The sequence below is a fragment of the Wolbachia endosymbiont (group A) of Limnophora tigrina genome (assembly GCF_964263225.1).
Taxonomy (GTDB): Bacteria; Pseudomonadota; Alphaproteobacteria; order Rickettsiales; family Anaplasmataceae; genus Wolbachia.
The window spans coordinates 1,614,800-1,660,458 of record NZ_OZ181654.1; the positions used below are offsets into that span (position 1 = coordinate 1,614,800).

Below are 45,659 nucleotides of genomic sequence, written 5' to 3' on the forward strand. Positions count from 1 at the left end.
AACTATGAAATAACAAGTGGTTGGCGAGAGCGACAAGGACAAAAAGTATATGTATGGAACCCAGCGCAGCCAGATGGGGTAAGCCATTGTTATAATCCACTGGAATGGATTAGTGAAAAACCTGGACAGATGGTTGACGATGTGCAAAAAATAGCTAACCTAATCATGCCTGAACAAGATTTTTGGCAAAACGAAGCAAGAAGCTTATTTGTTGGGGTGGTACTATATTTACTTGCTGCACCAGAGAAAGTTAAATCTTTTGGTGAGGTTGTGCGTACGATGCGTAGCGATGACGTAGTTTACAATCTTGCTGTAGTTTTGGACACAATGGGTAAAATAATACATCCGGTAGCGTATATGAACATTGCAGCTTTTTTGCAAAAGGCTGACAAAGAAAGATCAGGTGTTGTGTCAACTATGAACTCGTCGCTTGAATTGTGGGCAAACCCATTGATCGATACTGCAACTGCATCAAGTGATTTTAATATTTTGGATTTTAAAAAGAAGAAAACTACAGTTTATGTTGGTTTAACTCCTGATAACTTAACTAGGCTCAGGCCTTTAATGCAGGTTTTTTACCAACAGGCAACTGAGTTTTTATGTAGAAAATTGCCATCGGATGACGAGCCTTACGGCGTATTATTTTTAATGGATGAGTTTCCAACACTTGGAAAAATGGAGCAATTTCAAACGGGCATCGCATACTTTCGTGGCTATCGAGTAAGGTTATTTTTAATTGTTCAAGATACTGAACAGCTTAAAGGAATATATGAAGAAGCAGGAATGAACTCCTTTTTATCAAACTCAACCTATAGAATAACTTTTGCAGCCAATAATATTGAAACGGCTAATTTGATATCTCAGCTTATAGGAAACAAAACTGTACAACAAGAATCATTAAACAAACCTAAATTTTTAGACTTGAATCCTGCATCAAGATCATTGCATATCTCTGAAACACAGAGAGCATTGCTCTTACCTCAAGAAATTATTATGCTGCCACGTGATGATCAGATAATTTTGATAGAATCGACTTATCCAATTAAGTCAAAGAAAATTTTGTACTATAGTGATAGCACATTCACAAGAAGGCTGATTAAACCAACACGTGTGCCTACACAAGAGCCATATGATCCAAACAAGGTCTTTTCTGCTGCTAACAAAGATAAGATTAGTAATGAAGAAGAGAGTAATGCTATTGAAGCTGCTGATTATCCTGTTGAAGCTAAAACTGAAGATGCAATATACGATGAGCCAGAGATTGAAGATGGATTTGAAGACGAGGATATTGATGATAAGTTTGAAGGTGGTGATGGGTTTGATGATGAGGAAGACGATGATGAGTTTGATGATGAAGACAGTAAGGATGAATTTGACGATGATGATGAATTTGAAGATGAGGACAAACTAGACGGCAATAAAATCGAGGATAGAGGTTAATTTTACCTATTTTTTAGCTTAGAAAATAATTAGTTTTTTCATATTAAATCATTTTTAATTAATTAGTACTAGATTAGCATCGGACAGATATAAAACCTGTCAAACCAGAAAGAAACTCCTATTTTCTACTTTTTTGAATATAATTTTACGGAGAAGCGCTTCTGCAGTTATAGCCGAATAGGCAATGGTGCCTTAGTGCCCGTAGGTTAGCATGGTTTTGGAAGGAACGATCAAACCACTGATGGAGTCTTTGAGACTACCTCGATTAGAAGAGCGTATAATTCAACCGTTCCAAGCTGAAGTGCTTTTCAACTATTATATGATGGAGGTTAGAAATGGCAAAAACAAAAAGTAAATTAGAGGTAATGAACCCTGATGCGGCAGGAATAGATATTGGTTCATCTGTGCATTATGTATGTGTACCAGAAGGAAGAGATAAACAGAATATACAAAAATTCTGCTGCTTCACAGAAGATCTTTATAACTTAGCAAAGTGGTTAAAGAGGTGCAAAGTTACTACAATAGCCATGGAATCAACAGGAGTGTATTGGATCCCTTTGTTTCAAGTACTTGAATCATATGGATTTGAAGTAAAATTAGTAAACGCAAAATATGTTAAGAATGTGCCTGGAAGAAAATCTGATGTTCAGGATTGCCAGTGGTTACAACAACTGCATAGCTATGGACTGCTTCAAGGGTCATTTAGACCAGATAATCAAATTTGTGTATTACGCAGCTACGCTAGACAACGAGATAACCTAATAAAAAGTGCAGCAGCACACATTCAACGTATGCAAAAAGCGTTAATTCAAATGAACATTCAATTGCATAAGGTGATAAGCGATATAACAGGAGTTACTGGCATACAAATTATTAAAGCAATACTTGAAGGTGAAAGAAATCCAGAAAAATTAGCTGAATTAAGAGATGGACGAATAAAAAATGATAAATCTACCATTGCAAAAGCATTAGCAGGAGACTATAGAGAGGAACACCTGTTTACACTAAAACAAGAGTTTGAGCTATACAATATTTATCAGGAAAAAATAGCAGAATGTGATAGAAGTATTGAAGGATATTATAAAACATTTGAGACAAAGTCAGGTGGGAACAAGCTATGTAATAAAATAAAGCGTAAGTCTACAAAACATAGGCCAAACTTTGCTATACACGAAGAACTGCATAGAATTACAGGTAGGGATTTCACAAAAGTTCCAGGACTTGATGTAGTAACCATACAAACAATAATTTCAGAAACTGGCATAAACCCTAATAGATGGCGGACAGAAAAACACTTTTCATCGTGGTTAGGGCTCAGCCCTGCCAATAAAATTACAGGAGAAAAAGTGTTTAGCACAAGAACGCGTAAAGTCATTAATCGTGCTGCAAATGCATTTCGAATAGCTGCTCACTGTGTATCAAGAAGCAACAGCGGAATAGGTGCGTACTGTAGAAGAATAAAGAGACGACTAGGTGCACCAAAAGCAATCACGGCTACCGCAAGAAAACTAGCATGCATTTTTTATAGTATGCTAAAGTATGGGCAAGAGTATGTTGAAAAAGGAATGAACTATTATGAAACACGTTACAAAGAGAGAGTTAAAAAAAACTTGATCAAAAAAGCACAGGAATTTGGCTACATCTTAGTTCAAAAAGATGAACTGGTTGAGGGAGTTTCTTAGAAGAGCCATATGATCCAAACAAGGTCTTTTCTGCTGCTAACAAAGATAAGATTAGTAATGAAGAAGAGAGTAATGCTATTGAAGCTGCTGATTATCCTGTTGAAGCTAAAACTGAAGATGCAATATACGATGAGCCAGAGATTGAAGATGGATTTGAAGACGAGGATATTGATGATAAGTTTGAAGGTGGTGATGGGTTTGATGATGAGGAAGACGATGATGAGTTTGATGATGAAGACAGTAAGGATGAATTTGACGATGATGATGAATTTGAAGATGAGGACAAACTAGACGGCAATAAAATCGAGGATAGAGGTTAATTTTACCTATTTTTTAGCTTAGAAAATAATTAGTTTTTTCATATTAAATCATTTTTAATTAATTAGTACTAGATTAGCATCGGACAGATATAAAACCTGTCAAACCAGAAAGAAACTCCTATTTTCTACTTTTTTGAATATAATTTTACGGAGAAGCGCTTCTGCAGTTATAGCCGAATAGGCAATGGTGCCTTAGTGCCCGTAGGTTAGCATGGTTTTGGAAGGAACGATCAAACCACTGATGGAGTCTTTGAGACTACCTCGATTAGAAGAGCGTATAATTCAACCGTTCCAAGCTGAAGTGCTTTTCAACTATTATATGATGGAGGTTAGAAATGGCAAAAACAAAAAGTAAATTAGAGGTAATGAACCCTGATGCGGCAGGAATAGATATTGGTTCATCTGTGCATTATGTATGTGTACCAGAAGGAAGAGATAAACAGAATATACAAAAATTCTGCTGCTTCACAGAAGATCTTTATAACTTAGCAAAGTGGTTAAAGAGGTGCAAAGTTACTACAATAGCCATGGAATCAACAGGAGTGTATTGGATCCCTTTGTTTCAAGTACTTGAATCATATGGATTTGAAGTAAAATTAGTAAACGCAAAATATGTTAAGAATGTGCCTGGAAGAAAATCTGATGTTCAGGATTGCCAGTGGTTACAACAACTGCATAGCTATGGACTGCTTCAAGGGTCATTTAGACCAGATAATCAAATTTGTGTATTACGCAGCTACGCTAGACAACGAGATAACCTAATAAAAAGTGCAGCAGCACACATTCAACGTATGCAAAAAGCGTTAATTCAAATGAACATTCAATTGCATAAGGTGATAAGCGATATAACAGGAGTTACTGGCATACAAATTATTAAAGCAATACTTGAAGGTGAAAGAAATCCAGAAAAATTAGCTGAATTAAGAGATGGACGAATAAAAAATGATAAATCTACCATTGCAAAAGCATTAGCAGGAGACTATAGAGAGGAACACCTGTTTACACTAAAACAAGAGTTTGAGCTATACAATATTTATCAGGAAAAAATAGCAGAATGTGATAGAAGTATTGAAGGATATTATAAAACATTTGAGACAAAGTCAGGTGGGAACAAGCTATGTAATAAAATAAAGCGTAAGTCTACAAAACATAGGCCAAACTTTGCTATACACGAAGAACTGCATAGAATTACAGGTAGGGATTTCACAAAAGTTCCAGGACTTGATGTAGTAACCATACAAACAATAATTTCAGAAACTGGCATAAACCCTAATAGATGGCGGACAGAAAAACACTTTTCATCGTGGTTAGGGCTCAGCCCTGCCAATAAAATTACAGGAGAAAAAGTGTTTAGCACAAGAACGCGTAAAGTCATTAATCGTGCTGCAAATGCATTTCGAATAGCTGCTCACTGTGTATCAAGAAGCAACAGCGGAATAGGTGCGTACTGTAGAAGAATAAAGAGACGACTAGGTGCACCAAAAGCAATCACGGCTACCGCAAGAAAACTAGCATGCATTTTTTATAGTATGCTAAAGTATGGGCAAGAGTATGTTGAAAAAGGAATGAACTATTATGAAACACGTTACAAAGAGAGAGTTAAAAAAAACTTGATCAAAAAAGCACAGGAATTTGGCTACATCTTAGTTCAAAAAGATGAACTGGTTGAGGGAGTTTCTTAGAAGCTATTTTAACTAGAGGAATAGTCATGATGAGTAAAAAAACATTAGCAGTTACAGCACTTGCTTTATTGTTGTCACAACAATCTTTTGCAAGTGAAACGGAAGGATTTTACTTTGGTGGTGGATATTACGGTCAATATTTGAACTTGGGTAAGTTGAAAGCAAAAATTGGAGGCAAAGATGCTACAGATGATAACCGTGTATCTATAAATGACATAGACGCTCAGAGAACAGAAGGTCAGTTAATAAGTAAGTATAAAGGAGATTATAACCCACCTTTTGCTGCAAATGTAACGTTTGGTTACACAGGAGAACTAGGCAATAATAGCTATAGAGCTGAATTGGAAGGGATGTACTCTTCTGTAAAAGTAGATAATATTGGTTTATCAAGTAATCAAGTAACTGTTTCGTATCTAAAAGACGTTGGTGAGGGTACTAATAAAAAAAAATATATGTATAAAACTGTAATTAATCATGACCAAGTAGAAAACGCATCTGTAATGGCAAATGTTTATCATTATTGGAAAAGTGATAGTTTTTCTTTTTCTCCTTACGTTGGTATTGGAGTTGGTGGAACAAGAATGACGATGCTTGAAAAATCGTCAATAAGACCTGCAGGTCAATTGAAAGCTGGCTTTGATTATCGTATAAACGAAGATGTAAATATGCACATCGGATATAGAGGTTTTGGTGTTCTTGGTAGTAATGTTGATTTTGAAGCAGAGGTGTTAGGAGAAATGAAAGAAAAGCAACAGGCAAACTCAGATGGAAAAAAGATATTAGAATTGAATAAAAATCAAAAACCATCGGACCAGAAGTTACACAAAGAAAGTATCAGTATAGGCAATCAAGTGTTTCACACACACGGTATAGAAGCTGGTCTTACTTTTCATTTTGCCAGCAAAGCTTAACTCTGATAGAGACTATTTTCCTGTTAGCACGTCTGCGGCACACTACTGCAATTGCTGACTTAGTAACAGAGCAGCTTCTTGTTATTTGAGTGCTTCTTTCATGTCTATTCGAGTTCTTTTATTCTCAGCTCCAGAGCTACACGCTGGAACTGAGAATAAAAAGCATATTATTGTGCAAGAAGTCTACTTTTTATTCTTAATTAACTCTAAGGCTTTCTTCAAATCTATACTTTCAATATCTATGTCTTTGCCTAAAGCAACGTTTGTCTTATCGCATTTTATATAGAATCCGTACCTACCATTGCAAATGAAAACTTCTTTTCCCTTTTCATTAAGCCCAAGAGATTTTATCTCTTTGCGTGGGCTGCTCGCAATAATTTGTACAGCTTCGTTTAATTGTGTATCTAATACCTCTTTGGAGCTTTTTTTAAGAGAAAAGTATCGACCATCATAGAGAATATAGTACCCAAATCGTCCAAGACCTATTTTTACTTCCTTTCCAGTTTCTGGGTGTTCTCCGATTATTTTCGGCAGGGAAAGTAATCGAGTGGCGGTATTTAGATCAATATCATTAACATTTATATCTTTTGGTACAGAAATCTTTTTTTTCTTTTCTGACTCACTATTAAACTCCAGATAAAGTCCAAAAGGACCTTTTTTGATCATTACCTCTTGGCCTGTCACATCATCTATACCCAAACTTTTTGGATATTCTGAATTGTCATTACTGCCCGTAATTTCTTTTGTATGATTGCATGCAGGATAGTTAGAACATCCAAGAAACACACCGGCTTTTCCAAAATTTAATTTCAATATACCACCAGAGCAATTAGGACATTTTTTACCTATTTCTTCCTTTCCTTCCTCTGAGCAAAACCAATTGACTACCAAATCATGAATACCACTAAAAATCTCATCATGTGTCATTTGCTTAACAGAATTTACATGATTAAAAAATGGCACCCAAAAATAGCCTAGTTCTTTTTTCCAATCTGCATGTCCATTTGAGATTGAATCAAGCCTTTCTTCCATTTGTGCTGTAAAGTCATACTCTACACAACGCTGAAAAAAAGTTTCCAAAAATATAGTCACGATCTTACCGCGGCTGCTTGGAATAAATCTTTTGTTATCCAATGAAACATATTCACGATCTTGTAATACCGAAATAATTGTTGCATAAGTTGATGGGCGACCTATACCGACTTCTTCCATTTTTTTTACTATACTCGCTTCACTATAACGAGGTGGCGGTTGAGTAAAGTGCTGTTTCGGATCAACAGAAATCAACTTGCACGCTTCCTCTTCTTTCATGGCAGGGAGCAGGCCTTCATTTTCGGCTTCTATGTTATCTTGATAGACTTTATAAAAACCATCAAAGAATATACTTGATCCACTTGCTCGCAGAATCACTTTCTGGTCAATAGAACTAATTTCAACTACCACTTGATCAAGAATCGCCGATTCCATTTGACTTGCAATGGTTCTTTTCCAGATTAAATCATACAATTTAAATTGCTCTGGCGTTAAGTAATCCTTAATACTACCCGGCGTTCTATTAATATCAGTTGGCCGGATTGCTTCATGTGCTTCTTGAGCATTTTTGACCTTTTTTACATATTTACGAGGAGACTGCGGTAAATATTTATCACCATATAACGACTTAATTGATCCCCTGATTGAGTTTATAGCCTCATCTGCAATATGAAACCCATCTGTACGCATGTAAGTTATCAACCCTACGGTTTCACCACCAATATTGATACCTTCATATAAATTTTGCGCTACTCGCATAACATTTTTCACATTAAAATACAGTTTATTCACTGCATCTTGCTGAAGACTTGAGGTGATAAATGGAGGAAGCGGGTTTCTCTTAACTTGCTTGCGTTCTACTGTGCTTACAGCATACTGCCTTGACTCGATCTCCCTGACTAAGTTCTTTGCCTCTTCTTCATTCTTAATATCAAATTTTTCTAGCTTTTTATTGTCATAGTGGCTTAGCATAGCAAAAAAAGCCTCATCTTTGCTATTTTGCATTTCTGCCTTTATGCTCCAATACTCCTGTGTTATAAACTTACTGATTTCATCCTCTCGTTCGCATATAAGCTTTAATGCAACAGACTGCACTCGCCCTGCAGATTTGCTTCCCGACAATTTTGTCCACAGCAGCGGTGACAAGCTAAATCCAACTAGATAATCCAAAGCTCTGCGTGCTTGCTGTGCACGCACTAAGTCCATATTAATTTCACGTGGATTTTTTATAGCTTCTTGCACTGCACTTTTTGTTATTTCGTTAAAGACTACTCTATGAATGTTGCTTTCATCATTGATTGCTTTTCTTTCCTTTAGTGCCTCTATCACATTCCAAGCTATTGCTTCTCCTTCTCTGTCTGGATCTGTTGCAAGGTATATATCTGATGTTTTACTAGCTTCCTTGACTAACTCTTTTACATACTTTTCTGCTTTTTCAATAATCTCATACTTCATGGCAAAGTCATTATCAGGATCAACAGAACCATTCTTCGCTGGCAGATCTCTGACGTGGCCAAAGGATGCAGCCACTTTGAATTCTTTACTCAAATATTTACCTATCGTCTTTGCCTTTGCCGGCGACTCAACTATCAATAATGCCATAATTATTAGTACTTAAAGGTAATATGTTGAAATATATAGAATAAAAAGTAAAAAAATATTTTAATGGTCTTCTCAGTTTTTTAAGTGAATTGTTTTAATGTTAGCAAAAAACCTAATGAAAGAGCCTACTTTACAAATTTTCCCAACTCCCTTACCATAAGGATAACGCTATACTATTTATCTTCGTCTGTGGAGATTAAACGACAAAAGCATAACGCAGTTGTCGTCTTATTTTTAATTTTTTGCACTATGTGCATCTTATTTCTTTACAAAACTTCCAGTTTTTTAACCATATAAGCTGAAACGGGCTGTTTAAGACAGGCCAATTTTCAGGATTAGAGCTAGCTAATAGGGGGTTTCTTTTGTCTTTTTTCTACTTGGTAAATTTCTTGATATTTGTAGCTAAAGTAATTTAAGAGAGGTGTCATCCCAGTGCTCCGACACTGGGATCCAGTTAAATTTACGAGTATAAAAGTAATCAACGTTTCTGATGATGGAAAAATGGATCCCAGTGTCGGAGCACTGGGATGACAAGAAAAGGAGTACTGGAATGACAAGAAGGACATTCCACCATGTCATTCCAGCGGATGACCAGATTTTTTTATTTGATCCCAGACTGGCTGGTTATGCAAGTTCCAATTTTAATAATATTTACATATAAGCCATACGCTTGAGTTGCAAAGTTCTAAAAAGCAGCCAAAATAAAAATAAGTAGACATTTACAAATTAAACTAAGTGTACAATCAACAAACAAGAGTATTGATTGCAACAATACTCTGTAGAATCGCAATATGGTATGACCATATGCTCTTTATTGATCTGGTTAATATAATTAGTAGAGAATTTTGTTATGCAAAAGATATCTACTACAGCATATTGCAATTGTTTGGAATTGCAGGACTGGGTGCAATGGTAAGACCACTTGGTGCATCTGTATTTGGTCACATTGGTGATAGGTATGGAAGGAGAATGGCGTTAACGATTGCTATCTTGCTAATATCGATTCCTTCTAGTCTCGTTGCGTTTATTCCAAGTTATAGTAAAATAGGAATAACCTCTACTATGTTGCTTCTTACAATCCATCTGATACAAGGGGTTGCACTTGGCGCTGAGCAAGGAGGTAGCTCTGTTTATCTCATAGAGCATTTACCTAATAAGAAAAAACTAGGAATGTTTTTTGGAATAATAAGTTTTGGTCGCTCCATTGGCATATTGCTCTCTGTCGTTGCAGTGATCATTTGTAAAAAAACCACTGATTTTAACGCTTGGGGTTGGAGGCTGCCGTTTATTTTTTCAGCCATTTTAGGATTAATAAGCGCATATAGTATATATACACTAGGAGAAACTCCAGCGTATGAAAAAAATCGAGAACAAAGAAATTTACCTAATGTACCAATAATAGAGCTTACAAAACGCTATAAAAGAGCCCTGATACTTGCCATTTTAATATCTGTACCTGTTAATGTTGCTGTTGGATTTACCATATTTCTTAGAACAATTGCAAAAGAAATAGTGTCTGTTGAAACTTATGTAACAACGTATGTCAACGAAGTTGTACTCATTATAACCAGTATATTAATGCCGATATCTTCAATAGTGCTTGGAATTTTAGCTGATAAAACAGGAAGAGAACGCACTGCAATCTTATTTATAGTGATAACAATGGTAATATGTTGTCCTATGTTATCTATTGCATATTACTATAAAAGCTACCTAATAATTATGTTGAGTGTGATGGCTCTTTCTATAATCGAGAGGGGTATTAATCCTATAGGGATAGTTACTGCTGAGCTTTTTCCTACTAATGTTAGATTTAGTGGTGTGAGTTTATCACGTAACATTTCTTATGCCCTGCATGGTGGATTTACTCCTATGATATGCACTTGGTTTACTATAATGTTTCCTAAAATAGACTTTGCTGCTGGGCTTTATGTAATTTTTTGCTTATTAGTCAGCTTAGTAGCAATATTGCAAATAAAACCACAAGATAAAAAGTGTGATTGGTAATTTTCTCTATTTAAATTTATTTCACTTATTTAGCTAATTTTTATTACAATTATAATTTTGGCTTTTATGAAAACTGCATACGTATGTCAATTCTGCGGTCATAGCACTGGAAGGTGGGTAGGAAGGTGTATTGCATGTGACAGTTGGGATACGGTTGTCGAAGAAATAGTACTAAAAACAGAAACGAGAAGTACATCTGCACCAATTTCAATAAAAGCGTTATCAGATAGTGAAATTATTACCCCCGATCGTTTTTTAACAGGAATAGAAGAGTTAGATAGAGTTTTTGGTGGAGGTATCGTTCAAGGTGCTAGCATTTTAATTGGTGGTGAACCTGGAATTGGAAAATCTACTCTTTTGCTTAGGATTGCAGCTAATGTTGTACAACTTTCCTCTTTTGAATGTCTTTATGTATCTGGCGAGGAATCTTTAGAGCAAGTGAGCCTCAGAGCAAAGCGTCTTAAGATAAATGAACCTAAAATTAAGCTTTTATCTACAGTATCTTTAACTGATGTAGTAGCAACAATAAGGAAAAATAAAAGTATTAAGTTCTTGATAATTGATTCTATACAAACTATGTATGATAGCAAAGTCACATCAGCACCAGGAACTGTAACTCAAGTCCGTACCTGCGCTCATGAATTGACTGTTCTTGCAAAGCAATATGGTGTTTCTCTCTTAATAGTTGGCCATATAACGAAAGATGGACAAATAGCGGGACCTAAAACCCTGGAGCATATGGTAGATACAGTACTATATTTTGAGGGTGAAAATAGTAATCAATATCGCATTTTACGTACTATTAAAAATAGATTTGGCCCTGCAAATGAAATTGGTGTTTTTGAGATGTCTAAAGCAGGACTCATGCCTGTTGATAATCCATCATCATTATTCTTGACCGTACATGATAGAGAAGTAGTTGGCAGCGCCGTATTTGCAGGAGTTGAAGGCTCAAGACCAATCTTAATGGAAGTGCAAGCATTAATAGCAAGGACTAATATGGCAACTCCAAGAAGAGCAGTAGTTGGTTGGGATATTAATAGATTAGCTATGATAATCGCGGTTCTAAGTGCTCGTTGTAAAATGTTTTTGCATGATAAAGAAGTATACCTAAACATTGCAGGAGGACTCAAAATACAGGAACCATCAGCTGATCTTGCTGTTGCTGCTTCCCTTATTTCAAGTTTAGTAAATTTACCGCTACCAACTTCTTCAATAATCTGCGGTGAAGTTGCACTTTCAGGAGAAATTAGGAATGTTTCGCATGCTGATCTCAGGCTAAGGGAAGCACAAAAATTAGGATTTAAAAAAGCGATTATGCCTAAAAATGGCAATTATTCTTCTCATGATATTGAGATAATTAAGCTTGGTCATATAAAAGAGTTAAAAGAGATCTTCAATCACAGTTAAATATTATCTGCATGAACATTTTGCTTGTGGGAAGGATGTTATCCCAGCTTCCATAATGTCATCTGAGTAGGTGACACTGGCTTCTTTTTTTACTGTTTTTACTGTAATTAAAAATTCATTGGATCTTGATTATATATTTCCTCTGCTATAAGCAATAATTTTTCGCTCTCATCATAGAGACTTTTTGCGCTAGCTGCTAATTTCTCACTAATTTGTGGTAGACATTGTCATAATATACTCCTTAAATTTTTAAAATATATTTATGTTGGTATACAAGTATCAATATTACATTAATATAATAACTTTTTAGGCATGAGTGACAAGCTGAAGTGGTTTTTAATTACTCAAAAAACAGAAACGTTTCTATTTCCTACACTTTCTAAAACCATAGGTACCAGTTGGTTTTTAGCTAAAGTAAAGGTCAAGTATCTGGAATTCTGGACATAAAATCCTCCTGTGTAAAAAAGAGTTAGAAAAAAATGCAGTGCACATACGACAGATATGCACTGAAGAATACATTTTTTAATAAGTTTGATTAAAAAGTCTGCAGACTAAAGATAGATTTTGAGCTCTTAAAATATCTCTATTTGTAATTATAATGAGATTGAAAATATGCGGAAGTAATTTTTATACGTTAACGGCTCACCCAACCCACTTGCAATCTGGATCCCAGACTGGGATGACAAGAAAAGGCTACTCAAATAGGAAGTACTGGAATGATACCATCTAAAAACGGCTTCTCATGATAATTAAGCTTGGTCATATTAGAAAATTAAAGAGATCTTCAATCACATTTAAACAGCGCTTCAGCAAACTCTTTGCCAGTAAATTCCCTCAGGTCTTCTATACTTTCACCAATTCCTATAGCGTGTAATTTCACCTTATAAGCTTCTGCAAGCCCAATCACTACTCCACCTTTGGCAGTACCATCTAGCTTTGTTACAATTAACCCGGTAACACCAACCATTTTACTAAACGCCTCTAATTGGCTATAAGCATTTTGGCCAGTAGTTGCATCAAGAACTAAAATAACATCATGAGGAGCAATATCATCCAATTTCTTTATCGTTCTATGTATTTTTGACAGCTCTTGCATGAGATTTACATTGTTTTGTAGCCTTCCTGCTGTATCAATCAAAACAACATCAACGCTATCTTTTATCGCTTGATTTACAGCTCTATATGCCACACTTGCAGAATCGCTACCGTGCTCTCCAGTAACAATAGAGCAATCAGAACGTTCTGCCCAAATATTTAATTGCTCACTCGCAGCAGCTCTGAATGTGTCGCACGCAACAAGCATAACGGATTTTCCTTTTTCCTTATATTTATGGGCAAGTTTACCTATAGTTGTAGTTTTTCCATTACCATTCACTCCGCATACCATTATTATGTGTGGTTTTTTATTCAAAATGAGCGGCTGCACAACAGGGTTTAATATTGTTTCTATTTCGCTCATTAACTGCTGTGTGATAATGTTATGTTCAACTTCTGATTCAAATTTGATACTTGCGAGCTTATCAATAAGCAATCTAGAAGTTTTATGACCTATATCCATGCTAATCAGCAGCTCTTCCAGATCATCTAAAAGCGACTGATCTAATTTTTTTTTGCCAGAAAAAATATTTTTTACTCCATCACTAAAACGGGAGGAGGTTTTTAATAGTCCTTGATAAAGATTACTGAATAAACTCAAGAAATACTCCTTCTAAAATTACCATATAAAGAATGACATGCACTATATGTATTTGTAAAGTAAATACACTCGTAACCTATATATTTTGTGAGTAAAATGTACCGCTTGCTAGTGTATTTTACTTTAGTTTTTAACCTAAATATGTTATAATGTAAGTAATGGTTTACGGGTAATCTATGAGTTATAATGAGAAAATTTTAGATCATTACGAAAATCCAAGGAATGTTGGTTCTCTGGATAAAAATGATCCAAATGTTGGTACTGGTCTAGTTGGTGCACCATCATGCGGAGATGTAATGAAACTGCAAATAAAGGTCAACGATAAAGGTGTTATTGAAGACGCAAAATTTAAAACTTTTGGTTGTGGTTCTGCTATAGCTTCAAGTTCTTTGCTTACAGAAATGATCAAAGGAAAAACTATTGAGAATGTAACAAAGATAAAGAATACTCAAATAGTGGAAGAATTGTCTTTGCCGCCAGTAAAGATACACTGTTCAGTACTTGCTGAGGATGCTATAAAAGCTGCTATTCATGATTATCAAAATAAACAAAAACATTGAGGAATATGAGTGAATTTCAAGGAGTAAATTCTGTTAAAAAACCTATCACTCTAACTGCAAATGCAGTAGAGAGGGTAAGGTTTTTATTGGACAAAAAGAAGCATGCTAACCTTGAAGAAGCAATAGGAATAAGAGTTCTAATTAAGCAAAAAGGATGCTCTGGTTTAAAATATGATATTGAATATGCATATGATGTTCGTCCTTTGGAGTCGGTAATTGAAGAAAGCTGCAGTGATGATCAAAAAGTCAAGGTGCTGATCGATCCAAAATCTATCATGTTTATCCTTGGTTCTGAAATGGATTATGTAGAGGAAAAATTCTCATCAGGTTTTATTTTCAAAAATCCTAATGAGAAAGGAAAATGTGGTTGTGGAGAGAGTTTTCATGTCTAGCAACCATTTCACATTATTTGGAATTGAACCGGCTTTTAACATCAGCTTTGATGAGCTGGAGAAAAAATATATTGAGCTAAGCAAAACTGATATAAATGAAAGAGAGTCCAAAAATATGGAAAATATCAACAAAGCTTATCAGGTACTGAAGTCACCGCTAAAGCGTGCCGAACATTTGTTGGATCTTTTTGACGTACAAAGCAAAAAAGAGCATCTTGATCCTGAAATATTAAATGAATCAATGGAAATAAGAGAATACTTTCTAGACTGCGATGATTTACAATTTGCAAGTAGGATGATTGATGAAAAGGTAAAAGATTGTACTAAAAACCTAATTAATGCTTTTGCTACAAAAAATTTTGATGAAGCTGCTACGCAAGTTTTTAGATTGAGATATTTATATAAGTCATTTGAGGAGATAAAGGAAAATGCGGCCAGTTCAAATTTCTGAACCAAGTTCAAATGAGGTAGTTTTTGGTATAGATCTTGGAACTACTAACTCTTTAATTGCCATGGTAAATAAAGCTGGCAATGTAGAAATATTTAAAGATGAGCAAGGTCGTGAACTATTACCTTCTGTCATTTCATATGAAAAGGATGTACTAAAAGTAGGCTACGATGTTGGCGAAAACGCTATCTGCTCTATAAAACGCTTAATGGGTAAAAGTGTTAAAGACTTGCATAAAGAAGGTATCAATTGTGAAATAGATAACGAAAGTGAAAAAGTTATTAGGGTAAAATGCTCAGAAGAAAAGTATCTCACTCCTATTGAGATCTCTGCTGAGATACTAAAAACTCTATGCAAGAGGGTAAAAAAATTCACAGGGATGAAAGTTAACAAAGCAGTGATTACTGTACCAGCTTATTTTGATGATTCAGCACGTAACGCAACCAAATATGCAGCAAAATTAGCTGGCATAGATGTTCTTCGCCTCATTAATGAACCAACCGCTGCAGCACTTTCTTACTCCATTGGAAAGAACAATAACAGTGGCATATATGCAGTTTATGACCTCGGTGGTGGAACATTTGACATTTCAATATTAAAATTACATCAAGGAGTGTTTCAAGTTCTTGCAGTTGGTGGTGATACTAAACTTGGTGGTGATGATTTTGATCATCTGCTTAGTTTAATCGTGCTTAAAAAGTATAGAGAACAGGTAGGTTTAAATAAAAAATGCTCTAGTGTCATCCCAGTGCTCCGACACTGGGATCCAGAAAGTTTGATTGCAAGTGAACACACCAGAAAGTTATATAATAAGAACTGGATTCCAGTGTCAAGCACTGGAATGACACCATCTGATACAACTACCTACAAATTACAACATTCATACACTAAAACTGGTATCTGCAATATACGTGCTATAAAAGAGTACCTAAGTGAAGATACCTCTGGCACTTTTGAATTCAGCATCAATGGTGAATTATTTAAGTGCAAAATTACCAAAGAAGAATTCGAGCAAGCAATCAGTCCTTTGGTTAATAAGACTATAAATATAGTTACTCGTACTATAAGCAACATAGATCTTAAAATCGATGATATAAAAGGGGTAATTTTAGTTGGTGGCGCAACTAGAGTGCCATTAGTGCAAAATTCACTAATCAAACTCTTTGGCAATAAAGTGCTGAATGATGTGGATCCGGACAAAGCAGTTGCCAATGGGGCAGCTTTGCAGGCTCATTATTTAACTTCAAACTCAAAAGATAGGAATATTCTCCTTGATGTGCTGCCTTTATCACTTGGCATAGAAACTATGGGGGGAATAGTTGAAAAAATTATACCAAGAAATACACCACTACCAGTTTCAGAAATAAAAGAGTTTACAACTTACGCTAACGGGCAAACAGCAATGAAAATTCACGTTTGTCAAGGAGAACGTGAAATGATAAAAGATAATAAATCTCTAGCACGATTTGAACTCAAAGGTATACCACAATTGCCTGCAGGTTCTGCAAAAGTTGAAATAGGATTTACAGTTAGCATTGATGGAATATTGACTGTCACTGCAAGAGAAAAAACTACTGGAGTCGAACAGACAGTTGAAATAAATTCAAGCTCTGGCTTAAGTGAAGAAGATATTCAAGATATGGTCAATCAGTCAGTAAGTAACTTTGATGAAGACATGAAGGCTCGTTCCCTTGCAGAGGCTAAAATTAACGGTAACAAGCTCATACATCTAGTTGAAAATGTTTCCACTGAGCAAAAGTTAAAAATTTTACTACAGAACGCAAAAGACGCTTTACAGGAAAATGACTTAGACAACATTAATAATGCTATCTCTGAGTTAGAAAACTCTGCTTTAGAATTATGCGAATCAGCAGACAGATAGAGTTCATAAAACTTTGTGAAGTACCCTGTCAAATCTCAGAGCAATAGGTAACCTAAAATCAAACGGCAACCAATCAACTTTGCCTAATTTAAACGATAAACCAACCATGCTTACGCGCCCAACTATATTTTCAGTTGGTATTAACCCAATTTCAGAAAACCTGCTATCAAAAGAATTATTTCTATTGTCTCCCATAACAAAAAATTGATCATCAGGCACATAATAAACTGGAGTATTGTATGATAACTCATTAGAAAGATTACCTATTAGAATTTCATGCTCCTTGCCGCTCGGGAGTGTTTCGATGTATCTTGCTATATTACGCTTTGACTCATAATCAAAAAAATTTTCAATTTGTCTTCGCTTTACTTTCTGATCATTTAAATATAACTCCCCCTCTATCATTTGCACTTTATCGCCCGGTATTCCTATTACCCGCTTAACAAATCTAATGCTGTCATTTCTTGTAGGCTTGAAAACTATTATATCACCACGCTCCGGAGGGGTATAAAAGATTCTACCGCTAAAGATGTTTGGAGAAAATGGAAAAGAGTGTTTACTATAACCATATGAATATTTACTAGTAAAAATATAATCTCCCTCAAGTAGAGTGCTTTTCATTGAACCAGAAGGAATATGAAATGGCTCAAATAAAAAACTACGTATTGATAGCGCAATTAGTAGCAAAAAAAACAGTGAAGATAAAAACTTTCTCGTTCTTGCTATCCGGTTCTCTCTCAATTCTTTCAATTTTATTTTCTTTGTAAATTTAAGCTTATCATAACACATAAAAGTGGTAATGTGAAATTTTACTCATGGGTGTTATTGCTCTTTTTTGAAAGTCGAAATAAGCTCTCAAGTAATTGACAGTGATTGATAACCAATAGACATCATTTGCTATGCAATATTGTATAAATCACAATGCTAGTTTTACTGAAAATTATACTATTTTAGATATAATTATAATATTTAAACTTAAGGTATAGGGATGAACCCTACAATTAGAAAGGTTTTTTGTATTCTACTTATAGTATTATTTATTTCTTTTTCTCATGTTGGAAGTGCTGCTAACTCTAATGACGATACAACTGCTCAAGTAATATGTAATATTATTGGCTACGTTTGGGGAATAGGTGGACCGCTTATGACCGTAGTGATAATAGGAGCAGCTTTACTTGCAATATTTGGTAGAATGCCGTGGCCTGCTCTTTTCGCCCTCGGTGTATTTTGCGCTGTGTTTTTTGGCGCTAAAACTATTGTCATAAAAGTAATGGGTGGTATAAACTCTACAAATGCCTCTTTTATGGAAGAATGTGGAACGGGAGATAAAAAAAAGAGTCAATAGGACTATTTCTTTCTAAAGCAGACTTGGTGCACAGCTTCAACTATATCTTCCACTTGTGGTAATGCTTTCTTTTCTAGGTTTGCAGCATAAGGTAAGGGGACATCCTTGCCGGTTACCCGTACAACCGGAGCGTCAAGGTAGTCAAATCCTTGTTCCATAACCATGGCTGAGAGTTCTGCTCCTATTCCTGCAAATGGCCAACCCTCTTCTATGCTTACTAATCTATTGGTCTTCTTAATAGAGTTAATAACTGTTTCAGTGTCAAGTGGTCTTAAGGTTCTGAGGTCGATAACTTCAGCTTCTATTCCTTCACTAGAGAGTAAATCTGCTGCATTTAACGCATCCATTAGTTTCAATGAAAAAGCAGTGATAGTTACATCCTTTCCTTCCCGTATAACAGCAGCTTTGCCTATCTCAAGTAGATAATCTTTGTTTGATAGCTCAGAGTCAGGAACTTCATGCTCATGTCCATAAGCGATCTCGTTTTCTAGAAATATTACCGGATTAGGGTCACGAATTGCAGCTTTAAGCAGACCTCTGCAATCGGAGGCAAAGTAAGGTGCTATTACTTTCAACCCTGGAACATGCGAATACCAAGATGCAAAGCACTGAGAATGTTGTGCTGCAACTCTTGCTGCAGCACCATTTGGTCCACGAAATACTATAGGGCATCCAAGTTGTCCACCCGACATATAATTTGTTTTTGCTGCGGAATTCACAATTTGGTCGATAGCCTGCATAGAAAAATTAAAAGTCATAAACTCGACTATTGGCCTCAGTCCAGCAAATGCTGCTCCAACAGCAAGACCAGCAAATCCATGTTCAGTAATGGGTGTATCAACTACCCTATTTTCTCCAAACTCTTTCAGTAATCCTTTCGTTACTTTATAAGCACCATCATACTCTGCAACTTCTTCACCCATGATAAATATATCAGGGTCATTTTGCATTTCTTCTCTGATCGCTGTGCATAAAGCTTCTCTTACACTTAAGATTGCCATTTGTAAACCTGTAGATTTCAACTGAAATAACTATATCAAAATTACCAGGAAGCGCACAAGTTAAGTTTTACAAGCATCATGTTGCATTGAGCATTGAATACTTACTTCTTTTAATTCAGTAGGTTGCGGTGATAGTGCGTATGTAACTCCACCGACTATCAATGAAGACATCACAGAAGTTGCAATCATCAATAGAATTGGTAATTGGAAGGCTATACTAAAGGCAACACCTACTGTCAACATGATTGCAAAGTTTACAGAAGCAATTTTTAAGAAAGACAGTTGTCTTTTTTCTGTTTTTTCTAGTAATACTTTATTTGCTTTGGTTTTGCTTAATTCACTATTAAGTGTTGTATTCTCGTTTTCCAGATCTTTTATTTTTTGCTTTAGTGATTGATTCTCTTTACTGAGCTTATCAACTATTTCTAACCGAGTCTCATGTCCAGCTACGTCACTCTTTGATTTTTCTAGTTCTTTCTCAACATGTTTTAATTCTTTACCTGGCTTTTCTAACTTCCGAATTTGGCTATCTTTCAACTGAACTTGAGTTTGCAGGCTTTCTAAAGTTTGGTTATCAACTTCATTAGCTGCCCCGTCGTAATTTATTTCGGAGTAGGAAGAAGTATCAAACGTAGTTTCAAGTGCTAAACCGTTGTCGTCACTACTAACGCTTTCACCAATAGGAGTCTGTTTACCACTATATGTAACACTTCCTCTTTGCGGTGACTCAAATTTTTCTACCATATTCTTAACACCAGCATGTAAGTATTGCTCACTTACTATACTGTCACTACTTTCGCACGTAACAGGAGCCTGTGCACCACTACGTATGGTATTGTATTGTTTCACAGAATTTATAACATCTGCTGATACATCAGTTTTTTTCTCATGCTTTGTATAAAAATTTTGTTCTGCTTTCTTTAACATTTCCTCTATAGCTTCTTTATTCTCTGTATTACCAACTATCTCTCTTGGAGTCTTATTTTTGCTTTTTAATGAAGGATTGACTCGATTGTCATTTAGTAACCGTTTTACCATGTCTTTATGTCCACAAGAAGCAGCAATATGCAAAGCAGTTAGCCCATCATTTTTAGAACCATCTTTTACTCGAGCGCTAACACTTGCTTTCTTTTTCATTAGAAATTCCGCTATCAAAAGATTGTTGCATGCTGCATCAAGATGTAACAACGTCCAATCTTCTGCAGCTTCTTCTGAAAATTTTATACTAAATTGATGTTCTTTACTAAAATTTTTACTAAACTTGTTGTACTCTCCTGCATCTTTTCCTTTTAACTCATTCTTTATTTTTTCAAGTAAATTATCTTCATCCAAATCGCTACTTTCACTTACCTCATTTATTATTTCAAAAAACTTCTCCTTCTCTATTGCCATAACCTTTCCCTCTCAATTTATTTTTATCACTGCATAATCTCACAAAAAAGTTAAATTTATCAAAATTCTATATTTTATATAAAATAAGATTTCCTGTTTCCAAAAATTGGTAAGCATGTTTTTGATGAGATTGTAGAAAACATACTTTTATGACACCATTTGTTGTACGAACTAACTTGGCGAAAACAGATGTTCATATAGTTGTGTGGCAAAATGTTTTGCACTAGTTATGCTACTTCGTTTTCCATAACAGTTGAAAAAATTAGTAGCAAGTTGTTGTGAGTTTATGTATTTTGAGGCTGTAATGGTCAAAGGTACATGAAGTATGATCAGAGTTAAAGGTGCAAGAGAGCATAATTTGCAGGGTATTGATGTCAATATACCAAAAAATAAGTTAGTTGTTATAACTGGACTAAGTGGTTCTGGTAAGTCTAGCCTTGCATTCGATACGATTTATGCAGAAGGCCAACGCCGATACGTCGAAAGTCTATCGGCTTATGCACGTCAATTTCTTAATATTCAAGATAAACCAGATGTTGAGTCAATCACAGGCCTCTCTCCTGCAATATCAATTAATCAAAAGTCGATCTCAAAAAATCCAAGATCAACTGTTGGAACCGTTACTGAAATTTACGATTATGTACGTTTGATATATGCACGAGTGGGAATACCTTATTCGCCTGTAACTGGGTTGCCAATAACGAAACAGGCTGTATCTCAAATTGTAGATACTATTATAGCATTACCTTTAGAAACTAAAATATATATACTTGCTCCTATTGTGCGTGGCAGAAAAGGAGAGCACTTCAAAGAGATATTGGAAATTAAAAAGCAGGGTTACGTGAGACTAAAAATAGATGGTGAAACATACAATATAGATGACTTGCCTAAACTCGACAAAAACAAGAAACATGATATTTTTGTTATTGCAGATAGAATCTCCATGTCAGATGATATAGGAAATCGACTACCAGGCAGTATAGAATCAGCATTGAGGCTGGGCCATGGCTTAATGTATGCAGAAATAGTGAACTTACCTGATAACCACAATTCCGAGTATAAAAATGGTCAAACTTTAACTTTCTCAGAGAATTTTGCATGTCCTGAGTCTGGCTTTACTCTTGAAGAAATAGAGCCAAGATTGTTTTCTTTTAACAGCCCCTACGGTGCATGCAGTTCATGCAGTGGGCTCGGTAAAAAACTAAGTGTTGATGCAAAGCTAATAGTGCCAGACGAAACGCTCTCGATATCTGAAGGTGCTTTAAAGCCAATTGGATCAATGTTCCGTCAAGTGCATACAAACTATGGATTGCTAAAAAATGCAATTCTATCACTGGCTGAAAATTGCAAATTTAGCCTTGATGTTCCGTGGAAGAATATAGACCAAAAAGTGAAGGATTTAATACTTTTTGGCTCTAGAGAAATGAAATTTCAAGGTTTGGTCAGTATCCTAGAACGCCAGATGGATTACGATGCATCACTTATTGATAGGTATTGTTCTGTTACTGACTGCAAAGAATGTGCTGGCTATAGATTGAGAAAAGAAGCACTTACAGTGAAAATTGACGAAAAACATATAGGTGAAATATCAAGGCTCAGCATCGATGAATCCCTTAAGTGGTTTGGAAATTTATCAGACAAACTTACAGAACAACAAAGGCAAATTTCAAATAAAATATTAAACGAAATAATCAAAAGGCTGACATTTTTAAAGAATGTAGGGCTAAATTACCTTACACTTGACCGTGAATCTAGCACTCTCTCTGGTGGTGAAAGCCAGAGGATCAGGCTTGCTTCGCAAATTGGCTCTGGTTTAACAGGAGTGCTATACGTGCTTGATGAGCCCTCAATTGGCCTTCATCAATGTGATAATGATCGATTAATTACCACACTTAAAAATCTGAGAGACATGGGTAATACTGTGATTGTTGTTGAACATGATGAAGACACAATAATGGCTGCTGATTATGTGATTGATATTGGTCCTGGAGCTGGCGTGAATGGAGGAAAAATCGTTGCAGAAGGAACACCAGATCAGGTACAAAAAAATTCAGAAAGCATAACAGGACAGTATTTAAGTGGAAAGAAGGAAATTTCAATTTCAAAAAGAAGAAAGCAAACAACTCAGTTCATAAAGGTAATTAATGCTTGTGAGAACAACTTAAAAAATATAAATGTTGAATTTCCTATAGGGAATTTTATTTGTGTTACTGGAATATCAGGAGGAGGGAAATCAAGTTTAGTGATAGAAACATTATATAAATACTCAGCACACAAGATAAATCATTCATCTGCAAGGCATGGTCAATGCGACAAAATAGAAGGCCTTGAGTATATAGATAAAATTATAGAAGTTGATCAATCGCCAATTGGTAGGACCCCAGCATCAAATCCAGCAACATATGTTGGTATGTTTACTCACATCAGAAATTGGTTTGCAGGTCTCCCAGAGTCGAAGGCACGAGGTTACAATATAGGCCGATTTTCATTTAATACCAAGGGAGGAAGATGTGAAGCTTGTAAAGGTGATGGGCATTTAAAGATCGAGATGCATTTCCTACCGGACGTTTATGTGAAATGTGAGCAATGTAGAGGACAGAGGTATAACCGAGAAACATTGGAAGTTACTTACAAGGGAAAATCAATTTCTGATGTGCTTGATATGACAATAGATCAAGCATGTGACTTTTTTGAAAATCTTCCAATGATAAAGGAAAAGTTGATTTCTTTACAGGAAGTAGGGCTTGGCTATATAACGCTTGGACAGTCGTCAACAACGTTGTCCGGGGGTGAAGCACAACGAATAAAGCTGTCTAAGGAACTATCAAAGCGATTTACCGGGAAAACATTGTATATTCTCGATGAGCCAACAACTGGGTTACATTTTGAAGATGTAAATAATTTACTGAAAATACTCCATAGGCTAGTTGATTTAGGAAATACTGTTATAGTTATTGAGCACAATTTACATGTTATAAAAACTGCTGATTACATAATAGATATTGGTCCAGAGGGTGGAGTAAAAGGTGGCGAAGTGGTTGCTGTAGGAACTCCAGAAAAAGTTGCACAGACTCCAAAAAGCGTTACAGGCAAGTATCTTAAAACATATTTATTGGATCAAGTATCGACTATTTCTTAATAATTAGGTTATGAGGAGCATTTTAAAAGGTATACCTAACATATTTAATTCATGAATCTTCTCTTATTAAAAAAAGCTACAGATCTCATATTTCCAAACGTATGCGTAAGTTGTGAACGTATAATTGATAAAAGTTATGATTTATGTAGTGAATGCAATAAAAAAATCAATTTTTTAACTAAGCATTACTGTAATGTTTGTGGTGTAGTAATTCCAGATAACATTGATACATGTGGTAAATGCATCAGTAACCCTTCACCATTTAAAGTATTAAGATCAGTTTTTGCTTATGATGAACATAGCAAAAATATGATTATAAATTTTAAATTTTTTGATAATTTAAATTATGTGAAAGTCTATGCAAAGTGGATGTACAAAGCTAACAAAGACATGTTTCAAAATGCAGAGGTCATAGTTCCCATACCGCTACATAAAATACGCTTATTTAAACGTAAATATAATCAAGCAGCATTGCTCGCGAAGGAATTAAGTAAGTTATCTAATTTATCTTATACACCATTTGCAATAAAACGTATTCGTCACACCAAACCTCAAGCTGGTCTTTCACTTAAACAGCGTGAAAAAAATTTGAAAAATACTTTTAAAGTAAGTAACAGCGAAATTATCAAAAACAAAATCGTGATATTGGTTGATGATGTAGTAACAACTGGCGCAACCGCAAGGTCTTGCTCTCAGGAAATTTTAAACTCTGGTGCAAGAGAAGTGAGAGTGCTATCGCTTGCAAGAACTGTATGAAAATCAGCTTTAAGGTATAATTTTCATTTTTGAAAACTGTTTAGTGTCTTAGTACTAACTTCTGTATCATTCCTCTTAAAAAAAAGTCTAGTTATAGTGTATACGGAGTCTATAATTATAGCTCTTTTTCTAATAGTTCGAATAGCTGAATATTCTTTCTGGCTAAATTTTTTATAACAAACCAATGGTTTGATTAAAATCAGGAGAATATGGAGGCAGATATATAACTTCAGCACCGACACTTTTAACAAAGTCACTTATTTTCTATGAAAAGTTGCATTATCCAAAATCACCCAGCAAAAAGCTTGAACTAGCTATTAAAAACGTCTGTATCGCAATAGCCTTCAAAAATCATAGGCGCCATAATTTTTCCCTTATTCAAAGCTGCAATCATATTTTTGAATACTCACTGCATTCAGAAAAAAATAGGTACATGCTAGTGTAATAGCACTGGATGTAATAATTGGAACAAGTAAAAAAGCCTCTATTAGTTTTCTTATAGAGCTGGCTGGTTTAATGCTGTTATTATTCAATGATGCAAAATAATTTTCACTAAGGTTGGCCATCCATTTTGCGCCAGATAAGACCCTCTCACTATTTTTTTTAGATAAGTTGACTTGTATTTGCTTTCCCATGTTTATAATTATGCTAATAATAAATATGATAAGATCAATATAAATTTTTTACTTCCGTGTTTTTTCTATTGTTGTTTATAATGACTATAGTTACATCACATATTTCTTTCAATTAAATGGATCAGTTATTTATTGCAAATCACTGACTTTTTCAATGGTTTCTTTTTTTAAATAATTCCTAAAAATGTGTTTACTTTTGTTTGTAATTGTGTAGTAACTGCAACGTAAAGTTATAGGAGGTAAAGATGGATTTTGAAAATCTGAAAAAGATATTAAGTGCAATTGATAAAGATGCAAGTGTAAATAAAGATAACGTAATTAATAAAATAAAAGAGGTATTGCGAAGGGAAGATACAATAGCGTATCAAGAGTGGGAAAATAAAAATTTTAGTATAAATCATACATTCATCCAAAGTGATCCTGATGCCGAATTTACATTATTAATTGCAGCTGCAGCAGCTGGCTGTAAGGATTTAGTGAATGTTTTATTAGATAGGCATGCGGATGTTCATGTAGAAGGTGAAAATAGAGAGACTGCTTTGCATCATGCCGTTTATAGTCGATGTGTAGGTGTAGTAAATGCTCTACTAAAAAAAGGTGCTGATGTGAATGTAAAAGACAGAAGTGGTAGTACTCCTTTGCATTATGCTACTATATATAAATTCATAGATGTAGTAAATGTTCTACTAAAAACAGGTGCTGATGTGAATGTAAAAGACAGAAGTGGTAGTACTCCTTTGCATTATGCTACTATATATAAATTCATAGATGTAGTAAATGTTCTACTAAAAACAGGTGCTGATGTGAATGTAAAAGACAGAAGTGGTAGTACTCCTTTGCATTATGCTACTTTAAGTAACCATATAGAGGTAGTAGATGCTCTGTTAGCTGAAGGCGCAAGTGTTCATGTAAAAGATAGAAATGGTAGTACTCCTTTGCATTATGCTGCTAAAAATGGCTATTTAGAGATAGTAGATGCTCTACTAGACAGAGGTGCAGATGTTTATGAAAAAGATAGTTTGCAGAAAACTCCTTTGTATTATGCCATTATAAATCACCAAGAAGATATGGTAGAGAGTATAAAAGGGTTTTTAAAAAATAAAGTAGTTCAAGGTAGTGTAGTTGTTGGTGGCTTAGTTGCCATGTTAGGGAATTTTGTAACATCGACGCTTTTTATAACCGAGACAATGGAAATTACATTAACATCTGTTACGGCAGCAATAGCTGTATCTGCATCAACAGCATTAACATCTGGTTATGCTAAATATCTAATGTCAAAATTCGATAACGAAATAAAAGAAATAAAAGAGCGACAAAACGTAATGGAAGGGAGGCAAAGCTTAACAGAAGGGAGGCAAAGCTTAACAGAAGGGTGGCAAAGTGTAGATCTACAAAGCATATGTATACATAATGCTCTTTCGTAAATTTTTACTTCCGCACTTCTTTAGTGTTGCTTATAATAACTATAGATTTAGATCTTAATTAGAGGCTTTAATTACCTACTTTAAGTTATTGAATTTCTTATCATAGCATCTATCATTCCAGTACCCTGGAATGAAAGAAAAAGAACACTGAATTAAAAATACAACATACCATCTTATATCTTAATACTGCATAATACCTCGATCATAGATTGATTAAGGATGCCTTAAGTTAGTCTTGCTTTACTATGAAAAGCTTGTACTCTTTAAATGTATTATTTATAAATTAACTGTTTATAAGCTAAAATATGTCTAATAGAGCTAATATAACTTTTTTTATAGCTGGTGCTATTGCTTCCCTTACATTAATTACATCTGGAGTTTTTGCTGTAGCTCCTTACGTTGCATTTTTATCTTCAGTTGCAGCTTTAAATATAGCTCCCCCTGTTATTTTTATTTTATTTGCGCTTTCTGCAGTAGTAATTGTGTTTTCATATAAAATGATTAAACAAAATAAAAAATCTCAAGAAAACTCGAAAGCTGAAGTCGAAGAGCCGAATAAAGGGTTAAGGAAAGAAGAAAATAAGCTAACTCCAATTAAAGAAGAATTAGAAGATGGAAAGGATAAAGAAAATAAATACGGGTTTAGTGATCTAGAAGAAAAAGTTCATAGAATTTCAGAGAATTTTGTAACGAAAGATGAAGTGAATGGGTTAAAAAAAGAGGTTAGTGATCTTTCTGCAAGGTTAATTAATAGTCCTGCAACAAAAAATGAAGTAGAAGCAAAGCTGAATATGGAATTTTACGCAAAAGATGAAGAAAGCAACAAGGACAACATTGCGAATTTAGAGTTCAAAAGGGTTATTCCTCGAGAACTACTGCGTCAGAAAGCTGGCGTTGAATTTGTATATAATGTTGACCTTGGAGGTTTTTATGAATAATAATGAGAGAAAAGAAAAATTGGAAACTCGTATTCTATCAAGCAGAGGCAGGTCTTTATTGGATCACGAGCTACTAGAACGTACTCTGTCTGGATATGCAGAAGGAAGAGAAGTGGCAAAAAGGCTAATTGAGCTCTTTAGTAGTTTAGGAAGGGTAATTAATGCTGATTTTCATGAGCTAAAAAACGTTACAGGAATGAATGATGGAGCAATAGCAAATATCTTTTGTCTGAAAGAGATTTTTGATAGGATACTGAAAGGTAAGTTAAAAAAATTGTCAATTCTTGATAATAGAGAAGAGCTACTAAAATACTTTAAAGCAGCAATAGGGCAGTCACGAAAGGAAAGCTTACGAGTGGTATACTTAGATCGAAGTGGTCATTTAATATATGAGTATATTCAAGACTGTGGAACTATAGACAGAGTACCTCTGTATGTGAGGGAAATAATAAAACAGGGATTACTGATTGACGCAGCATCTGTTGCAATTTCACATAATCATCCAAGTGGAGATATAGAGCCATCAAAGGAGGATGAGGATAACACACTTACATTAGCTGCAACCTGTGAAAATGTAGGAATGAAATTAATAGATCATATAATCGTAACACAGAAGAGCCATTTTAGTTTTTATGATAGTGGTTTATTATAGTATGCTATAAATCAAAGAAGGAAAGTTCTCTAGCTTTCCTTCTTTTTTTCTACTTCATAAATTAAAAAATTCAATATAAGCTTGAACAGCTAAAATTAGTAATGAAAGGTGCAATTAGGTAAAAAAGTAAAGGAACTTAGGTTATACTGTGGTTTAACACAAACTGAGTTAGGAAAGAGAATAGGTGTTTCATATAGACAGATACAAAGGTACGAAAATGGTTCAAATTGCATTTTAGCCAGTAGACTGTATGACTTGGCAAAAGCCCTATCGATTAATGTTGCTGATTTCTTTACTGGTATGCATGCTGACTCACATGAAAGTTACGATGAAGAAATACTAAAATTAGTCAAAGGATATAACGAAATTAAGAGCAAAAGGTTACGTAGTGTAGTTTATATATTGGTAAAATCTTTTTCTCAAAGTGATAATACATAGCTAATATTACCTGATACGTAAAATGACCATACAACATCCTATCGATAAGCAAATAGGGGAAAGAATAAGGAAAAGAAGGCTAATGTGTGGTTTTAGCCAAAGGGACTTAGGAAAAAAGCTTGAAATTTCATTTCAGCATATACAAGGATATGAAACTGGAGAGGTAAGGCTTATAGTTGATAGGCTGTATAATTTGGCAGAAGCTTTGTCCGTTGATATGTCATATTTTTTTACCAAAGCCTCTGAAGACTTGCATGATAATGCCTTCCGTAGCGATGTGGGCAGCGAAGAAATATCAAGATTAGTAAGAGAATATAGAAAAATTAAAGATGAAACACTATGTGATATTGTTCATTCAGTGATAAAGGCTCTTGCTAACAAATAATACAAATTTTAAAGTCCAGGTATTTTTTATAATATAAAACACTTCTACAAGCAATCCTAATTAAAGTAAATTATTTATGGTAAATTTGATTAAGTTTTAAAAACTACTTTACTTTGTAAAGGTTAAATTGTTTACTATTTATTTCTGATAGACAAGTGGCTATGTGAAACATAGCCACCAATCAAGAACGTCCTACAGATGTCGTTTTGTTGTCTTTTAATTTATTCACCCAAGAAAAAGTCTCACTGCTTTTAGAACTTTGGTCTCCCCACCTTCCACATCTAGTAAAGCTGCCTTTTTCTACTGCTTCTTTAACAGACATTCCACCAAGCAAACACCCCTGTCCTACGATTTCTCCTATTTTTTGCAACTCATTCCACATTTCTTCATCTTCCACCTCAATTTGTACTTGATTATAGTCTGCTGTGTCATGATATACCATTAAATTTAGCTCTCCTAGGCTAGTATAAAATGTGACTGCAAAACCGCTGTTATCGGATATATCTACGTAATTTCTTTTACCGTCTTTGCCAGTTTTGACTTCAACTTCACCATCACCTATTTTTATGATATTACCGCCAAGATTTAAGTCTCCTTTACTTAAGCCCAAATTTTTTGCACCTTCTACAACTTTGGCAACATCAACTATGCAGCTATGTGAAAATTCCATATAGAAGGTCTTATTATCAATTTCTACATTTTCAACAGTTCCTTCTATAGTAGCGTTCTCTCCAACTTCCCTGAGTTTTTTGAGCCTACTATATATTTGTGGCTCAATTTCTTTTTGCATCTTTTGATGAATTTCAGTTATTTTCTTATCAACTTGTACATTAAAATCTGCTCCATGTAAGGCTAATTTTCTGATTATATCTTCTTGTTTATTTCCTTTGAATTCATCACGATACATCTTAAACATTACAACGTTAGAAAAACTAAAGCCATCTTCATTGGCAGCATTGATTCTTATTCCTAAATCCAAAGCTTCATCGACGATTTTACTTAATTTGTCTATATTTTCAGATGCAATAGCTTTTTCCAAGAATTCATTTAGTTTCATATTTTCATATTCTCTTAGCCTTATCTTGCATAAAGCTGATCGAAATGGATTGAGCTCCTCAGGATATGTTAAGACAGGTAATTTACTAATCTTTTTATTTGCTGTTGGAGCAGCTTTTATAAAATTAGGTAATAACCCTTCTTTTGCTATTCGCTCTACTGCTTTTAACATTTTACTAGACAATTTTTTACCATTTATTTTTTTCATTGTAACCCTCACATTATTTAACTAATATATCGTGATAAATATTATTTAATTGTTAATATTATACGACTTATTGATTTACTGTAGATTATAATAACAAATTTAACGGGCATTTACACTACAAAAACACATCTTGTAAAAATTATTTCAGTTTCAACAAAAATAGGGTATTGTGATTGTAAAGTTGAAAGAAATGGATCTCCTGTCTTACTCCACTGAAAAGTTGAAGAAGCATTGTCAGCTACTTGATGATGAAGAAAAAATAATTCTATATGAGCAGTTGCTAGACAAGGCTAAAGACATACTTGAAAATTCAAGAGATAATGTTTCTGAACTGAAAAAGATCAGTAAAGCTGCTGTAGCAATAGAGGAAACTACCGATAAGCAGTTACTAGAAAAGTTTAATGATGACCACCCGCTAAGAGAAGTGGACATTTTAATCTACTCTCCTCAAGGAAATACTGAATATCTATTCAGCATAGATAACTCGTCGGAGCTTTATGATTTAAAAGAAGATAAGGATAAAGCTCTTTATAATGCAGTAAAATCAAATGATGTTGAGCTTGTAAAAAAGCTGCTAATGATCCTTCTACCTCAAGAAGTAGGTAATTTTGATGTAGAATACTTGGAAGAATTAAAAATATTGCTGTCAGGAATTCACAAAGAATTACAATTATCACAAGATATGAAAAATTATCTTGAGAAGACGATAAAGTTCTATAGTTTTTTATGTAGTAATTTTAGCTTATTAGTTGCAAATCCCACTGACGTAAAAGCCATGATGGATCTATTTGCTGCTCAACCAAATATTGATTACCAAATAGATAAGCTTCTGCTTTCTTTTATTGTGAGAGATGTAGAGGAAGAAAAGTTAAGTTCTGAAATCAGTCACATGATAGAACTTCTCGAGCAGCATGAAAGATTTTCTGAGCTTGAATATAAGGTTAGAAGATTAAGATCAGAGTTTGCAAGTGGTAAAAGCAGATATTCGGCTGAAGTAATACGAAATAGCATTGCAGAACGAGAAAAAGAGATGAGGGAAATTGAGAAAAGGTATATAACGCTACATAATTTAATTAGCAAAAGACAGAAATTATTGAAGCAATTTTTTTGTTGACTGTTTTTCCACTTCATAAAATTTGTTGTAAATTTGAGTAAGGGATAAAAGGTGCAATTAGGTAAAAAAATAAAGGAATTTAGGTTATACTGTGGTTTGACACAAACCGAGTTGGGCAGAAGAATAGGTGTTTCGTATAGACAGATACAAAGGTACGAAAATGGTTCAAATTGTGTTTTGGCCAGTAGATTATATGATTTAGCAAAAGCCCTATCGATCGATGTTGCTGATTTTTTTACTGATATGCACGCCGACTCACATGAAAGTTACGATGAAGAAATACTAAAATTAGTCAAAGGATATAACGAAATTAAGAGCAAAAGGTTGCGTAGTGTAGTTTATACGTTAGTAAAATCTTTTTCTCAAGGTTACAATGAGAGTTAGTATTGCTTTGATATATAAATTAAGATATTAACAAATGATTGTGCAAGCTGAACAACACCCTATTGATAAACAAATAGGTGAAAGAATAAGGAAAAGAAGGCTAATGTGTGGTTTTAGCCAAAGGGACTTAGGAAAAAAGCTTGGAATTTCATTTCAGCATATACAAGGATATGAAACTGGAGAGGTAAGGCTTATAGTTGATAGGCTGTATAATTTGGCAGAAGCTTTGTCAGTTGATATGTCATATTTTTTCACCAAAGCTTCTAAAGACTTGCATGATAATGCCTTTCGTAGCGATGTAGGCAGCGAAGAAATATCAAGATTAGTAAGAGAATATAGAAAAATTAAAGATGAAACATTGCGCGATATTGTTCATTTAGTAATTAAAGCTCTTGCTAATACAGGCTTCAAAGGGGATGTTAAATAAATCATATCCGTCAAGTTAAGAAAATGAGCCCAATATAGTAACCATTTAAGGTAGGTGTCTTATTTATAAAGAATTAATAAATTACTAACTTAATATCTAAAATAGTTTTTTTTATTTCCTTTCTTCCTTATGCCACTTTTTCTTAACTTGACGCGCATGGTCTTCTACACTTTCTCAAGTCTTTTTCCTTCACTTTCCTTACCTGTACCCAAGTTTTTTCTTGTAAATCTATAACTTGAGAGCACATTGACTAACTTGGCCAATATTAAAGAGGTGAGTCAATTACGTGAATTGAAGTTTAAGAGATTATGCAGAAATTAAGGTGAAAAACTTACTTGTCATAGCAAGTTTACATTTTCATAGAGAATTTTTATCACATGTCAAAAAATATATTGACTTAAATGCTTTTATATTTCTTAATGTTAAATTTGTAATATAGGAGGCAAGATGAGTTTAGATTCTGAACTAATTGAAGCGGCAAAACAAGGAAATTCTACTGAGGTTGAAAGTCTTATAGCTAGGGGAGCCAATGTTAATGCTAGGGACAATTTTGAAGGAACTTCCTTACACTGGGCCGCTATAAGGGGTTATTCAGAAATAGTGGAAAAGCTTATAGAAAAAGAGGCTGAGATTAATATTAAGAACAATCATAGCGAAACTCCTTTGTTTCTCGCTGTGTCTTCTAAGAAATGGGATATTGTTAAATTTCTTGTAGGAAAGCGAGCTGATGTTAATATTCAGGGTAGTAATGGTTATTCACCTTTGCATAAGGTTGCTTGGGATCTTGAGGCTAGCTTTGATATAATAGAGCTTTTGGTTAAAAATAATGCTGATATTGAAGCTAAAGATAATATCAATCAGACACCTTTACATATGGCTGCCTACCGTGGTAGACTAGATGTGGTAAAGCTCCTTGTTGAACACGAGGCCAACATTGAAGCTAAAGATAAAGATAATAAAACACCTTTAGACCTAGCTCGTGAAAAAGGTCATACAGATATAGTAAATTTTTTATCGAGAGAAGAAAATTTAAACCAAGAATTATTAACTGCTGCAGCACAGGGAGATCTTGATAAAGTTACAAATCTTATTGAGCAAGGTGCTGAGGTTGAAGCTAAAGATAAAGATAAAGATAATAAGACACCTCTACACTTAGCTGCTGAGGGAGGTTACAAAATTGTAGTAGATTTTCTTCTTAGCAATGGGGCTAACATTGAAGCTAAAGACAATAAAGATGGGTGGACACCACTCCACTATGCTGTAATGAAAGGTCACTCAGAAATTGTTCAGCTTCTTCTTGATCGAGGTGCTAATATTAATTCTAAAGCGTATAATGGTAGAGAGCCTATACATGCCGCTGTTCAATTTAATCAAGCACATCTTGTAAAATTTTTCCTGAAAAAAGGCGTAAATATTAATGTTAAAACGAATGAAGGTTGGACACCTTTACATTATGCTGCAATTCATGGTTGGTCAGACATAGCTGGGATTCTTATTGACAATGGTGCTAACGTAAGAGCTAAAAACAAAGGTAACAAAACACCTTTAGATTTAGCTGATGAATATAATAATACGGAAATAATAAAACTCCTTGTAAGAAAATCAGCTGAATTAGATGAAGTAACACCTTTACATTGGGCTGTGAAACACCGCTCATTAAAAATAGTTAACCTTTTCATAGAAGATGATGTTAACGCTAAAGAAGAAAACCATGGTTGGACTCCTTTACATTTTGCTGCTCAAGAAAACAAAAAAGACATAGCTGAGCTTCTCATTGCAAGAAACGCTACTGTTGATGCTAGAAACTATAGAGGTTGGACACCTTTACATGAGGCTGCAAGTAAAGGCAAGCTAGACGTAGCTAAGCTTTTTGTAAAAGAAAGAGCTAATGTTAATGCTAGAAATAATAAAGGTTGGACTCCTTTGCATGAAGCTGCTAAAAAGGGTAACTCTGATATAGTTGATTTTCTTATCAAAACTAATGGTACTGATATTGAAGCTCAAAGTCGTAATCGCAAAGACACTCCGTTACATGTAGCTGCTGGAGAAGGTAAGCTCGAAGTAGTTAAATTGCTTGTAAACAACACAGCTGATGTTAATGCTAAAAATAAATATGGCAAAAAACCATTGGATATTGCTAAGGACAAAAATCACACAGATGTTATTAATTTTTTAACACCAAAAACCTCTCGTAAACGTCGTGATGTGTCAAATGAGCAAGAATTTTCAGCTGCAAGTGGTTCAACTAGGATAACTTCATGGATAAATGATTATATTGCTTGGATTAAAGATTCTGCAAGTGAGTTTATAGGTAATATTCCTTTTAAAAGCACTACGTCATTGCTTACTAATAATATTCAAGTAGATTATGGCACTTCTCCTAAAAAACAATCAACTTATGAATCTGAAGATAGTACAAAAACAACAATCTCTCAGATTGATTTTAATGGAACAATAGCATTGTTAGATGTCTTTGTGAGGAGATTTACAGGGGAGAAATATCCTTCTTTTCAAGGTGCCTCTCTTTCTCAATTGGAAGTGTTAGGTTATGCATTGAATATTACACAGGCATTTGAAAAAGCTATAGAACAAGCTGCAAAGGGAAGTGGTATATCGATGCATCGACTAAGCATTGATTTTGTAGAAGTACAAGAAGAGATTACTAAGAAAGTCGTAGGTGGTAGATTTGACGAAATTTCTGGGGTTTTAAACTCGTATGTAGAGAAATCTTGTTCTAACGTAAAAGGTGGCAAATTCAGTCCAAAGAAATTTGATAGATTTATCACTGCTTTTAACAATGAGCTACCACAAATACCTTATGAAAAGGAAAGAAGTATTTCATTATCAAGGGCTAATTATATAGAAAATCAGAGCTTTAGCTTGAAAGACAAGAACCCTAGCAATTACTTAGAAGGTGTTTCTGTTCAAGGTAATTTAACTCAAGTTAAAGGTGTTTAGTTTTTTATGGGAATGTTCAAAAAAGTGTGTCAAACCGAGAAATAAAAATAAAATAGAAACAAAAAATAGAGGTTTGATATATGAGTTACAAAATAGAAAATGGAACGACTAGCCTGGTAGATTACAAAGAGCTGGAAGCAAATATACTGTCATCAATAAGGGAAGGTAAACCATTGATGGGGAGAGATGGAGCATTAACACCATTTGTAAAAAGGCTGCTGGAAGCAAGTCTAGAAGGTGAAATAGAGCATCATTTATCCAATGAAAGAGAAGGAAAGAATCGAAGAAACGGAAAGAATGGCAAAACTTTGAAGACGAGTGCAGGTTCATTTGAACTATTGACACCAAGAGATAGAGAGGGAAGTTTCGAACCACAGATAGTGAAAAAAAGGCAAACAAGCTTACATCCAGAACTTGAAACAAAGGTCTTGAACATGTTTGCAAGCGGTGTGGGATACAGGGATATAGCATCCTATGTGGAAGAAATCTATGACCATAAAATATCTGCAGCAGAGATATCTGGAATTACAGATAAATTACTGCCTATAATCAATGAATGGAGGAGTCGTCCCCTACAATCAGTATACCCGATAGTATTTATGGTTTTTTAAGGTCAAAGAGAATGGGCATTGCATAAGTAAATGCATGTATAATATATTAGCAAAATGGCAGAAAAGAAGTACTGGGTTTTTACTTAGCAGAAAGTGAGGGAGCTAACTTCTGGCTAGGTGTATTAAATGACTTAAAAGAGAGAGGAGTAGAAGACATTTTGATAGCTTGTGTTGACGGTCTGAAAAGCTTCCCTACAGCTATAAATAGTGTATTTCCCAATGCTGAGGTACAGTTATGCATTGTGCACCAAATAAGAAATTCACTAAAATACGTATCAAGTAAAGATGTAAAAGTTTTCATGAATGATTTGAAGAAAATATACCATGCTACAAGTAGAGAAATCGCAGAAAATTATTTACTTGAGCTGGAGGAAAAATGGGGTGAAAAGTATCCACTAGTTTTGGCAGAATAATTGGGAAAATTTGTCTAGCTATTTTAAGTATTCAGGGCCAATTAGGCGGCTAATTTATACCACTAATCCTATCGAGGGACTACACAGACAGATTAGAAAATTTACTAAAACCAAAGGTTCTTTTACCAGTACAAATGCCTTGTACAAATTGGTATATTGTGCTATAAAAAAGATAGAGCAAAAATGGGCTATGGCTTTACCTAATTGGGCTTTAACTATATCTCAACTTGACATCTTTTTTCCTGATAGGTTAAAAATTGAGTTGAACTAAAAATTCGGTTTGACACACTTTTTTGAACATTCCCTTTTTTATGGCAGTTCTCTGTAGAGCCTGAAATCAAGCTCTACAATAAAATTTAAGAATTCCACAAGCCTACTAACTTCTATTAAAAGTGTAGTAGGCTTTTTTTACTTACCAGTTAATTTCTGCTCTATAAGGAATGATTACAACTATTTTCTCGATTTTATCAATATCAGCATTGTTAATCTTGAGAGTCCATTCGCTTCCAATTGTAAATGTACCAGCAACTTCAAAAGTGTCTTTTTTCCAGTCATTGTCATTCAACTTTATTTTTTCTACACCTGGTGCTTCAGGTATAATTTTAACGCTTTTGTTTGAATCAATTTTTGGATTTTTGAAGTAGGCAGGAAAGATCTCAGCAGAAGGTTTGAATTTTAATTCGTGAGGTCCACTTTGTGTTTGCTTAAATTTTTTCCATGCTTCAGGGTAAGTTGTACTTAAATTTACCAGTAACATGCCATGATAATGCTTTAATTTTGAAAGGCCTTTAACTTGATCAGCTAATCCTCCGTCATTAAATGCTGTATAATCAATGTGAATTATCACATCAGAAATTTTGTTAGTGTCAAACCTATTGGTAGCTTTCAGTAAACTCAACTGCCAACTTGATATTGCACCAGTGCCTTCAAACGGTAAATAACGCTCATCATTAAAGTTAAGCTCAAATAATCCGCTATCTTGGTCACCCCTTGAGAGAGCAATTTCCTGATTTTGCTGCCAATTTTCTCTTAGGACACCATTTTCTGGCTGGCTAGAACCGCTTTCTCCTAATAAGTATTTTATTGCATCAATGTTAGGTTTAAGTACTACCTTATTACTTGTTTGCTGTAAGCTCGCATGAATATTTTCATAAGGGCCAACTACCGCAGGAATAGTAATTTTTATATTCTTGATCTTACGACAATAATGCCCAGGAAAATCTAGATCAAACAGCTTTTCTGTTAACTCAAACTTACAGCTACCCTTAGTCTTCAGCTCGTGCAGTGCTATAGGATTTATTTGCCCTAAAGAAACTACTTTGCTAATTTCAAGAGTCCTTTTGTTTTCATCATGATAGCCCTTTGCCATTTGTTCAAGTGCAAACTTTAGAACACTACCAGCAAGCGATCCTTCCTTAAAACTATTCCAAGAGTTGTTAGTAATGAATGATTTGTTATTGTTAAGTTCATACTGATAGGTCTTCTCTGCTTGCTTAGCAATTTCCAAGGCTATTTTATAAGCTTGAAAATATATAATTGCTATCTGTCCTTTCATCCAATTATATAGCTCTTGATTAGTAAACTTATTCTTGAAGAACTCTTCTTTTTCTTTAATTTGCTCTATCGATTTTTTATGAGCTTTGAGATCTTGTTCAGCATTGCCTTGATTAATCTTATTTGCTTCTATTTGATAATTAATCTGCTCTGTATCATGAGAAGCCATGATCCTTTGCAGCTCCCAATCTTCAGCACGTCTTTTGTAGCTTTCTCTTGTATAGGCTATCTGTGCCTTTTCATTTAAAATTATTCCTGCTGACTCAGCTATATTTGCCCCTTCTGTAACGGAAAAACCTGGTTGAAAAGCTCCATCCGCAAAACCATATACTGTAGGTATCAAGTGTGCAGCAATAGCTGCTCCTCTTATGCCAGCTATTACAGTTTTTCCATCAACCGCTTCACTAGATAGTGCTATAGCTCCCTTTTCACCAGCTGATAAACCACTATCAATTAAGTTTTTATAATGTGATTCACGATCTTTTGCACTACTTAAACTAACATTAAGTGCTTTTGCCTCTTCTTTTAGAGCTTCTATAGCTTTTTCTTTGATTGATGTAATTAAATTAGCAATTATTCCTTCTTGTTTATTGTAAAGTATAGCAAGTGCTTCGGCATCTCTTTTTTCCAGCACACTTAATAGCTCTGATCCAAACTGGACTACAGTTTCAACTATCGATCTTGCATAAGCAATCATATAATTGAATCGGTAATGTGGTAGCTGATCAATAGATGGCACTGTTATAGAAGAACCACTACCACTTATTGTTTGTATCAATTGTCTTGGATCTATCGGTGCTTGAAACAAAGGCAATTCTAAACGTTTTCCTGTAATATCTAAACAATGCCTTATCTTGTAAAGACGGTCTTCTATTTTGTCCCATAAACCAATAAATTCTTCATTTTCTGGTTTACAGAAATAACAACCATACTTCGATATACCATATGCCTCATGAGCAGGTTGCATTCTAGTCAGTTGTGCATTTGTAGATGGCAATTCTGCTTCTAGCCTACATAAAGTACCACTCTCTTGGTTACTTTTTAATTCTTCAAAGGTCTTAGCTTCAACTATAAATTTTCCTTTCTTGATTGGTTTATGACCAAGAAGATCCCAAGCCCTAACGTAAAGCATAGTAGTCTGGTTTAATGCCTCCCATGACTTTTTAGCAAAAAGCATATCTCCCCAATCAATTAAGTTATCCACATAAGACTTAATTATGTATTTCTCAAACGCAGTTGGACGTTGCTTTGCAATTACATATGGATCAAAAGGATCCTCTTCTAATTCTTTGATAGTTTGAGTATTTCCCAAATCGTTTGTAATGCTTTCTTCATTGCGATTAGTAAACGGCAAAAATCTCCATGCCTGACTTTTATCATTAGTAGGATTTAAAATGTACTGATACCATTCTCGAGCTGCAGAAAAGTTTTGTTCTCCATTTAAATGCCAAGCAATTAGTGTTGGTATGTGAAAAAATATTTCCCAGAGATAAATACTATAAGCACCACTGAAATCCAAAATATCAGGTGGATAATGAACAACAGCATCAGCTGGCTGAAACCTTGTAAAATCAAGCTGTTTTATTTTCTGTGAATCTAAAGTTAAGATTCTTTTTGGTCCTCCAGCATAAGCTTTTTGGCGTAATTTACGAACACTGCCAGTAATGTTTAGCCTTATAAATTCAAACTCAGTATCGGTTAAATCTATTTGTGGAATTCTACTGTCATACTTAAGCTTAATTCCTTCACCATTGACTTCGTAAATTGATCGTTCACTGATTGAAGATAAATCATATTCTTTAGGAAAAAGCAAAAATGACTCACGAACATTTTCACGTTCAAGATTACCTTCGATGATAAACCATCCAGGTTTATTTACTACTTGCTGAGCTGATGATATTTTAAATTTTCCTAATAATTCTATAGTAGATGAATCTGAAGCAGACTCAGCACTGCCTTCCCTATTAGTTGCATTGCTTTTGAAAATGCTTTGAGTAATAAATTTCAGAGAAAGCTTACCTTCTTTCCCTTTTTTACTTTTATCTATGTCATAAAATAACTGACGAGTAGTACTTTTTAATTCTGAGTTGTCTTGAATATCCTCAGAAAATTTAAGCGCCTTTTTACTAGCAATCAAATCTTCATCAAGGATAAATAAACATGGGTTATTCGGTTTGATTTCGCCCATTGAAATTATGACACTTCTTTCTTCTCCTTCTTTAAGATAAAAAGCTGCTACTTTTTTCCAATGTAATTTCTCAACATCTTTAATAGGATCTACTTTAGTATCTGCTTTAGTAGGATCTACTTCAATATTATCTGCTAACTTTTGTGGTGCTGTCCAACTTCCACTTGGTTTCTGAAAAGTGTAGTTGATTGTAACGTGAGCATTTTCAGACAGCGGTGAATCTTTACCACCGCTATACTTTGTCATATTAATTTCTTTCTTTTTGGTTTGCTGTACCCAGAATAAAAATAACCTATGAAATGCATAAATAGGAGTTACAGTTTCCACTGGAATCGATGCTCCTATCTTATCCCAGGCAGTCCAATAAAGAATTTGTTGATTTTTTTCATCAAAAATTGCTGTACGGTAATAATAATTGTACGGCTGAGCAAGTGTACGACCAATTATACATAAAGTATTCTTTTCTCCTCCTGAAGTTTTATCTTCTACTCTTTCAAAACAACTATCTACTATTTTTAAGCTTGTAACTTCTTCAAAGTCTTCAAAATACTTCATGTATGCGTTACTTACTGCCTCGTCTGTGATATTTCCTTGCATTAAGGTATTTTGTAGCGTTTTATATCCTGGAGTTGTAATTCTACGTAAAGTAGGATTTAAGTAATTTTCAGGATACAATTTTATCTTATTACTTGCTTCCCATTCACGGTAGTGAGATAACCATTTCCATTTTTCTTCATTCAATTCTGGTTTAATTTTTACATCTTTTTCCAACTTCATCATAGAGCGGTGAATATAGAGCTGAACACTGTTTAATGCTGCTTTTAAAGGTGAAATTACTGAGCAATCACTCATTTCAACATCTATCAATAAATATGAATATAAATCTCGCATGTTTTTAAGCTCATACTCATGGATCATGTACTTTGCTAGAATATCACGTTTTTGCTCTGCTAAATATTTTTCAGCCTTATCTTTAGCTTCGCTTTTTGCTGATAATTTAAGGTTTTCCGCAGCATCAGCATATTTTTTCCATCCGCTATTGTCACTACCTACTGCCAAATTGTACAAATCCTTTAACGATAACAGAACTTTGCTATTAATTCCTGATTTAGTTACTAAATCCATAAAAGACTTAATTTTTATCAAAGAATCTATAGGGTTTTGTGTTTTAGCAAAACATGGTTTAAGTGCTTCTACCTCTTTTACATCTTCCAATGTATCTTCATTCCAGCCAGTTAGTTGTGCTATTTTCTCTACAACTTTATTTTCGTTGTAATCTGCTCCATTTAGCCAATCTGTATATTGTGGTAAAGTAATTCCACCACTAGAAAATATATCCTTTAAATTCTTGTAGTTCACAAGGGTTTTAATTTGACTTAATGACCATTCCGCCTGTATGCCATAAGTATCTTTTGTGATATTACTTATATCCTCTACTGAAAGTTTTAGCTTTGTAAGTACTTCAATGTTATGAATGAGTTTTGCCAAAACATCTGAAAATGCTTGTGATTTTTGAGGATCTGTAAATTCATGGACTGCAGCCAGCATATCTGGTTGTAAATTACCTATATGCTTATGTATTATGTTATAAAAATTATGTAAATTCTCTTCTTTTATCTTCTGTAATAAATGGTTCAACTCCTTCTTTAGCTGGTCACCTGAATATTTACTTAGTGTATTCTGTATTTGTTCCTTTAATTGCTCATCTGAGAAGCCAACTAACTCATCCTGTATTTGTTTTTTTAATTTCTCATCTGTGTCATTTGGTAGACTAATTAACTCTTGTATTTTTTTTCTTAGCTGCTCACGTAAAAGTATTGAAGAACTATCTAATGAACTCCTTATCTGTTCTACCAATTTCTTATCTGAAAAACTAATCAGCTTATTTAGTTGTTCAGTAGTAATCGAATGATTTTTTAACCAATCATTTAATTCAACCACATTTTCTATGTTGTCTAAATTCAATTTATCAATGTTTAACTGTGTAAATTCTGCAATTGATACACCTATTAACCTTGCCAATGAGACTTGTTTATATACCCTAAAGAGCAACAATTTTCCAGTTTGGCTCGATATGTTATTGTTATATTCAATCAAAGAGGTTAGTTCACTGCTGCTAACACTTAAGATGTTTTGTAGTGCGCTGTAGCCGTTTACACTGTGCTCATTTGCACTGACTACTAGATCTTGAAGTTTAGTGTAGTTTTGACTCAACAAAGATTTAAACTCTGAAAGGTTTTCAAGTTTTTTAGATAAAATATCTGCTTGAGCATACAACTCAACTATTTTAGTCATGGGTTGTTTAAATCTTTCTTGTAGATTTTTTATCCTTGCTATTTGTTTAACGAGGTCTGCATTGATTTCATCTTTACCAACAACAACTAGAACGTCACTAAGCTCTTCAAATGACCAGTTAAGCTTATTTGCAAGGCGAATAAATCGATGTAGAAATCCTAGAGCTTGATTATCAAGACTTTCAATGGTCTGATTAGTGGAATCGATGCTTAGTTTCGCTGGTTTCTTGACTTTGTTATAACTATCAAGCAACAATTTTAATTTGTCGCCTATACCTGTTTGTGCGATGAATTTTTCAACGTTTTTAAGCTCACTTTCACTTATACCATAAACTTCGCCTAAGTTAGAACTTGTAGAAGTAATAAGTTCATATTCTTCTGGAGAAAGGCCTAAAGATTCTGCAACGTTATCAGCTTCTGGTTTTAGTACCCTATATAGGTCAGCTAAAGTAATGCCTTGTTTTTCTAGATAAGCGCGTATACTAATTAAAGGAAAATTAGCTGGTAAATTAAATGGATATTTAGCTGTTGCTAACTTCTGTAGAGCATTGCCACCTAGTTTCTTATCTAGATTTTCTTCCATTATCTTATTGACAATTTCAAGATATAATTTCTCTTTGTTAGTATTGTCGCAATCGAGTTTAATATTGTAGAGATCTGGACGACGTGATTTAAGATCTTTACCGTTTGTTGGCTGCTCAATATATTTTTCAACAGTTTCCATCAATTTCACAAAATAAGCCGCTGGGCTTAAAACTGAACTACAATGATCACAATCATTATAACTGCTTTTAGTATTCAATATACTTTCAACTACTTCTGTCATATTATTCTCCTGTTTGTAAATTTTGTATAATTGCACCGCACTTCTCTGCTGTATCGTGGTCAATATTGCAGACACGTAGTGCTCGATAATGTGGTTCGGTCATTTCTCTGGCGTTTTCTATATAGCGAGAGACGAATTCCCTTCTTGCTAAGGCCTTCAGGTAGATATACTTAGCTTCCTGCTCTGTGATTATATCCTTTACCTTTTCAATAAAGGTACTTTCGCATAAATCTGTAATTTTAAATGCTGAGTCATATAAAAACTCATCATTTTCGTTTTTAAAGCTGAGCAATTTCTCAGCTTCTTCAACGCTTATTCCCATCTTCTCTATGCGAAGGTAAGAATCGTTTTTATTTGTCATAGTTTTTTCTCCTTATTTCAATTCAATAGTGTTTATTTCTCGAAATATCTAAAGTTATGTGTTATAGTTCTTTTTCTAGTTAGCCAGACCTAACTCTACGTGTGCAGCTGCCACATAACTTATCGACTCTAGCTCCTGCTTTTGCGAGTATTGATCTTTTTTCTGCTTTTGGTATATATTTTTTCCATAGCTCTTTAAGTTTTTTTTGTCCTATAATCTTATACTTGCCACTTTTTAAACTATACACATCCACCTTCTTGTTACTTTTCCAAGGCGGATCTACCATTTTCCCTTTTTCCCAAAAAATTACATTATCTTTTACGTTATTCCAGTTTCTATAGATGCGTCTTAGCTCTTGTCCAGTAACGTCTTTTAGAATGCCACCATGGATTTGCTGAGTATCTTCATAGCTGCTGCTTTTGCAACTGATCTTTTTTGTTCTTTTGGTTTATATCCTTCCCATAGTTCTTTAAGAGGTTTCTTTCCTATATTTTCAACCGTGCCATCAGGATTTTTTCTATATGCATCTACAAGATTACTACTTTTCCAAGGAGGAACTACTCTTTGCCCTTTTTTCCGAAAAATTACATTTTGCATGATTTGCTCATTATCTCTATTTCTATAAAGGTACCTTAACTCCTGTCCAGTAATGTCTTTTAGAATGCCACCACGTTCTTGCCGTTTATTTTCAATAGTTTGAACATCAAGACCATGTTCTGGTAATTCGTAGTGTGACACTTTTTGTGGGACTGCACCCAAATTGAGCTTATCAAGAACAAAATGAACCTTTTGAAGTTGTTCTTTAATAGTAAATTCTATACCTGCCTTAGAAGCACGTCCCACCCTTACTATGCATCCCTATTTGTAGTTCTGATTTCTTCATCGGTGGGAAAATCATCGTCTCCGGGGTGCAAATTAGGGTCTTTAGCCACTCCCGGTGCTCTTCTTGGATCGTATTTCGGATGATCCTCAATAAAAGTTCTAAACTGCCTCGCCTCCTTCTTTTCAAATAGGTCTGCTAATTCATTGTAATATTCTGTTTGACCTTGAACTCCAAACATGGCTGTACCTATAAACTGGTTATTCAAGTCATCTATTGTAGTGTTTGCATTAGGTAGAACTGCATTGATGTATGAGTTCCTTGCGTCACTTAAACCGTAAATTTTATCTCCCTTTTCAAATGATTCTTGAAATTCTGTATAATCAATAGCATTTCCACCTTGATTTCTAGCATTCCCACCTTTATCTCTATAAATTACAGGATTACTTCCAATAAACTGATAAAGATTAAGTCCATCAACAGTCCCAGCAGGGTCTGGATTTATCCATCTTAGGAACCAGGTAGCATAATAACGAGCGCCGTAATAATATAGACCTGTACTCTCATCTTTTTCTTTTCCTGAATATCTATATTCTTTTTCAGTTACTTCGCGGGCAGCTTTACCAGCAATCAGCGCTGTCCCACCAAATGGTAGATACTCTTCGTAAGTCATGATTTCAGCATTATCATTTAACTCTAATGCCACTGAATCTAAATGATTACTCAGCTGATAACGACTTTGACTATTTTGAGTTTCATCAGGTGTTCCCTTAGTCCAATAATGATGTAGAGCTACTCTACTTTTATCATCCATCACATCAACGGTATATTTCTCTTTCCTTAAATCACTCTCTTGATAAGTTCTCGTAACTTCAATATCACCAAAGTAAATTTTTTCCACTCGAGTAGAGTTTGTTTCATTATTCTGATAAGTTTCAGTAACTTTTCTGACTCGTTGTCCACTACTGTCATAGACATAATATTCACTATCATTTTTCCCGCTAGGCCTAGTTATAATATCAACATAGGCGATGTTATCGCGGTAATTCCAGTGCAAGTTCTGTGTACCACTGAGCTTCAATAAATTACCCCTTTCATCGTAACTTGCATCTATATCATTCTCATTGACAGGTCTACTATCTATTATCGGCAAACTGTGATTAGATTTATTCGATATGTAAAATTCTTTAGCCATTAACACCTACATGCCTAATTTTCGTAATGTTACTTCCATGTACTCCACGAATCAAATTCTACTTTGTTGAAAAAACCTTTC

35 protein-coding genes and 2 pseudogenes (1 of these 37 cut by a window edge) are annotated in these 45,659 nt (G+C 34.5%); 23 read left to right on the forward strand and 14 right to left on the reverse strand.

Features of this window, described 5'->3' with window-relative positions:
* Positions 1-1,440 carry the 3' portion of a type IV secretory system conjugative DNA transfer family protein gene (locus ACE38P_RS07595; RefSeq protein WP_374699802.1) on the forward strand. Its footprint begins 579 nt before the window's first position, so 1,440 of the gene's 2,019 nt are visible here — the last part of the coding sequence; the start codon falls outside the window, past its left edge; the stop codon is at positions 1,438-1,440.
* A gap of 335 nt (positions 1,441-1,775) precedes the next feature.
* Positions 1,776-3,122 (forward strand): IS110 family transposase, encoded by a 1,347-nt coding sequence (locus ACE38P_RS07600; RefSeq protein ID WP_353280896.1) that lies wholly within the window; start codon positions 1,776-1,778, stop codon positions 3,120-3,122.
* 91 nt (positions 3,123-3,213) lie between these two features.
* On the opposite strand, the gene ACE38P_RS07605 is transcribed toward ACE38P_RS07600, so the two are convergent.
* Entirely contained in the window at positions 3,214-3,420 is a 207-nt protein-coding gene (locus tag ACE38P_RS07605) for a hypothetical protein (RefSeq protein ID WP_374699803.1), read from the reverse strand.
* 357 nt (positions 3,421-3,777) lie between these two features.
* Between ACE38P_RS07605 and ACE38P_RS07610 the strand changes: the two genes are divergently transcribed.
* Together ACE38P_RS07610 and ACE38P_RS07615 are read left to right on the forward strand one after the other, a co-directional pair.
* Positions 3,778-5,124 (forward strand): IS110 family transposase, encoded by a 1,347-nt coding sequence (locus tag ACE38P_RS07610; RefSeq protein ID WP_353280896.1) that lies wholly within the window; start codon positions 3,778-3,780, stop codon positions 5,122-5,124.
* 26 nt (positions 5,125-5,150) lie between these two features.
* Positions 5,151-6,035, forward strand: a complete 885-nt coding sequence (locus ACE38P_RS07615) for a P44/Msp2 family outer membrane protein (RefSeq protein WP_374699804.1) — start codon at positions 5,151-5,153, stop codon at positions 6,033-6,035.
* 183 nt (positions 6,036-6,218) lie between these two features.
* Here the strand turns inward: ACE38P_RS07615 and topA are convergent, their stop codons facing one another.
* On the reverse strand, positions 6,219-8,669 hold the full coding sequence (gene topA, locus ACE38P_RS07620; protein ID WP_374699805.1) for a type I DNA topoisomerase: 2,451 nt from the start codon (positions 8,667-8,669) through the stop codon (positions 6,219-6,221).
* 735 nt (positions 8,670-9,404) lie between these two features.
* Between topA and ACE38P_RS07625 the strand changes: the two genes are divergently transcribed.
* Together ACE38P_RS07625 and radA are read left to right on the forward strand one after the other, a co-directional pair.
* Positions 9,405-10,676: an MFS transporter gene (locus ACE38P_RS07625; RefSeq protein WP_017532551.1), complete on the forward strand. Its 1,272-nt coding sequence runs from the start codon at positions 9,405-9,407 to the stop codon at positions 10,674-10,676.
* A 66-nt stretch (positions 10,677-10,742) separates the two neighbouring features.
* Positions 10,743-12,086 (forward strand): DNA repair protein RadA, encoded by a 1,344-nt coding sequence (gene radA, locus ACE38P_RS07630; RefSeq protein ID WP_052264751.1) that lies wholly within the window; start codon positions 10,743-10,745, stop codon positions 12,084-12,086.
* Positions 12,087-12,870: 784 nt separating this feature from the next.
* Here radA and ftsY read toward each other — a convergent pair.
* Entirely contained in the window at positions 12,871-13,782 is a 912-nt protein-coding gene (ftsY, locus tag ACE38P_RS07635; RefSeq protein WP_374699806.1) for a signal recognition particle-docking protein FtsY, read from the reverse strand.
* Positions 13,783-13,958: 176 nt separating this feature from the next.
* Between ftsY and iscU the strand changes: the two genes are divergently transcribed.
* Genes iscU through ACE38P_RS07655 form a run of 4 tightly spaced genes read left to right on the forward strand, consistent with a single transcriptional unit; the run spans position 13,959 to position 17,064 of the window.
* On the forward strand, positions 13,959-14,342 hold the full coding sequence (gene iscU, locus ACE38P_RS07640; RefSeq protein WP_007302620.1) for a Fe-S cluster assembly scaffold IscU: 384 nt from the start codon (positions 13,959-13,961) through the stop codon (positions 14,340-14,342).
* 5 nt (positions 14,343-14,347) lie between these two features.
* Positions 14,348-14,734: a HesB/IscA family protein gene (locus tag ACE38P_RS07645; RefSeq protein WP_006012614.1), complete on the forward strand. Its 387-nt coding sequence runs from the start codon at positions 14,348-14,350 to the stop codon at positions 14,732-14,734.
* A complete protein-coding gene (locus ACE38P_RS07650; protein ID WP_006012616.1) occupies positions 14,727-15,185 on the forward strand; it encodes an iron-sulfur cluster co-chaperone HscB C-terminal domain-containing protein in 459 nt (152 codons plus the stop codon). Before ACE38P_RS07645 ends, ACE38P_RS07650 begins: the two co-directional genes overlap by 8 nt.
* Complete coding sequence (locus ACE38P_RS07655; protein WP_374699807.1) at positions 15,163-17,064, forward strand: Hsp70 family protein; 1,902 nt, start codon at positions 15,163-15,165, stop codon at positions 17,062-17,064. The genes ACE38P_RS07650 and ACE38P_RS07655 overlap by 23 nt, the downstream gene beginning before the upstream one ends.
* Positions 17,065-17,067: 3 nt before the next feature.
* On the opposite strand, the gene lepB is transcribed toward ACE38P_RS07655, so the two are convergent.
* Complete coding sequence (lepB, locus tag ACE38P_RS07660) at positions 17,068-17,853, reverse strand: signal peptidase I (RefSeq protein ID WP_374699808.1); 786 nt, start codon at positions 17,851-17,853, stop codon at positions 17,068-17,070.
* Between the two features lie 199 nt (positions 17,854-18,052).
* Here lepB and ACE38P_RS07665 point away from each other — a divergent pair, with 199 nt between their 5' ends.
* Positions 18,053-18,409: a TrbC/VirB2 family protein gene (locus ACE38P_RS07665; RefSeq protein ID WP_007302624.1), complete on the forward strand. Its 357-nt coding sequence runs from the start codon at positions 18,053-18,055 to the stop codon at positions 18,407-18,409.
* Positions 18,410-18,411: 2 nt separating this feature from the next.
* On the opposite strand, the gene ACE38P_RS07670 is transcribed toward ACE38P_RS07665, so the two are convergent.
* Together ACE38P_RS07670 and ACE38P_RS07675 are read right to left on the reverse strand one after the other, a co-directional pair.
* Positions 18,412-19,410: a pyruvate dehydrogenase complex E1 component subunit beta gene (locus ACE38P_RS07670; RefSeq protein WP_264375491.1), complete on the reverse strand. Its 999-nt coding sequence runs from the start codon at positions 19,408-19,410 to the stop codon at positions 18,412-18,414.
* A gap of 60 nt (positions 19,411-19,470) precedes the next feature.
* On the reverse strand, positions 19,471-20,802 hold the full coding sequence (locus ACE38P_RS07675) for an ankyrin repeat domain-containing protein (RefSeq protein WP_374699809.1): 1,332 nt from the start codon (positions 20,800-20,802) through the stop codon (positions 19,471-19,473).
* A gap of 325 nt (positions 20,803-21,127) precedes the next feature.
* Between ACE38P_RS07675 and uvrA the strand changes: the two genes are divergently transcribed.
* On the forward strand, positions 21,128-23,941 hold the full coding sequence (gene uvrA, locus ACE38P_RS07680; RefSeq protein ID WP_374699810.1) for an excinuclease ABC subunit UvrA: 2,814 nt from the start codon (positions 21,128-21,130) through the stop codon (positions 23,939-23,941).
* A gap of 51 nt (positions 23,942-23,992) precedes the next feature.
* A complete protein-coding gene (locus tag ACE38P_RS07685; protein ID WP_010405036.1) occupies positions 23,993-24,697 on the forward strand; it encodes a ComF family protein in 705 nt (234 codons plus the stop codon).
* Positions 24,698-24,812: 115 nt separating this feature from the next.
* Here ACE38P_RS07685 and ACE38P_RS07690 read toward each other — a convergent pair.
* A pseudogene (locus ACE38P_RS07690) lies at positions 24,813-25,094 on the reverse strand (transposase); the annotation flags it as partial.
* Positions 25,072-25,332 carry a hypothetical protein gene (locus ACE38P_RS07695; RefSeq protein ID WP_264375494.1) on the reverse strand — a complete coding sequence of 87 codons (261 nt, stop codon included), beginning with the start codon at positions 25,330-25,332 and terminating at the stop codon, positions 25,072-25,074. The pseudogene ACE38P_RS07690 and the gene ACE38P_RS07695, both read right to left, overlap by 23 nt.
* A gap of 245 nt (positions 25,333-25,577) precedes the next feature.
* Between ACE38P_RS07695 and ACE38P_RS07700 the strand changes: the two genes are divergently transcribed.
* From ACE38P_RS07700 to ACE38P_RS07720, 5 genes are all read left to right on the forward strand, one after another.
* On the forward strand, positions 25,578-26,756 hold the full coding sequence (locus ACE38P_RS07700) for an ankyrin repeat domain-containing protein (protein WP_374699811.1): 1,179 nt from the start codon (positions 25,578-25,580) through the stop codon (positions 26,754-26,756).
* Positions 26,757-27,061: 305 nt separating this feature from the next.
* Positions 27,062-27,694, forward strand: coding sequence for a hypothetical protein (locus tag ACE38P_RS07705; protein WP_374699812.1), 633 nt, complete (start codon positions 27,062-27,064; stop codon positions 27,692-27,694).
* Positions 27,687-28,346, forward strand: a complete 660-nt coding sequence (locus tag ACE38P_RS07710) for a RadC family protein (protein ID WP_374699510.1) — start codon at positions 27,687-27,689, stop codon at positions 28,344-28,346. Before ACE38P_RS07705 ends, ACE38P_RS07710 begins: the two co-directional genes overlap by 8 nt.
* 108 nt (positions 28,347-28,454) lie before the next feature.
* A complete protein-coding gene (locus ACE38P_RS07715; protein WP_374699511.1) occupies positions 28,455-28,784 on the forward strand; it encodes a helix-turn-helix domain-containing protein in 330 nt (109 codons plus the stop codon).
* Between the two features lie 22 nt (positions 28,785-28,806).
* Positions 28,807-29,169, forward strand: a complete 363-nt coding sequence (locus ACE38P_RS07720) for a helix-turn-helix domain-containing protein (RefSeq protein WP_374699512.1) — start codon at positions 28,807-28,809, stop codon at positions 29,167-29,169.
* Positions 29,170-29,350: 181 nt separating this feature from the next.
* On the opposite strand, the gene ACE38P_RS07725 is transcribed toward ACE38P_RS07720, so the two are convergent.
* A complete protein-coding gene (locus ACE38P_RS07725; RefSeq protein WP_374699513.1) occupies positions 29,351-30,433 on the reverse strand; it encodes a hypothetical protein in 1,083 nt (360 codons plus the stop codon).
* 190 nt (positions 30,434-30,623) lie between these two features.
* Here ACE38P_RS07725 and ACE38P_RS07730 point away from each other — a divergent pair, with 190 nt between their 5' ends.
* The 5 genes and pseudogenes from ACE38P_RS07730 (at position 30,624) to ACE38P_RS07750 (ending at position 36,611) form a co-directional block, all read left to right on the forward strand.
* Positions 30,624-31,547: a hypothetical protein gene (locus ACE38P_RS07730; protein ID WP_374699514.1), complete on the forward strand. Its 924-nt coding sequence runs from the start codon at positions 30,624-30,626 to the stop codon at positions 31,545-31,547.
* Between the two features lie 51 nt (positions 31,548-31,598).
* The gene (locus ACE38P_RS07735; RefSeq protein ID WP_374699515.1) at positions 31,599-31,931 is read left to right on the forward strand and encodes a helix-turn-helix domain-containing protein; all 333 of its coding nucleotides are present in this window, start codon (positions 31,599-31,601) and stop codon (positions 31,929-31,931) included.
* A 34-nt stretch (positions 31,932-31,965) separates the two neighbouring features.
* Positions 31,966-32,358, forward strand: coding sequence for a helix-turn-helix domain-containing protein (locus ACE38P_RS07740; protein WP_374699516.1), 393 nt, complete (start codon positions 31,966-31,968; stop codon positions 32,356-32,358).
* Positions 32,359-32,805: 447 nt separating this feature from the next.
* The gene (locus ACE38P_RS07745; protein WP_374699517.1) at positions 32,806-35,316 is read left to right on the forward strand and encodes an ankyrin repeat domain-containing protein; all 2,511 of its coding nucleotides are present in this window, start codon (positions 32,806-32,808) and stop codon (positions 35,314-35,316) included.
* Between the two features lie 80 nt (positions 35,317-35,396).
* A pseudogene (locus ACE38P_RS07750) lies at positions 35,397-36,611 on the forward strand (IS256 family transposase).
* Between the two features lie 141 nt (positions 36,612-36,752).
* Here the strand turns inward: ACE38P_RS07750 and ACE38P_RS07755 are convergent.
* The 5 genes from ACE38P_RS07755 to ACE38P_RS07775 form a co-directional block, all read right to left on the reverse strand.
* The gene (locus tag ACE38P_RS07755) at positions 36,753-43,202 is read right to left on the reverse strand and encodes a neuraminidase-like domain-containing protein (protein WP_374699518.1); all 6,450 of its coding nucleotides are present in this window, start codon (positions 43,200-43,202) and stop codon (positions 36,753-36,755) included.
* A 1-nt stretch (position 43,203) separates the two neighbouring features.
* Entirely contained in the window at positions 43,204-43,563 is a 360-nt protein-coding gene (locus ACE38P_RS07760) for a hypothetical protein (RefSeq protein ID WP_374699519.1), read from the reverse strand.
* A gap of 79 nt (positions 43,564-43,642) precedes the next feature.
* Positions 43,643-43,849 (reverse strand): hypothetical protein, encoded by a 207-nt coding sequence (locus tag ACE38P_RS07765; RefSeq protein WP_374699520.1) that lies wholly within the window; start codon positions 43,847-43,849, stop codon positions 43,643-43,645.
* 86 nt (positions 43,850-43,935) lie between these two features.
* Positions 43,936-44,406, reverse strand: a complete 471-nt coding sequence (locus tag ACE38P_RS07770; RefSeq protein WP_374699521.1) for a hypothetical protein — start codon at positions 44,404-44,406, stop codon at positions 43,936-43,938.
* Positions 44,407-44,411: 5 nt separating this feature from the next.
* Complete coding sequence (locus ACE38P_RS07775) at positions 44,412-45,578, reverse strand: RHS repeat-associated core domain-containing protein (RefSeq protein ID WP_374699522.1); 1,167 nt, start codon at positions 45,576-45,578, stop codon at positions 44,412-44,414.
* Between the last annotated feature and the right edge of the window lie 81 nt (positions 45,579-45,659).

What these genes read in the sequence shown, in the direction of transcription:
- ACE38P_RS07670 (WP_264375491.1), bottom strand. Translation starts at nt 19,410, where the DNA reads ATGGCAATCTTAAGTGTAAGAGAAGCTTTATGCACAGCGATCAGAGAA.
- iscU (WP_007302620.1), top strand. Translation starts at nt 13,959, where the DNA reads ATGAGTTATAATGAGAAAATTTTAGATCATTACGAAAATCCAAGGAAT.
- ACE38P_RS07755 (WP_374699518.1), bottom strand. Translation starts at nt 43,202, where the DNA reads ATGACAGAAGTAGTTGAAAGTATATTGAATACTAAAAGCAGTTATAAT.
- ACE38P_RS07745 (WP_374699517.1), top strand. Translation starts at nt 32,806, where the DNA reads ATGAGTTTAGATTCTGAACTAATTGAAGCGGCAAAACAAGGAAATTCT.
- topA (WP_374699805.1), bottom strand. Translation starts at nt 8,669, where the DNA reads ATGGCATTATTGATAGTTGAGTCGCCGGCAAAGGCAAAGACGATAGGT.
- ACE38P_RS07615 (WP_374699804.1), top strand. Translation starts at nt 5,151, where the DNA reads ATGATGAGTAAAAAAACATTAGCAGTTACAGCACTTGCTTTATTGTTG.
- uvrA (WP_374699810.1), top strand. Translation starts at nt 21,128, where the DNA reads ATGATCAGAGTTAAAGGTGCAAGAGAGCATAATTTGCAGGGTATTGAT.
- radA (WP_052264751.1), top strand. Translation starts at nt 10,743, where the DNA reads ATGAAAACTGCATACGTATGTCAATTCTGCGGTCATAGCACTGGAAGG.
- ACE38P_RS07700 (WP_374699811.1), top strand. Translation starts at nt 25,578, where the DNA reads ATGGATTTTGAAAATCTGAAAAAGATATTAAGTGCAATTGATAAAGAT.
- ACE38P_RS07600 (WP_353280896.1), top strand. Translation starts at nt 1,776, where the DNA reads ATGGCAAAAACAAAAAGTAAATTAGAGGTAATGAACCCTGATGCGGCA.
- ACE38P_RS07710 (WP_374699510.1), top strand. Translation starts at nt 27,687, where the DNA reads ATGAATAATAATGAGAGAAAAGAAAAATTGGAAACTCGTATTCTATCA.
- ACE38P_RS07645 (WP_006012614.1), top strand. Translation starts at nt 14,348, where the DNA reads ATGAGTGAATTTCAAGGAGTAAATTCTGTTAAAAAACCTATCACTCTA.
- ACE38P_RS07760 (WP_374699519.1), bottom strand. Translation starts at nt 43,563, where the DNA reads ATGACAAATAAAAACGATTCTTACCTTCGCATAGAGAAGATGGGAATA.
- ACE38P_RS07730 (WP_374699514.1), top strand. Translation starts at nt 30,624, where the DNA reads ATGGATCTCCTGTCTTACTCCACTGAAAAGTTGAAGAAGCATTGTCAG.
- ACE38P_RS07650 (WP_006012616.1), top strand. Translation starts at nt 14,727, where the DNA reads ATGTCTAGCAACCATTTCACATTATTTGGAATTGAACCGGCTTTTAAC.
- ACE38P_RS07665 (WP_007302624.1), top strand. Translation starts at nt 18,053, where the DNA reads ATGAACCCTACAATTAGAAAGGTTTTTTGTATTCTACTTATAGTATTA.
- ACE38P_RS07705 (WP_374699812.1), top strand. Translation starts at nt 27,062, where the DNA reads ATGTCTAATAGAGCTAATATAACTTTTTTTATAGCTGGTGCTATTGCT.
- ACE38P_RS07725 (WP_374699513.1), bottom strand. Translation starts at nt 30,433, where the DNA reads ATGAAAAAAATAAATGGTAAAAAATTGTCTAGTAAAATGTTAAAAGCA.
- ACE38P_RS07720 (WP_374699512.1), top strand. Translation starts at nt 28,807, where the DNA reads ATGACCATACAACATCCTATCGATAAGCAAATAGGGGAAAGAATAAGG.
- ACE38P_RS07655 (WP_374699807.1), top strand. Translation starts at nt 15,163, where the DNA reads ATGCGGCCAGTTCAAATTTCTGAACCAAGTTCAAATGAGGTAGTTTTT.
- ACE38P_RS07675 (WP_374699809.1), bottom strand. Translation starts at nt 20,802, where the DNA reads ATGGCAATAGAGAAGGAGAAGTTTTTTGAAATAATAAATGAGGTAAGT.
- lepB (WP_374699808.1), bottom strand. Translation starts at nt 17,853, where the DNA reads ATGTGTTATGATAAGCTTAAATTTACAAAGAAAATAAAATTGAAAGAA.
- ACE38P_RS07610 (WP_353280896.1), top strand. Translation starts at nt 3,778, where the DNA reads ATGGCAAAAACAAAAAGTAAATTAGAGGTAATGAACCCTGATGCGGCA.
- ACE38P_RS07740 (WP_374699516.1), top strand. Translation starts at nt 31,966, where the DNA reads ATGATTGTGCAAGCTGAACAACACCCTATTGATAAACAAATAGGTGAA.
- ACE38P_RS07775 (WP_374699522.1), bottom strand. Translation starts at nt 45,578, where the DNA reads ATGGCTAAAGAATTTTACATATCGAATAAATCTAATCACAGTTTGCCG.
- ACE38P_RS07685 (WP_010405036.1), top strand. Translation starts at nt 23,993, where the DNA reads ATGAATCTTCTCTTATTAAAAAAAGCTACAGATCTCATATTTCCAAAC.
- ACE38P_RS07695 (WP_264375494.1), bottom strand. Translation starts at nt 25,332, where the DNA reads ATGGGAAAGCAAATACAAGTCAACTTATCTAAAAAAAATAGTGAGAGG.
- ACE38P_RS07765 (WP_374699520.1), bottom strand. Translation starts at nt 43,849, where the DNA reads ATGGTAGATCCGCCTTGGAAAAGTAACAAGAAGGTGGATGTGTATAGT.